Origin of the sequence: Paenibacillus dendritiformis, from assembly GCF_021654795.1 — a bacterium.
Classification (GTDB): domain Bacteria; phylum Bacillota; class Bacilli; order Paenibacillales; family Paenibacillaceae; genus Paenibacillus_B.
This window is the reverse complement of sequence record NZ_AP025344.1, coordinates 6,322,501-6,380,171: the sequence shown is the minus strand read 5'-3', so window position 1 is coordinate 6,380,171 and position 57,671 is coordinate 6,322,501. Positions and strand designations below refer to the sequence as shown.

Annotated in this window: 57 protein-coding genes, 2 rRNA genes and 2 riboswitches (1 of these 61 running past the window's edge); of the genes, 2 read left to right on the top strand and 57 right to left on the bottom strand. The window is 56.1% G+C overall.

Annotation, left to right across the window (positions count from 1 at the left end):
• Positions 1-80: 80 nt before the first annotated feature.
• The 45 genes from cysK to L6439_RS28125 all read right to left on the bottom strand — a co-directional run bounded on the left by cysK (position 81) and on the right by L6439_RS28125 (position 46,436).
• On the bottom strand, positions 81-1,019 hold the full coding sequence (gene cysK / locus L6439_RS28345; protein WP_213471561.1) for a cysteine synthase A: 939 nt from the start codon (positions 1,017-1,019) through the stop codon (positions 81-83).
• Positions 1,020-1,275: 256 nt separating this feature from the next.
• The gene (locus L6439_RS28340) at positions 1,276-2,220 is read right to left on the bottom strand and encodes a SurA N-terminal domain-containing protein (RefSeq protein WP_213471560.1); all 945 of its coding nucleotides are present in this window, start codon (positions 2,218-2,220) and stop codon (positions 1,276-1,278) included.
• 154 nt (positions 2,221-2,374) lie between these two features.
• A complete protein-coding gene (gene hslO / locus L6439_RS28335; protein ID WP_269155966.1) occupies positions 2,375-3,295 on the bottom strand; it encodes an Hsp33 family molecular chaperone HslO in 921 nt (306 codons plus the stop codon).
• Positions 3,296-3,346: 51 nt separating this feature from the next.
• Positions 3,347-4,120 (bottom strand): type III pantothenate kinase, encoded by a 774-nt coding sequence (locus L6439_RS28330; protein WP_168182805.1) that lies wholly within the window; start codon positions 4,118-4,120, stop codon positions 3,347-3,349.
• Between the two features lie 3 nt (positions 4,121-4,123).
• Positions 4,124-4,969 carry a carboxylating nicotinate-nucleotide diphosphorylase gene (nadC, locus tag L6439_RS28325; RefSeq protein ID WP_213471564.1) on the bottom strand — a complete coding sequence of 282 codons (846 nt, stop codon included), beginning with the start codon at positions 4,967-4,969 and terminating at the stop codon, positions 4,124-4,126.
• Positions 4,970-4,979: 10 nt separating this feature from the next.
• Positions 4,980-6,605 carry an L-aspartate oxidase gene (gene nadB, locus L6439_RS28320; protein ID WP_213471559.1) on the bottom strand — a complete coding sequence of 542 codons (1,626 nt, stop codon included), beginning with the start codon at positions 6,603-6,605 and terminating at the stop codon, positions 4,980-4,982.
• Positions 6,606-6,675: 70 nt separating this feature from the next.
• Positions 6,676-7,614 (bottom strand): quinolinate synthase NadA, encoded by a 939-nt coding sequence (gene nadA, locus L6439_RS28315; RefSeq protein ID WP_168182815.1) that lies wholly within the window; start codon positions 7,612-7,614, stop codon positions 6,676-6,678.
• Between the two features lie 160 nt (positions 7,615-7,774).
• Positions 7,775-9,898 carry an ATP-dependent zinc metalloprotease FtsH gene (gene ftsH, locus L6439_RS28310; RefSeq protein WP_213471558.1) on the bottom strand — a complete coding sequence of 708 codons (2,124 nt, stop codon included), beginning with the start codon at positions 9,896-9,898 and terminating at the stop codon, positions 7,775-7,777.
• Positions 9,899-9,987: 89 nt separating this feature from the next.
• A complete protein-coding gene (gene hpt, locus L6439_RS28305; protein ID WP_168182808.1) occupies positions 9,988-10,536 on the bottom strand; it encodes a hypoxanthine phosphoribosyltransferase in 549 nt (182 codons plus the stop codon).
• Positions 10,537-10,583: 47 nt separating this feature from the next.
• On the bottom strand, positions 10,584-12,200 hold the full coding sequence (gene tilS, locus L6439_RS28300) for a tRNA lysidine(34) synthetase TilS (protein ID WP_213471557.1): 1,617 nt from the start codon (positions 12,198-12,200) through the stop codon (positions 10,584-10,586).
• A 153-nt stretch (positions 12,201-12,353) separates the two neighbouring features.
• A complete protein-coding gene (locus L6439_RS28295; RefSeq protein ID WP_213471563.1) occupies positions 12,354-13,355 on the bottom strand; it encodes a protein kinase domain-containing protein in 1,002 nt (333 codons plus the stop codon).
• Position 13,356: 1 nt separating this feature from the next.
• Positions 13,357-14,121, bottom strand: a complete 765-nt coding sequence (locus L6439_RS28290; RefSeq protein ID WP_213471556.1) for a vWA domain-containing protein — start codon at positions 14,119-14,121, stop codon at positions 13,357-13,359.
• A 202-nt stretch (positions 14,122-14,323) separates the two neighbouring features.
• Positions 14,324-16,828 (bottom strand): stage II sporulation protein E, encoded by a 2,505-nt coding sequence (gene spoIIE, locus L6439_RS28285; RefSeq protein WP_213471555.1) that lies wholly within the window; start codon positions 16,826-16,828, stop codon positions 14,324-14,326.
• A gap of 38 nt (positions 16,829-16,866) precedes the next feature.
• A complete protein-coding gene (locus tag L6439_RS28280) occupies positions 16,867-17,169 on the bottom strand; it encodes a hypothetical protein (protein WP_213471554.1) in 303 nt (100 codons plus the stop codon).
• A 677-nt stretch (positions 17,170-17,846) separates the two neighbouring features.
• Positions 17,847-18,308, bottom strand: coding sequence for a S1 domain-containing RNA-binding protein (locus L6439_RS28275; protein ID WP_168182871.1), 462 nt, complete (start codon positions 18,306-18,308; stop codon positions 17,847-17,849).
• 126 nt (positions 18,309-18,434) lie between these two features.
• Positions 18,435-18,755 (bottom strand): FtsB family cell division protein, encoded by a 321-nt coding sequence (locus L6439_RS28270; protein WP_237096677.1) that lies wholly within the window; start codon positions 18,753-18,755, stop codon positions 18,435-18,437.
• A gap of 45 nt (positions 18,756-18,800) precedes the next feature.
• Entirely contained in the window at positions 18,801-19,445 is a 645-nt protein-coding gene (gene yabQ, locus L6439_RS28265; protein WP_168182870.1) for a spore cortex biosynthesis protein YabQ, read from the bottom strand.
• Entirely contained in the window at positions 19,442-19,729 is a 288-nt protein-coding gene (yabP, locus tag L6439_RS28260) for a sporulation protein YabP (RefSeq protein ID WP_006679532.1), read from the bottom strand. Before yabP ends, yabQ begins: the two co-directional genes overlap by 4 nt.
• Before the next feature lie 124 nt (positions 19,730-19,853).
• Positions 19,854-20,345 (bottom strand): preQ(1) synthase, encoded by a 492-nt coding sequence (gene queF, locus L6439_RS28255; protein WP_213471553.1) that lies wholly within the window; start codon positions 20,343-20,345, stop codon positions 19,854-19,856.
• Positions 20,346-20,457: 112 nt separating this feature from the next.
• Complete coding sequence (gene queE / locus L6439_RS28250; RefSeq protein ID WP_213471552.1) at positions 20,458-21,183, bottom strand: 7-carboxy-7-deazaguanine synthase QueE; 726 nt, start codon at positions 21,181-21,183, stop codon at positions 20,458-20,460.
• On the bottom strand, positions 21,180-21,668 hold the full coding sequence (gene queD / locus L6439_RS28245; RefSeq protein ID WP_168182867.1) for a 6-carboxytetrahydropterin synthase QueD: 489 nt from the start codon (positions 21,666-21,668) through the stop codon (positions 21,180-21,182). Before queD ends, queE begins: the two co-directional genes overlap by 4 nt.
• Positions 21,665-22,342: a 7-cyano-7-deazaguanine synthase QueC gene (gene queC, locus L6439_RS28240; protein WP_168182872.1), complete on the bottom strand. Its 678-nt coding sequence runs from the start codon at positions 22,340-22,342 to the stop codon at positions 21,665-21,667. The genes queD and queC overlap by 4 nt, the downstream gene beginning before the upstream one ends.
• Positions 22,343-22,557: 215 nt before the next feature.
• A riboswitch (PreQ1 riboswitch) is annotated at positions 22,558-22,601 on the bottom strand.
• A 244-nt stretch (positions 22,602-22,845) separates the two neighbouring features.
• Positions 22,846-23,124 carry an RNA-binding S4 domain-containing protein gene (locus L6439_RS28235; RefSeq protein ID WP_168182866.1) on the bottom strand — a complete coding sequence of 93 codons (279 nt, stop codon included), beginning with the start codon at positions 23,122-23,124 and terminating at the stop codon, positions 22,846-22,848.
• A complete protein-coding gene (locus tag L6439_RS28230) occupies positions 23,124-23,396 on the bottom strand; it encodes an HU family DNA-binding protein (RefSeq protein ID WP_006679526.1) in 273 nt (90 codons plus the stop codon). The genes L6439_RS28235 and L6439_RS28230 overlap by 1 nt, the downstream gene beginning before the upstream one ends.
• A 197-nt stretch (positions 23,397-23,593) precedes the next feature.
• Positions 23,594-25,099 (bottom strand): bifunctional methyltransferase/pyrophosphohydrolase YabN, encoded by a 1,506-nt coding sequence (gene yabN, locus L6439_RS28225; protein WP_213471551.1) that lies wholly within the window; start codon positions 25,097-25,099, stop codon positions 23,594-23,596.
• Positions 25,100-25,146: 47 nt separating this feature from the next.
• Positions 25,147-26,823 carry a polysaccharide biosynthesis protein gene (locus L6439_RS28220; protein ID WP_213471550.1) on the bottom strand — a complete coding sequence of 559 codons (1,677 nt, stop codon included), beginning with the start codon at positions 26,821-26,823 and terminating at the stop codon, positions 25,147-25,149.
• Between the two features lie 201 nt (positions 26,824-27,024).
• A complete protein-coding gene (spoVT, locus tag L6439_RS28215; protein WP_006678215.1) occupies positions 27,025-27,567 on the bottom strand; it encodes a stage V sporulation protein T in 543 nt (180 codons plus the stop codon).
• 365 nt (positions 27,568-27,932) lie between these two features.
• Positions 27,933-29,057, bottom strand: a complete 1,125-nt coding sequence (locus L6439_RS28210; RefSeq protein ID WP_213471549.1) for a peptidylprolyl isomerase — start codon at positions 29,055-29,057, stop codon at positions 27,933-27,935.
• Positions 29,044-32,574 (bottom strand): transcription-repair coupling factor, encoded by a 3,531-nt coding sequence (mfd, locus tag L6439_RS28205; protein ID WP_213471548.1) that lies wholly within the window; start codon positions 32,572-32,574, stop codon positions 29,044-29,046. The genes L6439_RS28210 and mfd overlap by 14 nt, the downstream gene beginning before the upstream one ends.
• 119 nt (positions 32,575-32,693) lie before the next feature.
• Entirely contained in the window at positions 32,694-32,924 is a 231-nt protein-coding gene (locus L6439_RS28200; RefSeq protein WP_197259768.1) for an anti-sigma-F factor Fin, read from the bottom strand.
• A gap of 74 nt (positions 32,925-32,998) precedes the next feature.
• Positions 32,999-33,559, bottom strand: a complete 561-nt coding sequence (gene pth, locus L6439_RS28195; protein ID WP_197259769.1) for an aminoacyl-tRNA hydrolase — start codon at positions 33,557-33,559, stop codon at positions 32,999-33,001.
• Between the two features lie 130 nt (positions 33,560-33,689).
• Positions 33,690-34,643: a ribose-phosphate diphosphokinase gene (locus tag L6439_RS28190; protein ID WP_213471547.1), complete on the bottom strand. Its 954-nt coding sequence runs from the start codon at positions 34,641-34,643 to the stop codon at positions 33,690-33,692.
• A 126-nt stretch (positions 34,644-34,769) separates the two neighbouring features.
• Complete coding sequence (gene glmU, locus L6439_RS28185; RefSeq protein ID WP_269155965.1) at positions 34,770-36,164, bottom strand: bifunctional UDP-N-acetylglucosamine diphosphorylase/glucosamine-1-phosphate N-acetyltransferase GlmU; 1,395 nt, start codon at positions 36,162-36,164, stop codon at positions 34,770-34,772.
• A 123-nt stretch (positions 36,165-36,287) separates the two neighbouring features.
• Entirely contained in the window at positions 36,288-36,572 is a 285-nt protein-coding gene (gene spoVG / locus L6439_RS28180; RefSeq protein WP_005545528.1) for a septation regulator SpoVG, read from the bottom strand.
• Between the two features lie 137 nt (positions 36,573-36,709).
• Complete coding sequence (locus L6439_RS28175; protein ID WP_168180921.1) at positions 36,710-37,093, bottom strand: RidA family protein; 384 nt, start codon at positions 37,091-37,093, stop codon at positions 36,710-36,712.
• A 36-nt stretch (positions 37,094-37,129) separates the two neighbouring features.
• Positions 37,130-37,963, bottom strand: coding sequence for a pur operon repressor (purR, locus tag L6439_RS28170; RefSeq protein ID WP_168180922.1), 834 nt, complete (start codon positions 37,961-37,963; stop codon positions 37,130-37,132).
• Between the two features lie 151 nt (positions 37,964-38,114).
• The gene (ispE, locus tag L6439_RS28165) at positions 38,115-38,984 is read right to left on the bottom strand and encodes a 4-(cytidine 5'-diphospho)-2-C-methyl-D-erythritol kinase (RefSeq protein WP_168180923.1); all 870 of its coding nucleotides are present in this window, start codon (positions 38,982-38,984) and stop codon (positions 38,115-38,117) included.
• Between the two features lie 148 nt (positions 38,985-39,132).
• Positions 39,133-39,315 carry an alpha/beta-type small acid-soluble spore protein gene (locus L6439_RS28160; protein ID WP_006285897.1) on the bottom strand — a complete coding sequence of 61 codons (183 nt, stop codon included), beginning with the start codon at positions 39,313-39,315 and terminating at the stop codon, positions 39,133-39,135.
• 179 nt (positions 39,316-39,494) lie between these two features.
• Positions 39,495-39,770: a biofilm formation stimulator Veg gene (veg, locus tag L6439_RS28155; protein WP_006678203.1), complete on the bottom strand. Its 276-nt coding sequence runs from the start codon at positions 39,768-39,770 to the stop codon at positions 39,495-39,497.
• A 147-nt stretch (positions 39,771-39,917) separates the two neighbouring features.
• Positions 39,918-40,811, bottom strand: a complete 894-nt coding sequence (yabG, locus tag L6439_RS28150; protein WP_168180925.1) for a sporulation peptidase YabG — start codon at positions 40,809-40,811, stop codon at positions 39,918-39,920.
• 53 nt (positions 40,812-40,864) lie between these two features.
• A complete protein-coding gene (gene rsmA, locus L6439_RS28145) occupies positions 40,865-41,779 on the bottom strand; it encodes a 16S rRNA (adenine(1518)-N(6)/adenine(1519)-N(6))-dimethyltransferase RsmA (RefSeq protein WP_168180926.1) in 915 nt (304 codons plus the stop codon).
• Complete coding sequence (gene rnmV / locus L6439_RS28140; protein WP_168180927.1) at positions 41,760-42,362, bottom strand: ribonuclease M5; 603 nt, start codon at positions 42,360-42,362, stop codon at positions 41,760-41,762. Before rnmV ends, rsmA begins: the two co-directional genes overlap by 20 nt.
• Before the next feature lie 118 nt (positions 42,363-42,480).
• Complete coding sequence (locus L6439_RS28135; protein ID WP_168180928.1) at positions 42,481-43,593, bottom strand: resuscitation-promoting factor; 1,113 nt, start codon at positions 43,591-43,593, stop codon at positions 42,481-42,483.
• A 280-nt stretch (positions 43,594-43,873) separates the two neighbouring features.
• Positions 43,874-44,078: riboswitch (cyclic di-AMP (ydaO/yuaA leader) on the bottom strand.
• 195 nt (positions 44,079-44,273) lie between these two features.
• Complete coding sequence (locus L6439_RS28130; protein WP_168180929.1) at positions 44,274-45,041, bottom strand: TatD family hydrolase; 768 nt, start codon at positions 45,039-45,041, stop codon at positions 44,274-44,276.
• A gap of 108 nt (positions 45,042-45,149) precedes the next feature.
• Positions 45,150-46,436 (bottom strand): HD domain-containing protein, encoded by a 1,287-nt coding sequence (locus tag L6439_RS28125; protein ID WP_168180930.1) that lies wholly within the window; start codon positions 46,434-46,436, stop codon positions 45,150-45,152.
• Between the two features lie 372 nt (positions 46,437-46,808).
• Here L6439_RS28125 and L6439_RS28120 point away from each other — a divergent pair, with 372 nt between their 5' ends.
• A complete protein-coding gene (locus L6439_RS28120; RefSeq protein WP_005545514.1) occupies positions 46,809-47,063 on the top strand; it encodes an AbrB/MazE/SpoVT family DNA-binding domain-containing protein in 255 nt (84 codons plus the stop codon).
• Between the two features lie 244 nt (positions 47,064-47,307).
• Here the strand turns inward: L6439_RS28120 and rsmI are convergent, their stop codons facing one another.
• From rsmI to L6439_RS28070, 10 genes are all read right to left on the bottom strand, one after another.
• Positions 47,308-48,210: a 16S rRNA (cytidine(1402)-2'-O)-methyltransferase gene (gene rsmI, locus L6439_RS28115; RefSeq protein ID WP_168180931.1), complete on the bottom strand. Its 903-nt coding sequence runs from the start codon at positions 48,208-48,210 to the stop codon at positions 47,308-47,310.
• Positions 48,197-48,988: a tRNA1(Val) (adenine(37)-N6)-methyltransferase gene (locus L6439_RS28110; RefSeq protein WP_168180932.1), complete on the bottom strand. Its 792-nt coding sequence runs from the start codon at positions 48,986-48,988 to the stop codon at positions 48,197-48,199. Before L6439_RS28110 ends, rsmI begins: the two co-directional genes overlap by 14 nt.
• 113 nt (positions 48,989-49,101) lie before the next feature.
• Complete coding sequence (gene yabA / locus L6439_RS28105; protein ID WP_168180933.1) at positions 49,102-49,491, bottom strand: DNA replication initiation control protein YabA; 390 nt, start codon at positions 49,489-49,491, stop codon at positions 49,102-49,104.
• A 33-nt stretch (positions 49,492-49,524) separates the two neighbouring features.
• The gene (locus L6439_RS28100; protein WP_168180934.1) at positions 49,525-50,325 is read right to left on the bottom strand and encodes a PSP1 domain-containing protein; all 801 of its coding nucleotides are present in this window, start codon (positions 50,323-50,325) and stop codon (positions 49,525-49,527) included.
• Positions 50,326-51,306: a DNA polymerase III subunit delta' gene (holB, locus tag L6439_RS28095; protein ID WP_213471546.1), complete on the bottom strand. Its 981-nt coding sequence runs from the start codon at positions 51,304-51,306 to the stop codon at positions 50,326-50,328. It lies immediately after the preceding gene.
• Between the two features lie 31 nt (positions 51,307-51,337).
• Positions 51,338-51,781 carry a YaaR family protein gene (locus L6439_RS28090; protein ID WP_168180936.1) on the bottom strand — a complete coding sequence of 148 codons (444 nt, stop codon included), beginning with the start codon at positions 51,779-51,781 and terminating at the stop codon, positions 51,338-51,340.
• Between the two features lie 67 nt (positions 51,782-51,848).
• A complete protein-coding gene (locus L6439_RS28085) occupies positions 51,849-52,178 on the bottom strand; it encodes a cyclic-di-AMP receptor (protein ID WP_168180937.1) in 330 nt (109 codons plus the stop codon).
• A 61-nt stretch (positions 52,179-52,239) separates the two neighbouring features.
• Positions 52,240-52,905: a dTMP kinase gene (tmk, locus tag L6439_RS28080; protein ID WP_213471562.1), complete on the bottom strand. Its 666-nt coding sequence runs from the start codon at positions 52,903-52,905 to the stop codon at positions 52,240-52,242.
• Positions 52,898-54,475, bottom strand: coding sequence for an aminotransferase class I/II-fold pyridoxal phosphate-dependent enzyme (locus L6439_RS28075; RefSeq protein ID WP_213471545.1), 1,578 nt, complete (start codon positions 54,473-54,475; stop codon positions 52,898-52,900). The genes tmk and L6439_RS28075 overlap by 8 nt, the downstream gene beginning before the upstream one ends.
• A gap of 211 nt (positions 54,476-54,686) precedes the next feature.
• The gene (locus L6439_RS28070) at positions 54,687-54,869 is read right to left on the bottom strand and encodes a sigma factor G inhibitor Gin (protein WP_168180939.1); all 183 of its coding nucleotides are present in this window, start codon (positions 54,867-54,869) and stop codon (positions 54,687-54,689) included.
• A 252-nt stretch (positions 54,870-55,121) separates the two neighbouring features.
• On the opposite strand from L6439_RS28070, the gene L6439_RS28065 reads away from it, so the two are divergent.
• On the top strand, positions 55,122-55,643 hold the full coding sequence (locus L6439_RS28065; protein WP_213471544.1) for a hypothetical protein: 522 nt from the start codon (positions 55,122-55,124) through the stop codon (positions 55,641-55,643).
• Between the two features lie 723 nt (positions 55,644-56,366).
• Here L6439_RS28065 and rrf read toward each other — a convergent pair.
• Together rrf and L6439_RS28055 are read right to left on the bottom strand one after the other, a co-directional pair.
• Positions 56,367-56,483, bottom strand: a 5S ribosomal RNA gene (gene rrf / locus L6439_RS28060).
• A gap of 59 nt (positions 56,484-56,542) precedes the next feature.
• Positions 56,543-57,671: ribosomal RNA gene (locus L6439_RS28055) — 23S ribosomal RNA — on the bottom strand; it runs 1,815 nt beyond the window's last position.

Here is a 57,671-nt window from a genome sequence, read left to right as displayed (position 1 = left end):
CCCTCGCTCCCAGAAAGCGCGCGGGGCAATGAGCAACCCGCGTTCTCCTGAGGGGAGGGGATTTGCGATAGATGGATCTATTAATTCTCGAAGTTGAACAACGGCGTGCTCAAGTAACGCTCGCCATTGCTAGGCACCACGGCGATGACGCGCTTCCCTTCGCCCAGCTCGCGGGCGACCTGAAGAGCCGCATGAATGGCCGCTCCCGATGAGATGCCGCACAGAATGCCTTCCGACTTCGCTACCTGGCGGGCCACCTCGAACGCATCTTCATTGTCCACCGCAATGATCTGATCGTAGATGTCACGGTTCAGAATCTCCGGAATGAAGTTCGCCCCGATGCCTTGGATCTTATGCGGTCCCGGCTTGCCTCCCGACAGAAGCGGAGAAGCAGACGGTTCGACCGCAACGATGCGGATGCCCGGGAAGTTCTCCTTCAGCACTTCGCCGGTTCCCGAGATTGTTCCGCCGGTGCCGATTCCGGCCACGAATGCATCCAACTTGCCGTCCAGCGAACGAATCGCTTCGACAATCTCCGGCCCTGTCGTCTCCCGGTGCACCTTGACATTAGCTTTATTTTTGAACTGCTGCGGCATGAAATAAGAAGGATTCTCTTGAACAAGCTCCTCTGCCTTCCGCACGGCCCCGTTCATTCCTTCCGCGCCCGGGGTAAGCACAAGATCCGCTCCGTATGCGCGCAGCAGGTTGCGCCGTTCGATGCTCATCGTCTCCGGCATGACAAGAATGGCCTTGTAACCTTTGGCTGCCGCTACCATCGCCAGGCCGATTCCGGTGTTGCCGCTCGTTGGCTCGACGATCGTGTCGCCGGGCTTCAGCAAGCCTTCCTGCTCCGCCACTTCAATCATGCTGATTGCGATCCGGTCTTTCACGCTGGCTCCCGGATTCTGATATTCGAGCTTGACATAAATCTCGGCACTACCTTCCGGCACGATGCGGTTCAACCGTACCAGTGGAGTATTCCCAATCAATTCGGTTACATTATTGACGATTCTTGTCATAACGATGCCCTCCTGCCATTATTCAATATCACGGTCTTGCCGCGCGTACATCCGTAATTGCTCCATCAATTTCCGACTAAAGCACTAGGTTTTATTCCATCTTACCAATCCAACGCTATGTTGTCAATAGAGCGCATGAAGGGTATGCCAAAAAATTGAATCTTGGGCCGCAGGAAAAGCACCCGCGCTTGGATGACAAAAAGGGATAATCGCAAGGGCGGACGAATCCACTCGCTCTTGCGGTTACCCCTTTTATTTACCCGTTCGCGGACGCTGCAGCGACAACGACGGCATTATATTTTTTGCGAAGCGCCTCTTCCCATTCCTTCAGCGGGGGGGATTTGGACAGCGCCACATCGCGGCGGGCCCGCTCCTTGATCGCCGCTTCGCCCTCCGACCGCGCTTCACGCTTCCCGGTTACCGTGAGAATGGCGTATCCGTCGCTCACGGCAATCGGTTCCGAGATGTCGCCTACCTCCATCTCTCGCGCCGCTTCCAGCTCGGAAGGGGAGAAGAACGGATCGTTAGCATCGATCCATCCGAGACGGCCTTCCTGATAGGAGGAGAATTCATCGACCGACAACCTTCCTGCCAGGGAGGCGAAGGTCTCTCCGTCCTTCAGCTTCGCCAGCACGTCTTCCGCTTCCTCGCGGGTCGGGACGACGATATGAGCGAGCTGATAAGCATCGACAGCCTCGTATGCATCCCGGTGCTCCTTCAAATAACGGTCAAGCTCCTCCTCCGACACGTTCACGTTATGCGTCGCGATCTTCTCCAGCAGCAGCCGTTGGTGGATATCCTGCCGAATCTGCTCCGGACTCATACCGAGCTGGTCCGTCATCGCCTGAAAATATGCATCGGCGCTTTCATATCCCCGCATTTGCCGCTCAATCTCTTGCTCCACTTCTTTCTGGCTAACTTCAATGCCTAACGCTTGCCCTTCCTTCTCTGCCGCCCTGGCTGTCAACATTTGTTCCATTACCTGCGCGCCATACTGCCGCTCCAATTCCTCATACCATTCCTTGCGCGTTATCTTCTCCCCGGCGACGGTTGCCACAACCGTTGAGGAATCAGGGGAAGCACTCGCATCCGACGCCGCCGAAGGACGATCATGCTTGAAGATGAGCATGCCGGCGAGCACCAAGATGCAGACGCAAAGAATGAGGATGCAGCCCCATAAGCTTTTGACTTCTTTCGTCATATCGCTTGCTTCCCTTATCCCGTATTTCCGTGTTAGCCGTTCCTACCTCTGGCTCGCCCTATCGACCGACTCGGATGCGGGACCTCCATCCGGGCCCCATCGATCGATGCCGGGCTCGCCTCCGGCTCGTGCTCATCCATTGCGACTTGTCCGGCTAGGCTTGCTGCGCCTGTTCACGCAGTTGTTCCAGCTCTTCTCTTCCAAATGTGTACTTCTCGTTGCAAAAATGACAGACGACCTCCGCCTGGCCATCCTCTTCAATCATCGCCGTCAACTCGCCCTTGCCTACACTAATCAATGTCCGCTCCACCCGTTCCCGGGAGCATTGGCATTGGAAGCGGATCGGCATCCGTTCCAATACGTTCGCGTCACTGATAATCCAGATCACCAGTTCATCCAGCTCCATGCCTTGATCCAGCAGGGAGGTCACGGGAGGGAGAACACTAAGCGAATGCTCGATCTGATTGATCTGTTCTTCGGTCAGCCCAGGCAGCAATTGTACAATAAAGCCTCCCGCATGCAGGACCGAATTGTCGACGTCCACCAGCACTCCGAGACCTACGGCAGACGGGGTCTGCTCGGAGGTGGCGAAGTAATACGTGAAGTCCTCGGCCAATTCCCCGGAAATGATCGGGGAGCTGCCGCGATACGGCTCTTTCAGGCCCAGATCTTTGATGACATGGATGAAGCCGCTGCGTCCGACCGCTCCCGCCACGTCCAGCTTCCCCTGGGCGTTGCTGGCCAGATGCACCTGCGGATGCGTAACATAGCCGCGCACCTCCCCATGGGCGTTCGCATCGGCGACAATCTGTCCGATAGGTCCGTCCCCCTTGACCTGAACGGTCAATTTCTCATCGCCCTTCAGCATGGCGCCCATCATGGCGGCTGCGGTAACCGTGCGGCCAAGCGCAGCCGTCGCCGTCGGGTAGGTGCCATGGCGCCGCTGCAATTCATTGACCAGCCCGGTCGTGCGCACCGCGAAGATGCGGACCTTGCCGCCCAGTCCGGTGCCGCGAATCAGCATGTCCTGCATATTCTCCCTCTCTTCGGGTTGCTGTCCTAACATATCGTTCATGGGAGCCTCCTGTACTGTTCTTATTCTACGACGGGATAGACCGTCAAAGGGTTACAATTTGTTCCGATTATAAATAAGGCGCAAGCCTTCGAGCGTCAACAACGGGTTCGTCGTATCAATCGTCCGCGATTCGCTCGCAATAAGCTCCGCCATGCCGCCGGTGGCGATAACGGTAGGTTCGGCTCCAAGCTCATTGGTTATACGGTCCACGATGCCGTCCACCTGGCCGGCGTATCCGAAAATAATGCCGGCCTGCATGGAATGAACCGTATTGCGCCCAATCACCGACTTGGGCTTCGTCAATTCAATCCGCGGCAGCTTGGCCGCCCGCTGATACAGCGCTTCGGTAGACACGCCGATGCCCGGCACGATCGCGCCGCCGATATAGTTGCCCTTGACGTCGATGACATCGAATGTCGTCGCCGTCCCGAAGTCGACGACGACAAGCGGCTTCAAGCCGCCATACAATTCGATGGCCGCCACCGCGTTCACGATCCGGTCTGCCCCGACCTCGCGCGGATTCTCGATCCGGATATTGAGTCCGGTCTTGACGCCGGGTCCGACAATGAGCGGAGCCTTGTTCAAATATTTCTTGCACAGCATCTCCATCGTATGCATAATCGGCGGAACGACCGAAGATAGAATGACGCCTTCGATATCCGTCACCGACAGCTTCGTCATCGTGAACAGATTGTATATCATAACGCCGTATTCATCTGTCGTCGACTGCCGGCTCGTCGACAAGCGCCAGTTATGAAGCAGCTTGTCTCCCTCGTATACGCCCAGGACAATGTTGGTGTTCCCTATATCGATAACGAGTATCACGGCCTAACCTTCTTTCTTCTCATTCAAGTCGAGGCTGATATCCAAGGCCTGGAAAGAATAGGTCAACGCGCCGACCGACACGACGTCGACGCCGGTCAGCGCCTTGTCCCGTATCGTCTCCAGGGTGACGCCTCCCGATGCTTCGATAAGGACATGAGGCGCCGCTTCACGGATGAGGGCGACTGCCTCGCGCATCTGTCCCAGGTCCATATTGTCCAGCATAATAATGTCCGCCCCCGCACGCAGCGCTTCCTTCACCTGCTCTATCGCTTCCGCTTCGACCTCAATCTTCATCGTATACGGAATGTTGGCGCGGGCCCGGCTTACGGCCGCCTCGATCCCGCCGGCGCCCTTGATGTGGTTGTCCTTGATCATGACGGTATCATACAAGCCGAAGCGGTGATTGCTCCCTCCGCCCACACGAACCGCATATTTTTCCAGTGAACGGTGGCCCGGTGTCGTCTTGCGCGTATCGACCAGCTTCGTCTTCAAGCCTTCAATGGCTTGAACGAACTTATTCGTCTTCGTGGCAATCCCGGACAAGCGCTGCAGCAGGTTCAAGGCGAGCCGTTCCCCGCTCAAAATGCTGTGCGTGCTGCCTTCCACTTCCGCCAGGACGGTGCCGCGTGCAACCATGTCTCCATCTTCGACCTGGGCCTTGAACCTGAGCGAAGGATCCACGACCTCGAACACGGCCTCGGCTACCGGCAGCCCCGCGATCATGCCGTCTTCCTTCGCATGAATGAGGCCGCGGGACTCGTGTCCGGCCGGAATGGTGAAGGCCGTCGTGACATCGCCCGTTCCTATATCTTCTTGCAGCCACGCTTCCAACTGTCGGCGCAGCGTCATTCGTTCCAAGCTATACAATGCTCACTCGCTCCTCCGTCATTCCATATTCACGATGCAGCAGGGTATGCTTGCACCATCTCTCGTCATCCCGCTCGGGGAAATCCTCCCGCGCATGAGCGCCGCGGCTCTCTTCCCGCCACAAGGCGGATTCGGCGACCAGCATGGCGCAGATCAGCATATTGGCGAATTCATATTCCTCCCGCTTCGTCAGCCTCATCGCAAAGACAGCCGCCTGGCGGTTTAACTCTCCCAAGCCCTTCATCAGACCTTCCGCGTGGCGGCGAAGCCCGACATGCCGGACCATCACCTTCTGCAGCTTCAGCCGGCGCTCCACCATCGGCTGGATGCAGGGCTCATGATGATCCCGCTGAGATGAGGCATGGGGACAGGCCCCTGCCCGCGGTTCAAGCGCGGCAATCCGTTCCACGATTCGCTTCCCGTACACGATCGCTTCCGATAAAGAGTTGCTGGCCAGACGATTCGCCCCATGCACGCCGGTCGAGGACACTTCGCCGCAAGCGAACAGACGGCGGATATTGGTTTCTCCCCACAAATCCGTCTTGATGCCGCCCATCATGTAGTGGGCCGCCGGCGAGACCGGAATCCAGTCGCTCGTCAGATCCAGACCGTATTGCAGACAGGTGTCGTAAATCGTCGGAAAGCGATGCTTGACCATCTCCTCAGGCTCGTGGGTTATATCCAGGTAGACAAAGGTCGACTTGGTCGCTTCCATCTCGCTGACGATCGCCCGGGCTACCACGTCGCGCGGCGCAAGCTCCAGCTGAGGATGATATTTCTCCATGAAGCGCTCTCCCCGAATATTGCGCAAATAGGCGCCTTCGCCCCGCACCGCCTCCGAGATGAGAAAACGCGGCGCCCCCGGGTAGCTGAGCACCGTGGGATGGAATTGAATGAACTCCATATCCTGAATATAAGCTCCCGCGCGGTATGCCATAGCGATCCCGTCGCCTGTGGCGACCTCCGGGTTCGTCGTATATCGGTACAACTGTCCGGTCCCCCCGGAACAAATCACCGTAGCCTGGCCGCTGACGAACACGCGCTTGCCGTCCGCCCGCTGTACAATCGCCCCGCAGCATTCGTCTTCATCCGTAACGAGATCGATAACGAAATGCTCGTCCCAGATCGTGACCTGCTCCAACTGCTGAATTCGCTCTGCCAGGGCGCGCACAATCTCGTATCCGGTGGCATCCCCGTTCGCATGCAAAATGCGGCGATGGCTGTGCGCCCCTTCCCGCGTCAAGGCAATGGCGCCGTTCTCCTCATCGAAGGAGGCCCCCATCCGCATCAGTTCCTGGACGCCGGCCGGTCCTTCATGGACCAGCACATTGACTGCCTCGGGATCGCACAGGCCCGCCCCGGCAATCAACGTATCCTGACTGTGGTAAGCCGGGGAGTCATCGTCCGCGAACACGGCTGCAATCCCGCCCTGCGCATAACGCGTATTGCTGTCGAACAGCGACTTCTTCGTTATCATGAGCACCCGGTGTTCCCGGCTTGCCTGGATAGCGGTATAGAGGCCGGCAATACCGGCGCCAATCACAATGACGTCAGTATGAACTTGCTCCATATCTTCGAGTGCAAAGTCTATCAAGTAACGGGGAATCCGATTCGCCATTGTCTTCACAACCTCATAGATGGAATCTTATGCTTTGCCCTATTTGAACAGAAGAGTAGCGCATGCTACTCTACTTGACCTGTAACATGCGCTCCAAAGATAACCGTGCTTTCTCGGCAACCTGCGGCGGCACATAAATCTGCGGCTGCATCGTTTCGAGGCATTTCACGAGTTTTTTGAGATTATTTACCTTCATATTCGGACAGACGAGATACTTCGTCGCGAAGTGGAATCGCTTCTCCGGGCTGTCCTTCCGAAGCTGGTATCCGGTCCCGTCCTCTGTCCCTACAATAATATCGGCCGCATCCGACCGTTTGCAATAATCGATGATGGCGGTCGTGCTGCCGACGAAATCGCCCATGGCCACGACTTCCGGGCGGCATTCCGGATGCACGACGAACGGCGCGCCCGGATACTTCGCCTTCATCTCCATGACATCCTTCACGGTCAGCATATCGTGCGTATTGCAATAGCCTTCCCATTTGATCAGGGATCGGCCGGTCTGCTGCTCTACATAATGGCCCAGGTTCTTGTCGGGAACCCAGATGATCTCCTCCGCATCCAGCGAAGCGATGACCTTCACCGCATTGGAGGAAGTACAGCAAATATCGGTTTCCGCCTTAATCTCCGCGGAGGAATTGATATAGGTAACGACTTTGGCATTCGGATGCTCCGCCTTCAGCTTCCGTAGCCCGTCGACATTGACCATGTCGGCCATCGGACAGCCTGCCCGCTCATCGGGGATAATGACCGTTTTGTGGGGAGCCAATATTTTGGCGCTCTCCCCCATGAAGTGGACTCCGCAGAAGACGATAACGTCTGCGTCGGTCTCTGCGGCCTTCTGCGCCAGCAGAAAGGAATCTCCCCTGAAATCGGCGACTTCCTGAATCTCATCCCGTTGATAATAATGAGCTAATATGATGGCGTTGCGCTCTTTCTTCAACTGCATCAACCGTTCACGGAGCTCCTGCTTCTGCTCTTCCTTCCGTGCCAACGCCAGTGCTTCCAATGTCACCCTCCATCCACTCCTTGGCCTTGTCGTTAACCTATAATTTACACACCCCGACCCGCCGTGTCAATTCGGAATTCAGGCCCAGTTTCCCGTAAAAAAGAGCGTACCGGAAGGTACGCTCTTGCAAACGCCCGGAGGGCGGCCCATGTAAATGTGGTTATTGTTCGTCTTTCTTGTCATGCGGCGGCTCATCCTTGTCAGCAGGAGCCTTCGGCTCCTCGGATGCCGGTTCCGCCTTCGGCAGCTCGGTGGAGTCGCCGCGATTGTCAGCAGGAGAAGATTCGTTCGGAATATCGCCTGTCGGATGACCGGACGGTGAACCATCCCATTGCGTCGGCCCAAGCTTCTCCGGCTTGCCTACCAGATTCACCTTCACATCGCCCGTCGTCTCAATAACCGGCGTGCCGGCTTCCGGCGCGTCCGTCGATGCAGGTGTTCCCTCGCTCAGCTTGCCATTCTCGATAAGCTGTTTGATCTGCTCCAGCTCCAAGGTCTCGACCTCAAGAAGCGTATTCGCGATCAAGCTCACTTCGCGAGAGCGCTCGGTCAAGAGCTTCTTCGCGCGCTCATAGCATTCATTCATGATGCGCTGCATCTCTTGGTCGATCTCATAGGCAATCGCGTCGGAATAGTTCTGCTCGTGACCGAGGTCTCGGCCCAAGAACACTTCTCCTTGACGATTGCCGAACTGCATCGGTCCAAGCTTCTCGCTCATGCCGTATTCCATAATCATGCTGCGCACGATGCGGGTCGCCTGCTGGAAGTCGCTGTATGCGCCGGTGCCAATCTCGCCGATGAACAGTTCTTCGGCGACACGGCCCCCGAGCAATCCCGTGACTTTGTCCAGCAATTCCTGCTTCGTCACCAGCATGCGGTCTTCCTTCGGCAGCATGATGACGTAACCGCCGGCACGGCCGCGCGGAATGATGGTTACCTTGTGGACCATATCCGCATGCTCCAGGAAGTAGCCGATAATCGTATGTCCGGCTTCATGGAAAGCAACAATCCGCTTCTCGCGATCGCTGATCATGCGGCTGCGCTTCTCCGTTCCGACGATGACGCGGTCGATCGCCTCGTCTACGTCCGTCATCGTAATGTCTTTATGATTTTTGCGGGCTGCCAGCAGCGCCGCCTCATTGAGCAAGTTCTCCAAGTCGGCGCCGGTGAAGCCCGTCGTCCGCTTGGCGATCGTATCGAGGTTCACGTTTTTGTTCAACGGCTTATTGCGGGCGTGCACCTTCAGCACCGCCTCGCGGCCCTTCACATCCGGGCGGTCAACCGTAATCTGGCGGTCAAAGCGTCCAGGACGGAGCAATGCCGGGTCCAGAATATCCGGACGGTTCGTCGCCGCGATAATGATGATGCCTTCGTTGGCTCCGAAGCCATCCATCTCGACCAGCAACTGGTTGAGCGTCTGCTCCCGTTCGTCATGGCCGCCACCTAGTCCGGCGCCCCGTTGACGGCCGACAGCATCGATCTCGTCAATGAAAATGATACATGGCGCATTCTTCTTCGCATTCTCGAACAGGTCGCGGACCCGGGATGCGCCGACACCGACGAACATTTCCACGAAGTCGGATCCGGAGATGCTGAAGAACGGTACGCCTGCTTCCCCTGCCACGGCACGGGCCAGCAATGTCTTACCGGTACCCGGAGGGCCGTTGAGCAGCACGCCCTTCGGAATGCGGGCGCCAAGGGCTGCGAACTTGCGCGGATCCTTGAGGAACTCGACAACCTCTACCAGCTCCTGCTTCTCTTCATCCGCACCCGCGACGTCTTCAAAGGTGACGCGTTTCTTCTCTTCATTATACAAGCGTGCGCGGCTCTTGCCGAAGTTCATTACCTTGCCGCCGCCGCCCTGCGCTTGGTTAAAGAAGAAGAAGAACAGGATGAACATAATGATAAATGGAATAATCGACGTCAGAAACGTCAGCCAGAGGCTTTGTTCCTCCATCTTTTTCCAACTAATCTTCAGTGACTGCTGATTATCCCCTGCATTCATTATCTCTTCGACGGCCGGATTGCTATCCGGAATATACGTTACGAACTGCTGGGATTTCGCCCCTTCTGGAATCTTGTTATATTTACCGATGACCAAATAAGCCCGACCTTCATACTGAACCGTCATTTCTTGTATATTGTTAGCCGAAAGCTCTTTACGGAACTGGTCATAACTCGGCGTGTCCGTGGCTTCATTGCCGTTGCCGATGAACTGGACAAATCCTACCACGACCAAAAAAAGAATCAGATAAAAACCAGAATTCTTGATGAACCGATTCATCCCCAACCTCCTCTCAAGGACACGAAATTATTGTATCATAGCACGTAATGCCATCACAACTTGACCAGCAAGCGTGTAAGGCGTGTGTCTTACTTGGCTTCATTCGAGTAGATCGTTGGCTTCAACACGCCTATATATGGAAGGTTGCGGTAACGTTCGGCATAATCCAAGCCATAGCCGACGATGAATTCGTCGGGAAGCACGAATCCTTTGTAGTCCGCTTCCAGATTAACGGTGCGGCGCGCCGGCTTATCGAACAGCGTCACGAGGCGAATCGAATTCGCCTTGCGGCCTTGAAGCACCTCAATCAGGTAGCTGAGCGTCAAGCCAGTATCTATAATGTCTTCAACAATGAGCACATCCCGGCCTTCTACGGATACATCCAAATCTTTGATAATCCGGACGACACCGGAAGACTTCGTGGAAGCTCCATAGCTGGATACCGCCATGAAATCCAATTCCAACGGTACGGTAATTCGCTTGACCAGATCCGCCATGAAGACGAATGCGCCTTTGAGGACACAGATGACCAGCGGGCATTTCCCTTCATACTCGCGGCTAATCTGAGCACCCAGCTCCTGGACCTTCGCCTGAATTTGCTCCTCGCTGATAATTACCTTTTCAATGTCGTTATACAATGATGGGCCCCTCCTAGAGTGAATACTGAAAACTTACATGAACGTGATTACATCATGCGGTCAGGTTGGGCGGAGCATGATCGCTGCTGCGCCGGAATATGCGCACCGCCTGCCAGCTCCAGCCGCAGGACACGGTCTGTAGAGGGCCCGACCAGCGCGGCATCCGATCGCCGCACGCCCGGCACCCACAGGATCTGCCCGTTGGCATCCGTCACGATGGGGACGGTGCCGCGGAGCGAGGGCGCGATTTTGGCATCGACGAACATATCTTGCACCTTTTTGCTGCCATTTAACCCTAAAATACGCATTCGATCGCCGTCGCGGCGGTGTCGGACACGCAGCGGCCAACACAATTGCTCCGCATCGAACAGCGCCTCCGTCTGTCCCGAGGGGACCTGCGTTCTTCTGAATGCGGCCTGAGGCGCCGCTTCCTGCGAAACGGAAGAGCCCGCTGCCCACTCTATCTGCCAACGCAGCCTGCTGCCATTCGACGGTATCGGAAGACTGCCCGATTCATATGTACGATCAATCGTCATGTCCAGCACATCCGGCCCGTTCTTATCTGGACCGATGGGTTGTCGCAGCCACAGCAAGCGGTCGTATTCTCTCCGGAATTCGACTCCGGGGGCCGCATCCGTCTTCCAGGTGGATGGCCGTTCCCGGATCGCCGCATTCCGCAGCGCTTCGACCGTGTCGAAATCAGCTTGTTCCGCTTCCCGCGTGAGATAGTTTAATATTAGTTTAATCAACCTGCGTTGTAAAGCGACATGTGCCTGAACAAGCGCCGTCCGATCGAGAACGACGATATCCGGCGGCGAGGATTCCAAAGGAACGTCTTCCCCATCCTTTACCGTCCTCGCCACGCGTTGAAACAACTGCCGCGCCTGTTCCTCCATCCAATCGTTCTCTTCCCGCAGCACATCGGCCGTGCGGCACAGGGAAGCGACCAGGCCGGGGTTCTCCTGCTCCAGCCGCGGCATTACCTCTATCCGGATCCGGTTGCGCAAGTAATCGGTCTTCGCATTGCTGCTGTCCGTCACGTAGGAGATGCCGCGCAGACGGCACCACTCCAGCAATTCCGCCTTGCGGACGCCCAACAGCGGCCGGACGAAGGAGAAGCCGTCCGCCTCCCGCTTCCAGGCCATCCCCGACAATCCCGTGCCGCCGGTTCCGCGCAGCAGCCGCATCAGCACCGTCTCGGCCTGATCATCGGCATGATGCGCCAATGCGATAACCGGCGCCTGTTCGCGGACGGCGACCTCCCTCAGGAAGTCATAGCGTAGCTGCCGCGCAGCCGCTTGCGGATTCATCTTCTGCGCGGCCGCCCATCCGGGGGCGTCGACTCGCTTCATCGCCAGTCTTATCCCGAGACGCTCCGCTTCCCGCTCGACGAATCGCGCTTCATCATCCGACTCCTGAGGACGGAACCCGTGGTGCACGTGAGCGATGATCAGCCGTCCGCTTCCCGGGCGATGTCCGGTCACGGCCGCGATGGCATACAGCAGCAGCATGGAGTCCGGTCCGCCCGAGACCGCGATCACGATACGGTCACCGTCGTTCCACAATCGGTGCCGCTCTACGGTGTCCCGCAGCTTCTCCGTCCATTGCCGCCACGCATATTCGCTGTCATTGCCGGTATGCCTGCCCGATGCCGTCATGTCCATCCCCGATTCCTTCCATTATGTCGTGCCGACGCCGGCTCCTCTTCCCCCGACATGCCGTGCCGAGGGGACAGAATTCGATTATGTATGAATGAGCCTGCGTAATGAACCTCATAAAGATATATGTATAAATTCAATATAACACAATATGTCCCATTAATCGAAACCCCATGCCCAAAAAGCGATGCTCGCCGCAAAAAGCAGCACAGACACGGCAAAAAACCACTTCAGCCACAACGGCGTGGGGCGGTTCAGCGGTGTGCCGGTGCGATGAAGCTTCCGTATCCGTTCATGCCACAGACGGCAGGCCTCCTCCGGAGAAGCGAATTCCCCGCGCAAGGCCGGCGCAAGCCATGACTCATACGGCTGCACTCGGGGATGGGTCCGGGCGATCTCGATCAGATCCTTGATATCGCGCGTCTGCGGGAGCGTTGTCTTGATCCGTTCCCGAAGCTCCCGCTCGGCCATCATCTGAATCGTCATGACGGCGAACGAGAACAGATCATACTGGAAATCGGCGGTGCGCGATCCGGCATGCCAATACCCTCGATCATACAATTCCGTGAATTGCTTGACGCTCTTCCCGGTGGAGGTCAGACCGCCGTAATCGATCAATTCAACCTCTCCGTTATCGTTCACCAGCACGTTCTCCGCCTTCAGATCGCCAAAGACAAGCCCCTGCCGGTGCAGTTGCCTGAGCTTTTCCAGCAAGCGTCCTCCCACCACGCCATACCATTCCGGCCCATGCTTATAAATGAACTTGCGCAGACTCACCCCGGGTACATACCGCATCACATAGAACGGGATGCGTCTGCCGTGCAGATCGCAATCATCGTTATCGACGAGAAAGGGCCGGGCATGATGGCGGCCCGTGCGCCCCCACTCCGCTTGCCGTCCCTTCTCCCATGTCCGCAGCGCATTAATCTCGGACTGAAGATCGACCGAGTTCATTCCCATCTTCAGCGCATAGGCAGCGGTCCGCCCTCCGCGCGCCTGCGCCGCAGGCGGAAGATAAGTCACCAAATACACGACTCCGTTGGCCCCGCGGCCAAGCCGTCGCTCAATTCGGTAGACGCGCCCGTTCCACACTCCCTGCAGCACGGTTCCCGCTTCAACGCGAAGCGCCGCTGCCTGCGCATGATGCTGTTCGGTCTCTATGTTATACGATGTAGTCACTCCACATCCCATCCGTTCCTGTTCCGTCTGAGGCGTGCGACGCCAGGTCGCGATCCTGATTCGCCTTGCCTCCATCATATTGATAATAGTCGATCACTTTCAAGAGGGCAGGTCCCGTCGGGGTCGTTCCCCGCATATTCAACCGCTGGAACAACCGCTTCGCGCGGCTGAGATCGTCGGTCCATTCCATATCCAGCACGGCCTCTTCTCCGCCGTAAGGTCCGGGGAAATGGAACACGCTCAACTCGCTTTTGCCCGCTCTAGCCTGAAGGCTCAGCATCAGATCCCGTATCGCCTCCTCTACTGCCGGGAGCTTCCGCTTCATGCTTGCGCTCGCATCGATGAGCAGAGCGACGCGCAGCGGCGAATTCTCGCTCAGTTCGTCCATGACGCGCACCACTTCCGATCGCTGCTCCGGCGGAAGGGCCTCGAATTCGACGTTCTGCTCGGCTCCGAATATTTGACGCAGTTCCTTGTTCACGGCCTGATGAATCGTCTGCACCACCGTCTTGCGCGTCATCATCTGGACCGTCTGCGACAGCTGGTGCGACTGGACAATACGGCTTATCCCTCCTCCGGCACGGGCAATCTCGTCGATCTCCCGCGCTCCAAGCTCGCCTATCGTTCCGTAATCCACAATGCCGACGACGTTAACCGAGATCCCCCGCTCCCGCGCTTCCGCGGCGGCAACGGCAGGCTGAATGCCCACATTGGAGCAGCCATCGGTTATCAGTAGAATTTGCTTCATTTCGATTCCGCACATCCTCTCTTCACCGAATCTAGCACGAGTACGAGTTCAAAAAGGCCGGTTTTCAGCGCCAAGAAGGTCGCCGGAGCCCGAAGCGGCACGGACCTTTTGAACTACCTCTTCTAGTATTTCCAAGGAAAAGAGAGTTTACACCCCCGCTGGCCATACGGGAGGCGGAAAGTCAGAAGCCGCGGCCGAGAGATTAGCTGACTGTCAGCGGCCGCTCGACACGGTCATGCCCATTCCAGTGCAGCGTCGCCCATTGCGGCTGATGGCGGGCAACTCGCGTCACGACGACGGTCATGTCGTCATCGATATGGCCGCTGGCATGACGGATGACGGTCTCCAGGAGAAGATCGGCAATCTCCTGCGGGTCGTCCGTCTCCATCTCGCTGATCAGCCGCTTCATCCACATCTCCTTATTAACGGCCGGCCCGGGAGCATCGAAAATACCATCCGTCATCATGATCAAGATATCTCCCGGCTGCAAGGCGGAATCAATCAGCTCGAAGTCGATATCCTGTATAATACCTATCGGCAAGTTACTGCCGGATACTAAGCGGACGTCTTTGCCGCTCTTGATGAAGCTGGGCGTGGACCCGCTCTTCATGAACGTTGTCTTGGCGGAATACAGATCGATGATCGCCATATCGACTGTCGCGTAGATCTCGTCTGGCGATCGCAGCGCCAGCACGGAATTGACGGACTGAATCGCCAGCTTCTCATCAATTCCCGATTGCAGGAATTGGGACAAAAGATTCAAGGCTGTGCTGCTCTCCATGCGGGCCCGCTCGCCGTTGCCCATCCCGTCGCTCAGCGCAACCGCATACTTCCCGCTGCCGAGCTCCAGCGCGCTGAAGCTGTCTCCTGACAGCATATCCCCTCCTTTGGCGGCCCCGGCCATGCCGGTCTCCACCTCGAATGCCTTCGCCGAGACGAAGGTGACCATGCCATGCCCGTCGGTTCCGGTTAACCTCTCCTTTCTGACTGCGATATGCTCGCCCAATATATCCGACAGTAGCGGCGCAATGAGCTTCCGGCACTCATCATAGCCGTCGGTGAAGGAATGAACCATCTCAATCTCGATCCGTCCGGGATCCAGCGATAAAATATCGACGCGGTGCACGGACAGTCCGAGCTCCTCCATCGCCTGCCGAATCTGCTCCTCCTGCATGAACAGCTCGCGTCCTTCGCGCCGGATTTCGCGGGCTAGATCATCCATTACCTGAGAGACGCCAGCCAATTGATCGGCCACGAAATGGCGGCTGTCCAAAATCTGCTTCTGCCAATGCTCGTCCAGCGCCCGCCTGATCAGATGCTCCCTCATCAGGGCAAGCACTTTCGGCGCCTTCATGCAGTGGCTCCTCCACGTCTGGGGCAGCTGCTTCTCCTTGTAGGAGACCATCTCGGTATCCTGCTCAATCTTGCTCATCATCTGGTTCATCATCGTCATCGTCTGGAGCGGCTTATGGTTCCAGCAGGCCTGCTGCCGCGGGCAGCCGAGACAGGTGGACGCCGTCACCGTCTCGATCATCCGGCTGCGCTCCTCTTCCGCTGTCGGAGGTTCGCCGGTATGGGCGGTCTGCTTGAAGCTGCTGGACAGCTGCCGGAACACCTCCGAGAACTGGGTCACCCGTTCCGCCGTCAAATCGCGCATCCGCTTCGCATATTCATGCTGCGATTTCGTATGCTCGTTCGTTCCCGGCACATATTTGGCCAGGGTCGCGCATATCGATTTAGGAGTAAGCAAAAACAGCGCCGCCGCGGCGATCGTCTCCCAGGTCGATGCCATCACCTCCATAGGAGGCCCGAGGTAGACGGACAGAATCGCCGTCCCGAGCAGCATGCCGAAGGCCACGGCCCAGCGCTTGCCGTCCTTCAGCAGTCCGGCGAGCAACCCGGCAAAGGCCAGCACGCTCATCTGCGTCAGCGAGTTCGGCTCGGCCAAGCCGAGAATCAAGCCAAGCACGACGCCGACCGAAGCGCCAAGCGGGGCTCCGCCGACCAGGGCGAACAGCAGCACGAAATAGCGGGAGATGATGTGATCGATCTGCAGCGACTGGACGGTCCACCCTACGGCGCCGGTCATAATGGAGGCGAGAAGAATCATCAGGCAGATCATTTCCTCCACCCGCAGCGTATAATTGCGTTTACTCATCGTCAGAACGGGCAATGCTTGTATAAACACGAGGGTCAGGACGAGTCCGAGCACGGCATCCGTCATATCCATCACGAGGGCGTACCAGGTCAGTGATGTCGACATAAAGGTCACGAACAGCTTGACGAGCAGCGTGGCGGCGAATACGATGATCGGCGCCATGTTCATATCGGTCCGTTCATACGCTTTCAAGCCGCGGTACATCAGTACGATCAGCAGCAGCTGCATGCCCATCATGAGCGAGATCTGCTCCGGCGCGAACAAGCTTCCGGCCAGCAGCGCCGTCCCTACCCAGGTTGCCAGCTCGCGCCGCGTAAAATAGACAACCGCGAAAAACGCAGCGGCGAACGGAAACAGCTCATTTAAGATCATGGCCCGTCCCAGCAGAAACCCGATAAGTACAAACATGAAGGTCCATTTCCGCGTGCCAAGCACCCGCTTGAATCGTTCCAGCCGCCATTTGTTATGTGGGAGGCCCCATTCGCCCTCACCTTGCCCCCCGCTCTGCCAGCCTTTCTTCGGAAATGGAATCACCTTTGTCTTACTCATGCCAAGCACCACCTATTCTCTGAAATGTGTGCCTCTCATTATAGAGAAGGAACTGGAAATAGTTTGTCAGAAAAAGGAGTCCCGTCCAAAAAAATTTCCGACATCAGTTGAGCCGGGCGCGAGAAAACGGACAAGCCTGTGCGCGCAAGGGCTCGCCCGGTGTAAGCCGGCATGGGGACGACTGAACGGTTGTCATTTTTTTGCAGTGCTGGAGTTGCCCGCCGTTCGGAAATAAGGGGAAAGGATACGGAATAGCGTAAGAACATGTCGTAACCATCCCGACGGTTGACAAAAATAGTGGCGATGGAAAAATGAATGCGATGAATCTGCCATTCCGTCACAATGTGGAGACTGCGGGCGCGAATGGCGCGCGGCGGAAGCTGTCGTGAAAGCGGGGGAGCACGATCGGGAGGCCGGGAGGCCAAAAACCATTGCGGACGCTGGCTCAGAACTCAGGCGGGTCGCCGGATCCCAGTGTGGGATCTGCGCGGGGCTCAGGCGGGTCGCCGGATCCCGCTGTGGGAGTGCACACTCCTCAGGCGGGTCGCCAGACCCCAGTGTGGGAGCCGCGCGGTACCGGTGCAGGCCCCAGGGGCAAGTCCCGGGAATCGCAGGAACCGGTGGCAGAGCCTGCCGAAGTGCCGAAGTCAGCCCGAGACGGCGTTCCGTAGGGGCCGACCCGGCCGGGGAAGAGGGCGAGTCCGGTTCATCCTATCCTGATTGCTGCAGATTTGCAGGATTTCGGTTGAAGGCCGTTGTGCAAAAATCGAATCCTGCAATAGTGCATCAATTTGTTCCATTTCAGCCCAAATCCCGGAAATTAGGAGCAAAATGATGTATTTTTGCATCAATGCTAGCCCACAGGCTATGAAATGAAGGAAAATGCTGCAGATTTGCAGGATTGCATTCGCCCGCCCGGCATTCCGCCCTGAACCAGACCGGAAGAACCGCAGCCCGACAAGCAAAAAAGCCGCACCACCGGGTTCCCGGTCTGCGGCTTCGTTAACTTGGTCATCTATTACATGCGGCGTGCGCCACGGCCTCCGCGCTTGGATTCCGTGTTCTTTTTCAAAGACGAGATGCGCTCTTCACTGTCTTTAAGGAAGCGCGACATTTTATCCTCAAAAGAAGCGAAATTAGGCTTGCGGCCACCCCGGTCGCGGTTACCAAAGCCGCCTCTTCCTCCCCCGTCTCTCGGACGGTCTTGACGAGGTCCTCTTGGCGGTCTCTGCTCCGATGCTGGCTTATCCACTGTCTGCTTGATAGACAAGCCAATCTTGCCGTCCTTGTCGACGTTAATTACTTTGACCGTGACGATATCGTCAATCTTCAAATGGTCATTCACGTCCTTGACATAGTTATCGGCAATTTCAGAGATGTGAACCAGTCCCGTGACACCTCCCGACAGATCAACGAACGCCCCAAAATGCGTAATGCCTGTCACCTTGCCTTGTAACTTGGTGCCCACTTCGATTGTCATAGAATAAAATGTTCCTCCCTTAAAATGTTAAACGGCACACCGCTTCGTTACCGAAAGCAATGCTTATGTCGTGATTATACTGTAACCGCACCAAGTGGTCAACCGACGGTTGTCCCGATATGGCGCCTATTCCTCGTGCTTGCGGATAAGGACTTCGTCCGGAAGCAGCATCCCTTGACTTCTCGCAATCTGAAGAATATATTCCGTCGTATTCAGGCGATCGACTTCCTGCTGAACCTCGTTCCGCGTCAGCTCGGCATCCTGCTTCTTCTTCTCCTGAACCTGATAATCGGCTTTGAGCCCCTCAATGGCAGCAGCCTGGTCGATGTACGTATACAGTCCCCACCCCGCAAACACCACCATAAACCCCATCCACAATCGCAATCTTCGCTTGGCTCCCGCCATTTTGTTCTCACGAGTACGGTCCGGTGTCCGGGACGCAGACATACGCACACCCCCATTTTCGATAGAGTCGGATAAACGAATTACCCGTTACTTCTTATGATGAAACAGGCGCAGCAGACGAGCCGCCTTCGCTCTTCCCGATGCCACCCATTGATTCATTCGACGCATACCAGAAAATACCTTCTCCTTGATCCGGCAAAGCCGTTCCGTCATCCCCAACCGTTCCCAGATCGGGAGGATGAGCGGCCGGAAAATCCATCGGACCAGCAACCATAGCGGCTTAACACATTGTAGCACAATTTTTCCGATGAACATAGCGGCCGACAGCAAAAACGCGCCTAGACCTTTTGTAAAGATCCATAAGCCCTTGACCGGCAGCACGAGCACAACATAGAGACACCGGCGGATGAACCGGGAGATGGCCAATATGGCCCGTACGAGCCACGTCACGATGGCGACCGTGACCTTGCTGAGAAGGATGACATACAACCACGCCCCGGCGGCCAGGCCAAGAAAGACGTAAAATCGAAGCTCTCCCTGATTGCCCTTCACGAGCATCTGAAACACGAACAGCGTCGCAGCCAGCCAATACATCAAATCCAGCAGCGGAACCGTCCACCGAGGGAAACGGAATTGTCCCGCTACGACGCGGTAGCCGTCAAATACGATGCCCAGCGCCAAGCCGCTCAGCATCATGAGCAGCATGGTCGTCCATTGTACGTATAGACTCACTTGAATAACTTCCCGAAGAAGCCTTTGGATTTATCGTGTGAGCTCGCATCCAGGTAGGTCAGGGAGTTGACCGTGCCTTCAATGGCGACTTGTCCTTGTTCAAGGCTCAAGTTTTTGATATGAAGATTGTGGCCGCGTATCGTCAGGAACCCGCACTCGGTATCAAGCAGGAACTCCTCGCTGTCGAAGCTTTCCACTTTGCTGACCCCGCTAATCTCCAGCAGCTTGCGGTTGACCATTTTAATCTCCTGGCGCTTGGCCGTTGGCTTGTTCAGTTCCATCATGGCATGTACCTCCTTCTCAACACTAGCTTATGAAGGGAATGCCGGAATAGAACTTCAACGCGGCCACTCTTCCAATAATTCTATAGCAGCGGGGGATCTAACCAGATTTATTGTTCCGCCTCTATTACCGGTTGTCGACCGTTTCCGGGTACAGATCATGATTCGTCAGGCGATAAGCCGCCATCTCTTCGTATTTCGTGCCGGGACGGCCGTAATTGCAGTACGGATCGATAGAAATGCCGCCGCGCGGCGTGAACTTGCCCCATACCTCGATATATTTCGGATCGAGCAGCTCGATCAGATCGTTCATAATGATATTGACGCAATCCTCGTGGAAGTCGCCATGATTGCGGAAGCTGAACATATACAGCTTCAGCGATTTGCTCTCGACGCACTTCCGGTCCGGAATGTAACTGATGTACATCGTCGCGAAGTCCGGCTGCCCCGTCATCGGACAAAGACTGGTGAACTCGGGACAGTTGAATTTGACGAAATAATCGCGATTCGGATGCTTATTGTCGAACGCCTCCAGCACATGCGGCGCGTAGTCGGTCGCGTATTCCGTCTTCCCTCCGAGATGCTTCAGCTGCAATTCGGCTTCGTTCCTCCCTGCCATGCGATTTGCCTCCCCTTCTTTATCGGTTCTTTCTGCTTCATGTATAACCGTTCCGGCTCCGCGCCGGGGCGAGTCCTGTCCGGTCGGCCTGACGACAGGCCGGCTGGCCGCGTCATACGCCGCGTCGGTTGCCCCATACGAGCGTGTGAAGCTGCGGCAGCACCCGCACCCGGTTCAGACGCGGATCGGCCGCGACCTGATCGATCAGCCATTCATACCGGCCGAGCAGCTTCCGGATCAGCTCGCGGTCATCCGAGCTCCGCACATCGTCATTTCCCGTCTGGAGGACGAACGGAATGTCCGGGTAACGCTCATGCATGTGAATAGCATACGCGAGATCCCGCTCGTCGAAGACGACGATCTTCAGGCACAGCCCCTTCCGGTCCGCGCGATCCCGCAGCCGGCTCACGATCTGATCGAGCCGCGCTTCATCGGTGTTCATGCCGGAGCTGGGCGGCTTCGGCGAGAGCGTGACGTCATCGATGTCCAGCAGCCAATCCTGCCACCGCGAGCCCTGCGTCTCGACCGCGGTGCGAATGCCGTGCTCTCCCAGCAGGCGAACAAGCTCGCCGATGCCGGGAATCAGGACGGGATTGCCGCCCGAGATCGTGACATGATCGAAGCGGCCGGCGGCGAGCGCGTTCAGCTCCCGCAGGATGTCTTCCGCCGTCAGGCTGCGAATCTCCTCCTTCGCCGATCCGTCCCACGTGAAGGCGGAATCGCACCAGGAGCAGCGGTAGTCACAGCCAGCCGTCCGGACGAACATCGTCTTCCGGCCGACCAGCATGCCTTCGCCCTGTACCGTCGGCCCGAACAGTTCAAGCACCGGTATCGTCATCGCTCCATCCACTCCCGTCTCGCTTCGGCATAGCTGGTCGGCGTCTCGTAGAGACGGACGAACTCGACCCGCCCGCCTTCGCATCGGGTGCGGTACGGCTCCTCGGCCAGCGCGGCGCTCATCTGTTCATATAGCCAGACGACCATATTCTCCGCGGTCGTATTCATCGGAGGCAGCGTCTCGTTCAAATAGCGGTGATCGAGATAGGGCTCCATTCGATCCTTCCAAATCTCCTTGATGTCTCCGAAATCAAGCGCGATGCCGATGTCGTCCGGATATCCGCTCAGCCCGAACACGGCTTTGTACGTATGGCCGTGGAGGTTCTTGCATTTGCCTTCGTAGGCGTGCAGATGATGCGCCGCGTCGAAGGCGAATTCTTTGCTGACGAGTACGCGGCGCTGATGGTAGCGCAGCGACTCGCGGGTTATATCGGTTCCGTATTGCTGCAGCTTCTCGACGATGCGGAACGGGCCCGGTCTGTTCATGCTCCGGCCCCCGCCTTCTGCGCTCTCTCGGCGAGATAGCTCTCCAATCCGGCCCGCCGCAGCTTGCAGGACGGGCATTCGCCGCAGCCTTCGCCCGGGAGCCCGTTATAGCAGGTCACCGTCTCCGTGCGCACGAAGTCGAACGCCCCCAGTTCGTCCGCCAGACGCCAGGTCTCGGCCTTGTTCAGCCACATGAGCGGCGTATGAAGGACGAAGCCATAGTCCATCGCCAGATTAAGCGTGACGTTCAGCGACTTCACAAAGACGTCCCGGCAATCGGGATAACCGCTGAAGTCGGTCTCGCAGACGCCCGTCACGATATGCCGCGCGCCGATCTGCTTCGCGTAGATCGCGGCGAACGAGAAGAAAAGCAGATTGCGCCCCTCGACGAACGTGTTGGGGAGCTCGCCCTCCTCCTGGGCGATGTCGATATCGGCCCGGGTAAGCGCATTCGGCGCCAGTTGATTGAGCAGCGTCATATCGAACGCGCGATTCGGCACCTGCAGCTTGGCTGCAATCCGCTTCGCATGCTCCAGCTCGCTGCGGTGGCGCTGTCCGTAGTCGAACGTCACCGTCTCGACCGCATCGAATCGCTCCAGGGCCCAGAACAGGCAAGTCGTGCTGTCCTGCCCGCCGCTGAAGACGACGACCGCCTTCTCCTGCGGCTTGCCCATGACGGCTTCGCCCGCCGCCCGCTCCGCGGCAGCTTCCTTGCGGTTCATTGCATCATTCATCCTGTGTCCATCCCTTCTTATTCCTCTACAGAACAAGACGAAGGCATGTGCATCGGTCCATTCGAAGCAGGGGCGACGGCCTGCGCCGCTTCCCCCGCCTCCATAAGCACAAAAAAAGACAACACCAAGGGAAAGCCATACCCATGCGGATGCTGTCAGCCTTAGTTTTTTATAGAGGGAGATTGCGAACCTCTCCCGCCGGGCTACCGGCGGAATGTATTTGGTTATACGTCTATTATAGGAAACGGGAGGGTGAGATTCAAAGGCTTATTTTCCCTCTTGTCCCTCCTTCGGCCGCCTGTTCCGCTTACCCGGAAGGCCTCCTCCTGGACGTCAAGGCTCAGCCATAGATACGAAGCCAGCCGAGGACCGCCTTCATGCAAGCGCAAGAACGGCCCTCCCCCGTTGTCGGGAAAGGGCCGTTCTTGATGGATTCTTGGCGATTACCATTCCAGATCCTGCGATCGCGGAATAGGCTCTTCCTTCAGCAGCGTGTACATTCCCGCCGCTTCTTCCTTCTTCGTCGTCTCCTGAAGACGCTCGATTCGGACAGTGACGAGCTTCTGCCCGAACTGAACCGTAATCTCGTCTCCCACCTTGACGGTCGCGCTCGGCTTCGCTTCGCGGCCGTTCAACATGACGCGTCCCTGTTCGGACACATCTTTGGCTACGGTGCGCCGCTTAATGAGCCGCGAAACCTTCAGGAATTTGTCGAGACGCATTATTTTACAGCTTCTTTAAGCTTGTTGCCCGCTTTGAATGCCGGAACTGTCGATTCCGGAATTTCGATGGTGTTGCCCGTTTGCGGGTTGCGGCCCGTGCGGCCAGCGCGCTTGCGAGTCTCGAATGTGCCGAATCCAATCAGTTGCACTTTGTCTCCTTTGGACAATGCGTCGGTAACTTCGCCGAAGAAGCCGTTCAATACCGCTTCTACGTCTTTTTTGGTCAATCCGCTTTTCTCCGAGATGTTGTTGATCAAATCTGTTTTGTTCATGTTTATTGGCCTCCCAATCCTATTAGTCATTCAATAGAGTGTGTTGGCTCGCGGGCTGATGCCGGAGTCGCAAAATACAATCCATGTTGTATTCTCGCATGTATGTATTCTTGCTTTGCGAGTAAAATCCTCCCCGGTTACGGCACTTTTTCATATTTTGACGAAAAATAGGGTTATTAGGCCGCCGACCGCTCCGGTCAAGGCTTCAGCAGCTTCGCTTCCTGCCACCACTTCTCCATTTCTAGTAAATCAGTCTGGTCAAAAGATTTGCCGTTTATACGAAGCTGTTCCTCAATATATTGAAAACGGCGAATAAATTTGCGGTTCGTTCCCGTCAACGCTTCTTCCGGGTCGGCTCCCAGAAATCTTGCCGCATTTACTGCCGCGAACAGCACGTCTCCCAGCTCCTCTACGGCATGCGCACGGTGCTTCTCCCCGCCCTTCGCCGTCTCTGCCATTCTGATCGCCTCTCGCAATTCTTGCAATTCTTCGGCCAGTTTGTCAAGTACATCCTCGATCCGATCCCAGTCGAAGCCGACCTTGGCCGCTTTATGCTGCAGCTCGCGGGCCTTCATCAACGCCGGCAAATCGCGCGGCACCCCGTCCAATACGGACGTGCGTTCCGCGCCGCGTCCCTTGCGCCGCTTCTCCTCGGCCTTCATCTGCTCCCAATTGCGGAGCGCCGATTCCGAATCGGCGGCCGCCTTGTCCCCGAACACGTGAGGATGGCGGAAGATGAGCTTCTCGTTCAGGCCCCGAATGACATCATATGCCGAGAAGGTCCCTGTCTCTTCCTCCATTTGGGCATGCAGCATGATCTGGAGCAGGACGTCGCCCAGTTCCTCCTCCATGCCGACGGGATCGTCATCGTCGATCGTTTCCAGCACCTCGTAGGTCTCTTCGATGAAGTTTTTGCGAATCGACTGATGCGTCTGCTCCCGATCCCACGGACAGCCTTCGGGACTGCGCAGCGTCGCCACGATCTCGTGCAGCTTGTCGAACGTGCCGTTCAGCACCTCGTCCGCCTCCGAACGCGGCACGTAGATAAGCGACAGGTTGCCATAGCCCTCCAGCCGATCCAGCTCGTACAGCGGCACGCGGCGGATCTCCTCCTGCCCCTCGACGCCGAGCGCATGGGCCGCGATGACCTCGTAATCGTCCGGATATACTTCCATCAAGCCCAGCTTCACTTCGGAAGCCGTAAACGTATCATACACTTGTCCGATAACGGTGTGCAACCGGGGATTGAGCATGTATCGCTTCAGTCCGCTCGCGTCGAGCAGCTGGAAGCCTTCGATCGGGTCGAAGCCGAGCCGGATGAAGGCTTGATCCAGGAAGCTCTCGCCGCCCCGAATCTCGAGCCGGATGCCTTCGGCCGGGCATCGTTCGGCCAGCAGCTTCACGGTGGCCTCCGCCACCATCGGATGGCCCGGCACGGCGTAGACGACCGAACCGCCATCGTGCGCCGCCCCGATTAACGTCCGGGTAATCTCCTCGTACACCGCCGGGAAATCGTCCTTCGCTTCGTATACCTCGTCGAATGAACGGTACGCCGTCCCTTCTTCCTGCAGCAGCGACATTACCGGATGGCGCTCCGTACGCACATACAGCCGCTCCGCCCGGCGGAGCCGGTTCCATGCGTCCAGCGACAGCTGTCCGGCGTCGCCGGAGCCGAGCCCGACGACCGTGATTGTTCCTGACATGGGAATGCCTCCTTCGTGTCGAGGTTCTCCCCGGGGAGAACCGTCCGTTATCTGTTCCGCGGCGCGATCTTGGCCGCGATTCGGGCCACCGCCGGGCCGATGCGCGGCAGGGCGGCCAGCTCCTGCGGCCGCACGAGGCCGAGCCCCAGTCCCAGCCCGGCGAAAATAAGCGCGCCGAGCGGTACGCCGCCGGCCACCGCGAGCAGGGCGCCTGTGCGGCCGCCCAGGCCGAGCGCCGCCGGGGCAAGCGCGGCGAGGCGCGCCGCCGCGGCCATGACGGCGAGCGCCAGCGCCAGCCGCGCGGTGCGGGCGCCCCAGGCGGCGAAGCGCAGGCCGCTGGCGCGGCTCAGCGCGGCCGCATTCAGCGCCGCGGCGAGCGCGAGCGAGGCGGACGCGCTGATGGCGGCCCCGGCGATGCCATAGACCGGGACCAGCCACAGATTGAGCGCCGCCTTCACGCCGGCGGCGAACAGCAAAATCAGGGCAGGGGCGCGCACGGCCCCCATGCCCTGCAGCAGCGCGGCGGTCACGGCCTGCAGCACGCCGCTGACCGCCGTCGACGCGATCCACACGAAAGCCGTCATCCCGGCGGCATCCGTGTAGAGCGCCACATTGATCGGCTCGGCCAAGGCGATCAGCCCCGCCGCCGCGGCCCAGCCGATCAGCCAGGTCCAGCGCAGCGCCGACGCCAGCAGCTCCCGCAGTTGGGCGGCATCGCGGCGCGCGGCGGCGGCCACGGCCGGCACGAGGCCGACCGCGAGCGAGCTGGCGACCATCGTCACGAGCTGGACCAGCGGGAAGGCGCGGCTGTAGACGCCGAACTCCGCCAGCGCGCCGGCCTCGCCGAGCCCGTGCTGGGCCAGGAGGCGCGGCACCGTGAACACATCTACGACATTCACGGCAGGCATCACGATCGCGCCGAGGCAAATCGGCAGGGCCGTCCAGGCCAGCCGCCGCATCCAGGCGCCGGTTGTCGCCGAAGCTGGCGGGGCGGACAGGTCTCCCCTCGCCGAGCCGGGCAGCTCCGCATCCTTCGGACCAGGCAGCACCGCTACGGCCCGGGCTTCCCGAGCGGCGGAACGGCGCTCCTTCCACCGGAAGCAGGCCATCGCCGCCAAGCCGCACACGCCGCCCGCGAACGAGCCGAAGGTGGCGCCGGCCGCAATCGTCTCCTCCGGCGCTTCCCGGCTCACATAGTAGAGCAGAAGCGCGATCATGACCGCTACCCGGCCGGTTTGTTCCGCCACCTGCGAGACGGCCGTCGATTCCATCCGTCCGCGCCCCTGATCATAGCCCCGCAGGGCGGCGGCCAGCGGCATCACGAGCAGCGCGAAGGCCGAGCTGCGAATCGCCGGGACGGTATGGCGGTTGCCGATCCAGGAAGCGACCGTCTCGGCTCCCCAGGTCAAGACGAGGAAGCCGAGCAGGCCGGTGAAGCTCATCAGAAGGCAGGAGGCGTACAGCACGCGGGCCGAACCCTGCTTGTCCCCCGCCGCTTCGCATTCGGCGACGAGACGGGCCACGGCGACAGGGATGCCTGCCGAGGCGATGACCATCAGCAGCACATAGAAGGGATACACGGCGTTGTAAATGCCGAAGACACCGTCGCCCCCGATGTTCTGCAGCGGAATTTTCTGCAGCGTGCCGATGATCTTCGACAGCACTGCCGCCGCGCCCAGCATCAAGGCGCCGGATACGACATGCCTTCCTGTTGTACGCTCCATGCTCGTCTCCCGCCCATCCGAATCCAAAGGTTGCCGCTGCGTCAATGATTTCTTACGCGCGTTGTAATGTACACGTATTATATCATAGACCGCATCTGCGGACAGAGCGGGGCCTTCCGGAACAAAAAACTCCCGCTTCAGAAGGGGCGCACGCCTTGGGGCGGCCCTTCACGAGCAGGAGCGATGCACCGCCGGAGCGGATTATTGTTCCATTTGTTTTCCGAGGAAGCCGGCAGCCGTTTCCGCCATTTTCACTTCCATCTGACCCATCTTGACGCTGTCATCCCGATTCAACAGCACGACCGTTCCAATCGGATCCCCGCCCGATACAATCGGCGCAGCGACAAAAGAAGACAACGTCTCCTGATGATCCTTCACGATCTCATAATTGCCGGAATTCGTCTCCAGCACCGACTTGCGGTTGTCCATGCAGTTTTCCAGCAGCATGCCGATCTGCTTGTCCAAAAATTCCTTCTTCGAGCCTCCAGCCAGCGCGATGATGGTGTCGCGGTCGGAGATCATCGTGATGTGGCCTGTGCTTTCATACAGAGACTCCGCATATTCCTTGGCGAAATCGCCCAGTTCCCCGATAGGCGAATATTTTTTGAGGATGACTTCCCCGTCGCGATCAACGAAAATTTCAAGTGGATCACCTTCGCGAATACGCAGCGTGCGACGAATTTCTTTGGGAATGACCACGCGTCCGAGATCATCAATACGACGAACAATACCAGTAGCTTTCATTAAAGGTTGCCCCGCTTTCCAAGATTAGTTTTAAAGGTCAACTGGATTATTGTTTTTAGGAGAGATGCGGTATAGTTTCAAACTCTGACCATAGTATTCATCTGCTCCCACCTTCTTATACATTTCATGATACTCCGTTCATGCCCCGTTGACTGCAAAGCACTTCACATTTTTCGACATTTAACGACATATTTTCTCCACTTTTCTCAAAATTTTCACATTTATTTGTCGTTAACACTGGATAATTTTATCCTAAAACTCTGTTTTTGTCGAATCCTCGCTTGTACTAGGACTTTCTCCCTAGAGGGCCACAAAATAAAGAGGCCGTCCCCGACACCGGGGACAGCCGCAGCTGGTGAATCACTTTATTTCGTGCCTTCCGCCTTGTCCTCTTTCTTGTCTGTTGCCGCGTTGTTGTCCTGTGGCGTCTCGGTTTTGTTGTCGTCCTGCTTCGTATCCTTCTTGTCGCCTGTCGAGTCGGCCGGCTGCTCTTCCTTGGATGCGTCCGGCTGCTCCTGAGTTTGCGGCAGATCGATTTTCTTGATGATCTTCTCCAGGTCTTTCTCCATGAAGTCGTTCATCAATTCCGATGCGGCCCGGGTGCGCAGCGACGTCTTCTCGGTGTCGGTCAGCTTGTCGAAGGTCTTCTCTGCACGGGCTTCGACCCGCATGACATGGTAGCCGTAGTCGGTCTCGACCGGCTCGCTGATCTCGTTGATCGGCAGCGTCAGAGCCGCCTCCTTGAATTGAGGTACCCAATTCCCTACCGCCACATCCTTGTACAAGCCGCCGTTGGAAGCCGATCCGGTGTCATCCGAGTTTTCCTTGGCCACCTTCGCGAAGTCCTCGCCCTTCTTCAGACGGGCTTGGATATCTTTGGCCATCTTGAGCGCATCTTCTTTTTTGCGTTCTTTGCCATCCTTATCCTTGAAGCCGATCAGCACGTGGCGAACGGTCGCCACCGTCAAGTCCTTCTTGTTCTTCTCGAACTCGGCCTTCAGTTGCTCATCGGTGACTTTATCATTGTAATCTTGAACGACCGTCAAAATCCGGGTCATATACGCCGTCACGTCGGCCTCGGTCAGCTTTTGGGCATCCAGCATTTTCTTGAACTCGTCATCGCCCGCCTGCTTCTTCATCAAGTCCAGTTGTTCCTTGGCCTTCTCTTGACCTGTTTTCTTGGCCTTGTCGGACGCTTTGCCCTCCAGATACAGGTAAGCGATCTGCTGCTTCAAGAAATATTCCTTGAACTGATCCATGCCGACGATTTGCTCATATTCCGGATAGAACACGAGCATATTGGCCATTTCCTTTTTGAATTCGCTCTCGGTCACTTCTCCGCCTTCATAGGTAGCCACCACTTTGCTTCCATCCTCCGATGCCGCCGTTGTATCTTTCTTGCCGCATCCCGCCAGGACGGACAGCGTCAACACGGCAGACAGCGCGAGCAGCAGCCATTTTTTGGAGCGTGTGTGTTTATTTTGCAACATGTTGTAATTCTCCCTTCGCTTTGATCGCGTCTGTAGCTTCAAGCATGAACTGCTCCAATTGCATCAGCAGCTGCATTGCATCCAACCCGCGCGCATTGATTTTCACCGTGCCATGCGCTTCGCGATCGACGGCGATGCGCCGATCGATGCGGGCCGCAATCGTTGCCAGCTTCTTACGGTCAAGCCATGGTTCAGCCGAAGGGTGGACCTTCATGGTGACCGTATCCCCGCGCTGCACGATGGATTCCAATCCATACTGCTTCGCATGCAGCTTCAGCCGTGCGACGGCAAGCAGTTGCAAGACGGCAAGCGGCGGTTCACCAAAGCGATCGATGAGTTCATCGCGCAATTCTTCGACTTCCTCCAATGAGGCGAGACCGGCAACCTTTTTGTAGATCTCGATCTTCTGAATACTATCATAAATATAATTCGGCGGCAAATAGGCGTCGATGTTGAGATCGATGAGCGTCGACAGCTCCTGCTGGTCGCGAATGGCGACCCCGTCCAGTTCGGCTTTGCGCTTGTTGATCTCATCGGCGAGCATCTGCGAGTACAGATCGAAGCCGACCGAAGCGATGAAGCCATGCTGCTCCGCGCCCAGCAGATTGCCCGCGCCCCGAATCGACAGGTCGCGCATCGCGATCTTGAAGCCGGAGCCGAGCTCGGTGAATTCCTTGATCGCTTGCAGGCGCTTCTCCGCGACCTCGTTCAAGACTTTGTCGCGCTGGTAGGTGAAATACGCATAGGCGATCCGGTTCGAGCGCCCGACGCGCCCGCGAAGCTGATACAACTGGGACAAGCCCATCTTGTCCGCGTCATGCACGATGAGCGTATTGACGTTCGGGATGTCCACCCCGGTCTCGATAATGCTTGTGCTGACCAGCACGTCGTACTCCCCGTCGAGGAAGTCGAGAATCGTCTTCTCCAGTTCCGTCTCCGACATCTGGCCGTGGCTTACCGCCACCTTCGCTTCCGGCACCAGCATCTTGATATGATCCGCCATCTGATGGATGCCCTGCACCCGGTTGAACAGGAAATACACTTGGCCGTCCCGCGACAGCTCGCGTTCAATCGCTTCCCTCACCAGCGAATCGCTGTATTCCAGCACATACGTCTGAACCGGGAAGCGGTTCTCCGGCGGCGTCTCGATGACAGACAAGTCCCGCACGCCGAGCATCGACATATGAAGCGTGCGCGGAATCGGCGTCGCTGTCAGCGTCAGCACGTCCACATTCGTCTTCAGCTTCTTCAGCTTCTCCTTGTGCGTGACGCCGAAGCGCTGCTCTTCATCCACGATCAGCAATCCCAGTTCCTTGAACACGACATCCTGAGAGAGCAAGCGGTGCGTCCCGATGACCACATCGACGACCCCCGTCTTCAAGCCCTTGATCGTCTCATTCTGTTCTTTGCGCGACCGGAACCGGCTCATTACCTGAATATTGAAAGGATAGTCCGCGAAGCGCTCGCGGAATGTCTCGTAATGCTGCTGGGCCAGGATCGTCGTCGGCACGAGGACCGCCACCTGCTTGCCCTCAATAGCCGCCTTGAAGGCGGCGCGCACCGCGACCTCTGTCTTGCCGTAGCCGACATCGCCGCACAACAGCCGATCCATCGGCCGCGGCAGCTCCATGTCCTTCTTGATCTCCGCGATCGCGCGCAGTTGATCCCGCGTCTCCTCATATGGGAACAGGTCCTCGAATTCCTGCTGCTCCGGGGTATCTTTGTCGAAGGCATAGCCGGATGAGGCTTGTCTAGCTGCATACAGCTTAATCAGATCGTCGGCAATGTCCTTGACCGATGATCGGACTTTATTTTTGACCTTGGTCCATTCCGTTCCGCCCAGCTTGTATATTTTCGGCTCCTTCTCCTCCGAGCTGACATAGCGCTGAATGAGATGGAGCTGATCGACCGGCACGGACAGCTTGTCGCCGCCGGCATACATAATATGCAGATAGTCTTTATGGATGCCGTTGATCTCCAGGGTGCCGATGCCGATATATTTGCCGATGCCATGATTCTGATGGACGACGTAATCCCCGATTTTCAGCTCGGTGTAATTGCGGATGCGCTCCGCATTGTCCATCTTCATGCTTGCGTCGGCGCGCCGCGTCTTGCGCTGCTTCTGGGAGAACATCTCGCCCTCGGTGATCACGACGAGATGGATCGAAGGCAGCTCGAAGCCCGACTGCAGATTCCCGGTCATAATCGTCGGCTCCGGAATCTGGTAGTCCTGCAGCACCCGGCGCACCCGATCTACCCGCTCCGGTCCGTTGGCCAGAATGACGACATTCGCCCCGGCTTTTTTCCACCGTTCCATCTCGGCCTTGAGCACATTCATCTGCCCATGGAAGTTCTGCATCGTCCGGCACATGACATTGACGATGTTCTGAGGCTGGGTGTGCGGCACCTGGCGCAGGAACAGCGCCATGAACAGCGTCTGGAACGGACGCTTGCCCATAGCTGCGTCAGCGGATAGGCCCAGCTCCAGCGACGGCAGCGATTTGCCGTTCTGCAGCAGATGCGTGCTCCACTCCGCTTCATCGCGTTCCAACTGCTTGGCCGTCTCCATGACCCGGGCCGGCTCGTCTATCAGAAGCAGCGTATCCTGCGGCATGTAGTCATAGAGCGTATGCCGCTCCGGATAGAGCAGCGACACGTATTTATACATTTCACTAAAATAGGAAGCGCCCCGGAGCCGTTCGATATCGTGACCAATCTCCTGTTGGAGCTTCTCCTTCACCTGGCGATCGGTCATTCGGGCCAATTGCTCCTCCAGACGTGCGGAAGCCGCTTCGGCCGCCTGGGCGAAGCGTGTCTTGTCGGCAATCCATTCCTTTGCCGGCGGGATAGTCAACTGCTTCAGCTTCTCCACCGAACGTTGATCGGCCGCGTCGAAGGAACGGATCGAATCGATCTCGTCGTCGAACCACTCGATCCGGTACGGATAAGGCGATGTCAGCGGGTAAAGGTCGACGATGCCGCCCCGGACACTGAATTCTCCGGCGGCTTCCACCCGTTCGGTCCGCTCATAGCCGAGGAAGACCAGGGATTCCAGGAACGAATCTAGCTTCACCTCGTCGCCAACGGCGATCGTGAATTGAGAGGATGCCATCGTCTCCCGGGCAGGCAAAAACCGCCGCAGCCCCGCATACGGAGTTACGACGATCCCGCGGAATCCGCGGGCGATGCCGGTCAGTGCCTCAATCCGCTGTGCAATCACTTCCGGACTGGAGATGGCCGCTTCCGCAGCGACCAGCTCATTCGCCGGGTACAACAATATTTGGTCCGGAGACAAGCATTCTTGCAGATCCTCCGCCACCTTCTGCGCAGAGAACATATTGTGCGTCACGACCAGCAGGGGCCGCTCCAACTGATGATGCAGAGCAGCCATCATGACCTGCCGCGTCGAGCCGGCCAGGCCGGATACCAGTTGCTCCTTCATCCCGCTGCGAATGCCTTCGACGATGGAGTCGATATCCCGCTCTCCAGATAATGCTTTCATGAGTGCGTTTAACAAAGGACAGGCCTCTCTTTCTTACCCGCGTAATCATATTTTCAGGGTTATAGTATTCGGTCCATCCAAAATAAGCCTCGGCGGCAAGCCAAGGCTGACGTATCTCCGCATGCAACAAGCTGTCATTGCAAAGGCGATGACAGCAAGGACAATTCGGGGTGCATCTGGATCGCTTCTGTACAAAAATCGCAAGTCATTCGCACCGTTACGTCTCCATTGGTATGAACCTTAATATATTCATGGCGCTCCGCCTCAGTCAGAGTATGAAAGCCGAGTCTCGTCTCGTCGATCTCGCTCCCTTCGACGCGCCCGATTAACGTATGACAATGTTTGCAGACATAATTCACAGACATGTATATGCCTCCTATCGCGAGATTATACCGATTCAGTTACTCAGTATGTCCCGGATAGGGCCGGTTTAGCCGGGTTACCCGTTAAATTTGGCCATCGTCTGATCAAAAGAATGCGTCAGCGCAAATTCGACCGCATCGCAGGTTTTGTCAATGGCCTCCTCCAGCTTGTCGCGCTCGGCCTTGGCGAAGGGCGACAGGACGTAATCCACGATCTCGCGCCCTGGCTGCGGACGGGAGATGCCCATACGCACCCGGTTGAACGACTGGGTGCCCAAGTGCTGGATGAGCGACTTGATGCCGTTGTGGCCGCCGGAGCTTCCTTGATACCGCAGACGGACCTTGCCCAGCTCGGTATCCATATCATCGTACAATACGATCAGGTCTGCCGGATCGGCCTTGTAATAATCCATATAGGCTCGTACCGCTTCGCCCGATAGATTCATATAGGTCATCGGCTTCATCAGCACGATTTTCTCCGTGCCGACGCGCCCTTCGCCAATCAGGGCTTTGCATTTGCTGTCGCGCACCTGAATCTGATGGCGCTCCGCCAGCCTGTCAATCGCCATGAAGCCGATATTATGGCGCGTGGACGCGTACTGCGTGCCCGGGTTCCCGAGCCCTACAATCCATTTCAAGACGGCTCCTCCTTTATCAATGCCGATAAGGGTTACTTCTCTGACCAGCGGTCAAAGACGTAACCCTTACTATTCAGACTACTTGTGATTATTTCCCCAAGTAACGTTGCGACATACGCGAACGCTGTTCTTATTCAATCTCGAACAGCTTGCTGATGGACAATTCTTCATGAACGCGAATAATGGCTTCACCCATTAACGGAGCAACCGACAGCACTTGCAATTTGCTGGAAGGATTCTCATGCTTGATTGGAATCGTATCCGTTACAATCACTTCTTTGAACGGTGAATTCTCCAATCGTTCCATCGCTGGGCCGGACAGGACCGGGTGCGTGCAGCAAGCATACACTTCCTTGACGCCCGCCTTCACCAACGCGTTGGCTCCGAGCACGATCGTGCCCGCCGTATCGATGATGTCATCGATAATAATCGCGGTTTTGCCTTTGATATCGCCGATAATGTTCATGACTTCGCTCACGTTCGGCTCCGGACGGCGCTTATCGATAATCGCCAGCGGCGCATTCAAGAAGTCAGCCAGCTTGCGGGCGCGTACGACGCCGCCATGATCCGGCGATACGACCACAACATTTTCCAATTGCTTGGAGCGGAAGTATTGGGCCAGGATCGGGACTCCCAGCAAATGGTCCACCGGGATATCGAAAAATCCTTGAATCTGTGTTGCGTGCAAATCCATGGTAATGACGCGATGTGCGCCTGCCGTCTCAATCAGATTGGCTACCAGCTTCGCTGTGATCGGATCGCGGGAACGGGCCTTGCGATCTTGTCTCGCGTAGCCGTAGTAAGGAATGACGACGTTAATGCTCTTGGCGGACGCGCGCTTGAGTGCGTCGACCATGACAAGCAGCTCCATCAGACTGTCGTTCACCGGATCGCATGTCGACTGGACGACATAGACGTCGCAGCCGCGAACGCTCTCGGAGAGCTTGATCTGAATCTCGCCGTCGCTGAAGCTCGTCGTCACGGCATCTCCCATAGGAATGCCGATGTACTCGGCGATTTGATGCGCCAATTTTGGATTGGAGTTGCAAGTGAATATTTTCAACTTGGAATCACAATACGTCATGATTTTGAATAACCCTCCGTGCCGGTTCTTGTTCATTGAAGTTCTACATTTCCGTTAATGGCAATGCGCGTTCAAGTCTATCAACTTAATGCTACCCTTTACGGGAGCTTAATGCAACTGTTATCATTAGGAGTTCCGCTCTTTTTTTGCCTTCGCGCGGGCGCGGATCTTGTCCGCGTACCCCGGCTTATTCGTCTGCCGCTCACGGGCAATGGCGAGATCGCCGGCAGGGATATCATGCGTAATGGTTGATCCGGCGACGACATACGCTCCATCGCCGACCTTGACCGGAGCGATCAGGTTGACGTTGCTGCCAATGAACGCGTCGTCTCCGATCTCGGTAACGGACTTATTATGTCCGTCATAGTTGACGGTAATCGCGCCGCAGCCAATATTGACATTCTTCCCTACCTTCGCATCCCCTATATAGCTTAAATGCGATACTTTGGCATGATCGTCCAGAGATGCATTCTTAATCTCTACGAAATCGCCGACCTTCACCTGCTCTCCCAGCTTGGCGCCGGGACGCAAGTACGCAAATGGACCGATGCTGCTGCCGCTGCCGACGGCCGCCTCCTGCAGGACCGATTGCTTGACGTGCACGCGATCGCCGATGACCGAATCGGCCACATCGCTGTTCGGGCCGATCACGCAATCTTCCCCGATGACCGTGCTGCCGCGCAGCACCGTGCCGGGCTCAATGACGGTATCCGCCCCAATCCGGACGCCCGCTTCGATATACGTATGCGCCGGATCGATAATCGTTACGCCATTCACCATATGGCGCTTGTTGATCCGTTCCCGCATCAGCCGCTCGGCCTCGGCGAGAGCGCAGCGATCATTGACGCCAATGGACTCGGCTTCGTCCGCCGTACAATACGCTTGCACGATTTCCCCTTGCGATTTCAAAATACCGATAACGTCGGTCAAATAATATTCCTGCTGAGCATTATGGTTCGTAATTTGCTCCAATGCGGCGAACAGCTTCTTATTGTCGAAGCAATACGTTCCCGTATTAATTTCCCGGATGCGCTGTTCTTCCGGCGTGCAGTCCTTCTGCTCAACAATTTTCATGACCGAACCGTCTGTTCCGCGGACCACGCGGCCGTATCCGGCCGGCTGATCCAGTTCAGCCGTCAAAATCGTTGCCGACGCTTGTGCGCCTTCATGAAGCTCCATGAGCTGCGCCAGCGTCTCGGAAGTGACTAGCGGAGTGTCGCCGCAAATGACGAGCGTCGTTCCCTTCTCCCCGTCCAGAAGCGCCTTGGCTTGCTTCACGGCATGTCCTGTCCCAAGCTGCTCGGCTTGGAGCGCGAACTCTGCCCGTTCGCCCAGATAGCTTTGAACCGCTTCGGCGCCATGCCCCACAATGACAACGGTGCGTTCGCAGCGCACCTGCTCCACCGCATCGAGTACATGGCCCACCATCGGTTTGCCGCACACCGGATGAAGCACTTTATAGAGCTTAGACTTCATGCGTTTGCCTTGTCCGGCGGCAAGCACAATGGCTATTCTTTTCAAAGTGTCCAACCTCCTGCTCTCCCTTTGATTCCATAGAAGAATATATCTCATTATGAACAAAAAGAAAAGAGAGCCCCCTATGATTGGCTCTCTTTCTTTGCAACCCCATAATTACCCAGACGCTTACGCGCCTTCTTCAATAACTTCCTCTTCCGTTGCCGCACGCTCGTATTCAGCCAGTACCGCAGCTTGAATTTTCTCGCGTGTTGCAGATGAAATCGGATGCGCAATATCGCGGAATTCGCCGTCCGGCGTCCGTTTGCTTGGCATGGCAACGAACATGCCGTTGTTACCATCGATAACGCGAATGTCGTGAACGACAAACTCATTGTCGATCGTAATGGAAGCGATTGCTTTCATTCTCCCCTCTGTGTTGACGCGGCGGAGTCTTACATCAGTAATTTGCACGTGTGTTCACCACCTTTTTCCATCAAGACTTGGTGTATAATTCCACACGCGCAACAAAAATCCTTCTTATTTTTGCCACAAAAAGCGCTTTTTTTTGAAATTTTTAACGCTCTTTAACGGTTTCGACATGCTTCGATCTATATCGTAGCGATCAGTTCGATTTCGACAAGCACATCTTTGGGAAGCCGCGCCACTTCTACGGTGGAGCGAGCCGGCTTATGGGATCCGAAATAAGCTTCGTAAATCCCGTTGATTTGAGCGAATTGATTCATATCCTTGAGGAACACGGTCGCCTTGAGCACCTTGTCCAAAGAAGTTCCTGCCTCCTCCAGCACGGCCTTCAGATTGCGGAATACTTGATGGGTCTGCTCCTCAATACCGCCCTCGACGAGCTGGCCCTCCGCAGTCAACGGTATTTGACCGGAGGTAAATACAAGCTCGCCCCATCGCACCGCTTGGGAATAGGGACCGATCGCCGCAGGAGCCTCATTCGTCGCTACAGGAACTATTTTTTCAGACATGGCGTTTCCTCCTTTTCATCCTGAACCTCTGATGCCTTATTTCATTCCATCGAAATAATTGCCTGGCTGAACAACAAGCTGGCGGCCGCCTGGGTCCTTCGTTCCAACCCGGACCAAGGACACATAATCATGCAGCAGCCGTTCTTCCTTCGGCACGTCTTCGGATTCGACCAGGACCCCGACTCCGGCCACCATCGCATTGAACTCATGCAGCAGCTCGATCATGCCGTGAACCGTTCCGCCCGCGCGCATGAAATCATCCACGATCAAAACGCGCGATCGCTCCTTCAGCGCCCGCCGGGCCAGGGTCATGGTATGAATGCTCTTATGCGAACCGGATACGTAATTGATGCTGACAGCCGATCCTTCCGTGACGACATGGTCCCGGCGCACCAGCACCACCGGCAGATTGAGATGCGCCGCCGTTGCGTAGGCGATAGGAATCCCCTTCGTCTCTACCGTCATGACGACGTCGATCTCCCGCCCTGCGAATGCGGAAGCGAACATGCGTCCGATATCATTCATGAGCGCCGGTTGGCCGAGTATATCGGTGATGTAGAAATAACCGCCGGGCAGTACGCGATCAGGCTGCTCCATGACGGTGCATAATTCCTCGATGACCGGAAGAGCCTTGTCTGGACCGCACTTCGGCATGAACTTCACGCCTCCGGCCGCTCCGGCAAGGGTTAGCAGTTCCCCCGTCCCTTCCTCTTCGAGCACTTCCTTGATAATCGCGAGATCTTCGCTGATGGACGACTTGGCCGCACCATAGCGTTCAGCGAAGGTCGTGAGTGGAATGAGCGTATGAGGCTTCGTCATCAAGTATTGCGTCATTTCAACCAAGCGGGCGCTGCGCTTCATTTTTTTCATCGTGACTCCTCACTCACAAAAACCGAATATTATAATGTAAATATTACATGAATGTACGTCCATTATCAACAATTTCTCAATATGTCAAGGCGCTGGGCCGCATGGCGTGAAGCGGGCACCCGCTCATGCACTCGCAGGCCGCCCCTAAGCGTCAGCTCCCCTGTCGCGAACCGAGCAGGCGGACCGCATAGACTTCCTTGCAGAAGCCTCTCAATCCGTTATAAATTCTCGCTATCTTCGACTCTCTCGAGACAAGGCCGAATACGGTTGGCCCGCTGCCGGACATCAGGACGCCGTCGGCGCCAAGCTTCACCATCGCGTCCTTCAGCTGCTGCACCTCCGGATACAGAGGCAGGGTCACGTCCTCCAGCACATTCCCGAGCGAGCGGCATACCCCATAGAAGTCATGCCCGTCGATGGCCTGTACCATAGCGGCCAATGAGGGATGTTCCTTAATTCTATCGGCGCGCAAGCGGCCGTAAATATCCGCGGTGGACACATTGATCGGCGGCTTGGCCAGAATAACCCAACACTGCGGCGGATTGGCTATCGGCTGCAGCCGCTCTCCTCTCCCGCTCGCAATGGCCGTACCTCCGGTGACGCAGAAGGGAACGTCCGAGCCGAGCTCCGCCCCGAGCGCTTGCAGTTCCTCATCCGGGATGCCGAGGCGCCACAGCCGGTTCAGACCCCGCAAGGCCGCCGCCGCGTCGCTGCTGCCCCCCGCCAATCCGGCGGCGACGGGGATTTTTTTATCCAGGTGAATATATACGCCCTGCTTCACTTCATACCGTTCCTTAATCAGCTTCGCCGCCTGGAACGCCAGGTTCTTCTCATCCAGCGGAATGAAGCCGGCCTGGCTGGAAATGATAATGGTGTCGCGCGGCAGTTCCTCCATCTCGAGACGATCCGCCAAATCGACCATCGTCATGACCATCTCTACTTCGTGGTAACCGTCGCTGCGTTTTCTCAGCACATCCAGCAGCAAATTGATTTTGGCCGGCGCTTTCTCGTATACCTTCACTCACGTTCACCCTTCTTTATCCTACGGATCGCTTAGGTTATTATAACAGACTCTAATGGCCAAGTCATTCACGACAGCCGGAGCCTGCGCCCCAACAAAAAAACGAGCAGGTGAAGTGCGCCTGCTCGCTAGGAATGAAGAGGAAGGATCATGATTTCTTGGCTGCCGCTTGCTCGGCAAGTTGAATGGCACGCTTGACCATATCCCCGGCGTCCTTGGCACGAATGGCACCCCACCCGTACTCCTGAACGGTGTCATAGAAGCCCAGGTCTTTGGCCAGCTCCGTCTTCAACTCCTCGGACATGAAGCCGCTGCGTCTTCTCCGGCCCATCGCCATACCTCCTCGCAAGAACCCTTCCGGATTCATGGGTATTGTGCAATTCGCCGCATGCTCCCGCGCACGCGGTATGTCTATAATGTGGGTCGTTCTCCGCACCGTTATTCGTTCCGCGGCGATCCGAAATATGGAATAACAAAAAGGCAGCCCCGAAGGACTGCCATCCAGTTCGCTTAGCCGCGAACATATTCAATCTTCATCTCGCCGTTCTCGGCGCATACGGTTACTTCGACCGTATCGGTTAATATATCTGCATAGCTGTAGGATACACGCTTGAACGCGTTCTGATCCTGGTCCAACTTGACAATAAATACAGAAGGGTAGGTCTCTTCTAACACGCCCGTGCGTTCGATTGTCTTACGACGGCCTCCATTCGCACGAAGCATAATCTTCTGCCCTACATGAGCTTCAAGACAGCGTCGAATTTCAAACAGCGCGTTTCTCGCCATTTCAGCCACCACCTCTTTCCTTGTCCATTATAAACAATTCCAGAGGTTTTGTCAAATTAACAAATAATTATAACAACAAGTTTAAATTAATGTCAATGTGTTTTTTTGCCCAAATGGTATAACATATGATGAAAATTCGTTTTTTATTCAAATAACGGACGGTGTAACCTTCAAAGTCGATAAATCCTTCCATTTCGGCATGCCGATCCGGTAGCTTCCTCTCGTCTCAATCCCGCCGACCCCATCGATTCCCGACATCGTATGAGGCGAAATCTCCGCGATCTTCACCGTGTCTTTGACCGGGGTGTAGGAGGCCCTGACCGCTACATAGACCGGATCAAGCGCGTGAATCATAATCCGCCCGGGTGAGCTGGCGAAGTTGGCCCCCGCCTGAAGCAGCGCTTCAAAATGGGATTGGCATGCACCCGCCACAATCGTCATCAGATCGAGATGGCGTTCGAACTGCCTGGCAATGTGAACGGCATTGACGAAGTTCTGGGAGTTTTTGTAGCTTTGCAGATTGTAGAGATCGCGCTGCTTCAGCTGCTTGAGAACGCCGTCATGGCCTGTCAGCACGACGATGTCGGGCTGGACCACCGGCAGCAGCCGGTACAACGCGTCTGCCATATTCGCTTCGGTCACGTAATGACCCTCCGCAGGCACCCGCAGCTGACGATAGATCGCCATGCTTTTCTGCAAATAATTCGGATCTCCGTCCAAGTGTAACACCTTGCCGGGCATTTCGAAATAAGCCGATGAATGGACCGGGTCAGCCATTGAGATTTCGGCCTGCTGCCGTTCCGTCTGTCTCCTGTTCTTCTCCTCGAGCGCTTCCACCGACTGCAGCATCTTGATATGAGCTTGGCGTGTCCGCCGCTTCACGGTCGACTCAGGCACTCTCACCAGATCATGAACCGGCGAGTCGGCGATGAGGCGGTAATCCGTGCCCTTGATGATTGCCTCGTCTCGATGGACCGTCTCCACACGGAACGTAATATCGCCGCCATAGGACTTGCGTACAACCAAATCTCCTTGCTTCATAGGATCGATCACCTCTCTTCGACCATCCTATGGGCAGATGCATCATTTGGTGATCATTGTTTTGGCGATGCGGCATCCTTCCCGTCCTTGAACCGCTCATGAAGCACATTGCTGAACCGGGCAAATTCTTGCAGCGACAGTGTCTCTCCACGGCGGTTCGGATCGATATCGGCATCCGCGAACGCCTGGCTCAGCAGATCCGTTCCCAATGCCGTGGCGTATTTGGCCTTCATATTGTTCCACAGGGTCTTTCTCCGCTGAGCGAAGGCCCCCTGGATGACCTCGAACAGGAGCGCTTCGTCCCTCGCCTCTACCGGCGGCTGCTCGCGGATGCGCAGCTTGATGACGGCCGACTCCACATTCGGCTGCGGAATAAATACGGAGGGAGGCACGGTGCATACCAGCTGCGGCTCGCTGAAGTATTGGACCGCCGCGCTCAAGCTCCCGTAATCCTTCGTTCCGGGTTGGGCCGCCATCCGTTCGGCCACCTCCTTCTGAATCATGACGACGATATTTTTGAGCGGGAGCCGTTCCTCCAGCAGCTTCATCAAAATCGGGGTCGTCACGTAGTAAGGCAGATTCGCTACGACGCTGACCTTGTCCATGGCGTGGAACTGTTCCCGGAATAACTCGCCCAGATCGACCTTAAGCACGTCTCCGTGAACCACCCGCACATTCGGATAGGGCTCCAGCACTTCGCCCAGAATCGGAATCAGGCGCTGATCGATCTCCACTGCCGCCACTTGACCCGCCTGCTGAGCCAGCTGCTCCGTCAAGGCTCCAATTCCCGGCCCGATTTCCAACGCGCCTGTCCTGCTGTCGAGTTCGGCTGCGTCGACGATACGCCGCATAATATTCATATCGACCAAAAAATTTTGGCCTAGGCTCTTCTTAAATGCAAATCCGTGCTTGCGCACAATCTCCTTCGTCCTCGATGGCGTTGCGATATCAATCGAAGGCTTGTTCATTCTGTCGTTCTCCTTCCGTACCCGTTACGATATGTGCAGAAGCCTCCTGCTCGTCCAGTCTGGCCAGCGCCGTCTCGAATTCCGCCCGGCCGATCTGGAACATGCGGCATCGCTTCAGCAGCTGCTTCGCATTGCAATATCCGATGCCGAGAATCTCCCCCAGCCGGTTCCGGCGTTCCGCCGCTCCCGTCTGGATGGTGAGGCCCGCTTCCACCAAATCGGCCCACTCAAGCTCTGCATCGGCCTGCGGCATCTCGGTCCTGACTTGGGCCAGCGCCGCCCGAATCGCCTCCGGGGAGGCGTTCTCCACGCCAAGATCCCCCTTGGCTATCGCTTCATGCCGCGGCAAGAAGGCGTGCTTGCAGCCAGGGATCCGCTCCGTGATCTTCTTCCGAATCCGTTCCCCGGCATGATCCGGATCGGTAAATATGATGACTCCCCGCCGTTCCTGCGCCAGGGCGATGCGCCGTATCGTCATCTCGCTGACGGCCGAGCCTCCCGTCTCGATCGTATCGGCTTCCACGGCCCGCTGGATGGCTACGGTATCATCTTTCCCTTCCACTACAATCACTTCTCGAATCACAACTGCTGCTCCTCTCCGTTCCCGCTGCGCCTCTATGTAAAAACACAAAAGAAGAGGGAATTCCCTCTTCTTAGAATGACATAAAACGTTGTATCTTACTATATGTTATAACGCCGCCCTAATTCAATTCCGGCTTCACCGGACCGATAACGTACACCGTGTATCCGTGCTTGCGGCCGAATTTGCGGACGGTGCTGCTGCTGTCGAAGTAGACATCAATGATGTTCCCCTTGACTGCGCCGCCGGTATCTTCGGCGCGGCGGAATCCGATGCCTTCAATGTACACCCACCAGCCGAGCGGTATGACATCCGGATCGACGGCGATGGTGCGGCCTTCGGAGACGATGGCCCCGGATGCCGTCTTCGAGCCTGCAGAGCCCTCCTGTTCGGTATAGGCGGTCAGCTCTACGTTTTTGAGCACTTTTTTATAGTTGAAATCAAGGCTTCCGTTCGACAGGTTCCCCCCGCTGGCGGACAGTACGGCGACTTCCGGCTCTTTTTTGGTGCCGTAAGCAACGATTTGGTTCACTTGTTTCGTCTTTACCTTTTTGTCCACCATTTTGGAATACACGAGCTTGCCGTCCTCGTATACCTTCTCGATCTTCTGGATCACCAGGCCTTCCTGGCCTTTTTGCACCGTCTTCGTCTTGCCCTTCGCCAAGCTCGGATCGGCTTTCTTTACTGTCCGGAACGGAACCTTTACTTTTCGCTCCTCGACATTTTTGCGGACATCGATAATCCGGATGTCCATATTTTCCGATACGGCGGTCTCTTTCTTAGGGATGACCTTATCCTCCGCTTTGACGGGTATATTCAATGCGATCAATGCTTCATTCACTGATTTCTTTGTGGTGTAGTGCGTCGCTTTCTTGCCGGCCATCACGATATTGACCGGCTTGGCGCGCTCGATGATGACCCGATCACCATCGGCGATTTCCGAATCCAACGGCTTCGATACCACATCATGGGCCCCAACGGCTATCGCGTGCTCATCCAAAACATCGCGCAGCATCGATTCCCGGGTTACCAAAGCTTCTTCCCGTCCATCCACATAGACGGACAGGGTCTTCTTGGACGCGCTGTACTGAAATAATACGGCTATCAAGGTAATTACAACCGCCATAACGATGATGACAGAGACGATACGAACATTTTCATGCTTCCATCGCATTGCGAGCGACATGCTGGATGATCGGGGTTCATGGGTTTCGTCTTGAACGAGCTGTCCCACTTCTCGGTCCTCCTTACATAGTCCCGCCGTCGAGTGTTACGCATGATTTCTGGCTGACGCGACTATTTGAAGAATGTTTACGAAGCAACCTTGCGGTTCCTCCGCACCAACACCAGTAACGGTTGTTCCTCACCTCCTGTTTCTTACACCTATGACGTCTTTCTTTTCTTTATTCAAAAAAAGAAGATTTCAAGAAAAAACAAAAGAAGCCTAGTGCAAGAGGCGACTCTTTCATGGCTTCTCATTGAAACCCAAACGTCATCAGTCAAGGACGCACGAGGACCCCTCTCTCCGTACGCTGACGAGGTTAGCTGTCGGGTTCGGGCTGCGAGAGTCGCCCTGTCGCTGCGAACCGGCTCATGGCTCGGCTGCACCGAATTCACCCCAAGGAATCAATCCACGCGTTCAGCCAGGCTATAGATGCCGGCCAACACGCCATTTGGTTCCCCCGCTCTCCACTCAAGGAGATTAAGCGATACTGGTTGGTTGGAACAATATTCAAGTTTTCGTTTCGAACATCTGTGAGAAATCATATCGTGTTTGTAATCACCTTGTAAAGACAGTATCAATTCCGTTTTAAGCGAAAAAGGGTTAAAAAAAAGTAACAATTTCGCATTTTCATAATGGAATCCACTTATTTGGTGGCCTACATCTTTATTTCATCGGTTTTTCATCGCTTTTCATTGTATGTCAAAACATGTCAAAGCATTTTCAGTCGTCATTCTGCAAATTTCTTCAAATTCCATTCCTTTCAATTCAGCCGCCGCTTCAGCAACGAGACGAACATATGCGGACTCATTCCGCTTTCCTCGAAATGGATGCGGCGTTAAATATGGGGAGTCCGTCTCGACCAGCAGGCGGTCATTCGGGATACGGACAAGCACTTCCTTCGGCTGCTTGGCATTCTTGAACGTAATCGGCCCTCCAAATGAGATATAAAACCCCATGTCAAGGCACATTTTAGCCGTCTCCCAGCTTCCGGAGAACGAGTGCATGATGCCGCCGACCTCGCTGGCCTTCTCCTCGCGCAAAATCCGGACGACATCCTCATGTGCCTCGCGGTTATGAATTATAATCGGCAGCTTCAACTCGCGGGCAAGCCCGATTTGTTCCCGGAACACGCGCTGCTGCACATCCTTGGGGGAAGTGTCCCAATGGTAGTCAAGCCCGATCTCCCCGATGGCAACTACCTTCTCATGCTGTGTCAGATCGGCAATCCACTGCATGTCCTCGGGCTTCATCGTGATGGCATCGGTGGGATGCCAGCCCACAGCCGCGTATATAAACTCGTATTTCTCCGCCAAGGCCATCGTCGTCGGAATCGTCTCCCGGTTGAACCCGACGTTTACCATTTTCGTGACTCCCTGCTCATAGGCTCGGGCGATGATCTCCTCCCGGTCGGCGTCAAAGGCTTCATTATCTAAATGGGTGTGCGTATCAAATAGCATTGAAGTCACTCCTTCATAATGATGTATGCTTGTCTTCCCGAATGAATATCCGGCTTGCTGCCGTTCGGGTTCGCTCCCCGCCCTCTTAGATGAAGGGAAAAGCGGTTGTTATCCGGTCTCCCCCGACAGGAACAGCTGCCTCACATCGGCCGGCAGCGCATGCTGAACGGCTTCCAGCTTGTCCTTCGGAAAGTAAATATAATGCTTCCCTCTCCGGATGCCGCTAATCGAGCGGACGATATCCGATTTCTTCGACAGCTCCATGACGCGGCCATACGGATCGAGCAGCAAAATATGCTGCTGCGTCGGTTCATCCCCTACCCGGTACACATCGTACGGATTGTCCGATGGGGAGTCGAACATCAAGTCATACTCCGGATCGAGTCCCGCTTCCGCCCAGACTTGGGACAGGCGGCGCTCCGTCGCTTTATCCAATTGGTCCGTTTCAATATATTTGTATAGTTTACGCTCCATGAACCGCTCGCACAAGTCGGCCAACCGCTCGTCCTTCTCCAGGCGCCATTGCATGAACGTCGTCTGCACCAGAGCTTCATCCAGCTGCAAATAATCCGCGGTTCCGATCGTTCCCTCGAACAGCGAAGTAAGCGGCGGCAAAAAGAACTGAAACGCAAAGCCTTCCCGGTACAGCTCCGCCGCGCGCTTGAAAATATGACGCAGCAGCATCTCGGAGCTGCGGGTCACCGGATGGAAATAGACCTGCCAATACATCTCATACCGGGAGAGCAAGTAATGCTCCACCGCATGCATGCCGCTCTCCTTCACGACGATCCGATCCTTATGCGGGCGGAGAAGCCTTAATATGCGATCGAGATCGAAGGTGCCGTAATTGACGCCGGTGAAATAGGCATCCCGCAGCAAATAATCCATCCGATCGGCATCGAGCGGTCCGGATACAAGATTGACGACAATGGGAGAGACGTATGATTTGCGAATGACGGATGCGACCTTCTCCGGAAATCCGGTATCGATCCTGGCCAATACGCGGTGGATCTCGGTATCTTCCAATATAATACGGCAAGTCCAGTCCTCGTGGAACATGCCGAACGCCTCTTCTATCGAGTGGGAGAACGGCCCGTGCCCCACATCATGCAGGAGGGCGGCGCACAGAGCGAGCAGCCCTTCTTCTTCGGGCCAGTCCGCATAACGGTTCCGTTCGAATTGAGAAATGATTCGGCGGGTAATCTCATAGACGCCGAGCGAATGGGAGAAGCGGCTGTGCTCCGCCCCATGGAACGTAAAATAGGAAGTCCCCAACTGGCGGATACGACGCAGCCGTTGAAATTCGCTCGTATTGATCAGATCCCAGATTGTCCGATCTTGGACATGCACATAATTATGAACCGGATCCTTGAACACTTTTTCTTCTTGCAGCATCATCATTCCCTCCTTGGTCTCCTGTGACGGGTTCAGCGCTGATAAGGCTTCGGCATAACAATCCACTATAAAATGACATCCGTTCCATTTCGACATCGTTTTCACATTTGGCCAAGTTGTCGAAATTGGGCGGATGCGTCGTACCCGATTGCCATCAGGTAACATATAATACCACTAAAGCGTAAAAACGGGAATAGATACGTTAAAATCAGTTAAAAATCAGATAAAAAATTAATAAAAACCATAAATTAGCATAAAAATTATCCATTTTATAGGTTGACTAATATGGGAATGGTTGGTACGATAATAAACAGTCAATCAGAAAATTGTCGAATCATGACACATTATGTAATTAAGAGGAGAGCGTTGAATATGATGAAGTCCACTGGTATCGTTCGCAAAGTTGATGAACTGGGTCGTGTCGTTATTCCAATCGAGCTTCGCCGCACCTTGGGCATTGGTGAAAAAGATGCGCTGGAGATTTACGTGGATGGAGAGCGCATCATGCTCAAAAAATATGAGCCTGCCTGCATCTTCTGCGGCAATGCAGAGAACGTTACATACTTCAAAGGAAAAATTGTTTGCCACGAATGTATATCTGAAATCCCTCAACCTGTGACAAAATAAAAAAAATAGGTTATAATAGCACTAATCAACTTGTTAATTCTAACCTTTTTCATATCTTCCTTGGTGCCTTCATGGTTTAGAACCCGACCATGAAGGTCTTTTTTTTGCCTTGGAGAGGATGTTCCGAAGGCCTACAGACCCGGTTGCCGGCTTGCGCCGACGTGCAGCCGCAGGTAACCATGCCTTAAGGCCCCGGCTTCGGGACCCTCCTGCCCGGCTCATGCGGATGAGCCGGAATCACCAATTAGTCTTCTTCCCGTTTATCCTGCAGCAGCGCTTCATAGATATCCCGCTTCGAGATGCCTCTGTCTTTGGCTGCCTGCTTCATGGCCTCTTTTCGGGCGCTCCCCTGATCCTCATAATGCGCCACATGCTCCTGCTCGCTCAGCCCGCTCCACCAGACGGCGTCCGCCCCTGCTCCCGGCGCGCTGGCGCCGCCTTCCACGACGATGCAATACTCTCCGATCGGAGGCTTCTCCTTAAGAAAGGCCAGACAATCCACAATCGTCCCGCGTACGAAATGTTCGTACCGCTTCGTCAGCTCGCGCGCCAACGCGGCGCGACGTCCGGAACCGAATGCTTCGGCCATCCGTTCCAGCGTCTTCTCTACCCGATGCGGCGATTCATAGAACAGCATGGTGCCTGCCTCACCCGCCAAGGAGGCCAGGATGTCGGCGGCCCGCTTTTTCTCCCGAGGCAGGAACCCGACGAAGGTGAACCGGTCCGTCGGCAGCCCGGAAGCGATTAGCGCGGACAGCGCCGCATTCGGACCGGGGATCGGGATAACCGGCAGCCCCGCTTCGATCGCCATCGCGGCCAGATCGGCGCCCGGGTCGGATATAGCCGGAAGCCCGGCGTCGCTCACAAGGGCGATACGCTTTCCTTCCTGCATCAAGCGGGTCAGTTCCGGTCCGCTGGCCTGCTTATTATGCTCATGATAGCTGTATAACGTCTTACCCTGAATCTCGAAGTGGCTGAGCAGCTTTCGCGTCTCGCGCGTATCCTCTGCCGCGATGATATCCGCTTCCCGGAGCATTCTCACGGCCCGATACGTTATATCCTCCAGATTGCCAATCGGAGTGCCCACGAGATACAGGCATCCCCCTTCATCTTTCCCCTCATAGCTGAATTGCTCATTGATCTCCATATGACCCATCCTTCAACTGCGGCGACTTGCCGTAATAGATATCCATCAGTTCCTGGCAATACGTATTTCCTTCATTATAAACGATTAACGGCGGGAGAATACGCACGTCCGGCTTGCCGTCGCGCACGGCTTCAATGAGCGCCATATTCGCTTCCGTTCCGATGCGCGGATGGACAAGGCGAATGCGCTTCGGCTCGACCCGGTAAGCCCGCATCAAGGCGATGATATCGCCCAGCCGGGAGGCGCGGTGCACCATCGCCAGCTTGCCGCCCGTTCGCAGCCAGCGGGCCGACCGGGCGATTACGTCCTCCAGCGTGCATGCCAGCTCATGGCGGGCCAGGGCCTGATGCTCGCTCAGCTTCGGTTCTCCGGCCTGCAGCGGCATATAGGGAGGATTCACGGTAATCAGCTCATAGAACGGACGGTCCGGATCCGGTTCGAACTCCTTCAGATCCCCCTCGTGAATTCGGATGCGCTCCTCGAGGCCGTTCAGGGCGACGCTCCGCCGGGCCATGTCCGCCAAGCGGGGCTGAATCTCCAGCCCTTCGATCGCGGCTCTGGTGCGTGTCGACAGAAGCAGCGGAATGACCCCGTTGCCGGTGCATAGATCCATAATCCGGCCCTTGGCTGGCACGGTGGCGAAGCGTGCCAACAGAACGGCATCCATCGAAAAGCTGAATACCTCCGGGCTCTGAATGATGCGAAGCTCATGAGTCAACAGATCATCAAGCCGTTCCGAAGGCTGCAGGATGACGCTTTCCTTACCGTGTGTCTTCATTCTATATCGGTAACTCCTTCCTGTTTCTTGTGCTTAGGGGCTTATCGATGCAGCCTGGAGTATGAAGAAAAGCCGTAGGCAGGAATTCGATTCCCCATTACCTACGGCTCTCGTTATTTATTTAGGAAGGAGAGACAGAACAAGCAGTCGCCTTCCGTTCGTAAATGCCCATAATAGACGTTGCAAATATGAAAGCCTTCATGATACAGCCGCGCTAAGTTGTCGTATCCTTCGCCCACCACATTTTCCTGCTCTTCCCCTTCGGCGTTCCGGGCATCCGCTGCGGGCGCCGATGCTCCTTCCGCTTCGACGAGGGATTCCGGCTGCTGATCCTGATGCTCCTGATGGAGCAATTGGCGCAGCCGCTGGTTCTCCATACGAAGGCGTTGATTCTCTTCGAGCAGCTCCTTGACGACGTATTTCAGCGCACCCAGCTCTTGATGAAGGTCTCCCATATGCGTTTCCATATCATGAATTTGCGCAAAAATGTCTTTCTTCTCCAAGTTCCCACCCCAGAGCGTGAAAAGTACGCTTCATTATTTCACTACGACGTCGTCAAAAGGAAACTCCTTCACTTTGTTGATATCCGCCAATTGAACGTGAACCTTGCGTTCACCGGCATTCAGGCCGACGACCTTGCCTTCGCCGATCGACGTGACTACCCATTTCCCTACCGCCGGAAGTTCTTCCTTGACGCTCTCATAATTATCATGTTCGTATTTCAAGCAGCACATGAGCCGGCCGCACAGACCGGAAATTTTGGTAGGATTCAACGATAAATTCTGATCTTTGGCCATCTTGATCGAGACCGGCTCGAAGTCGCCGAGCCAGGATGAACAGCACAGGACGCGGCCGCATGGGCCGATGCCGCCGAGCATCTTCGCCTCATCCCGTACCCCAATCTGCCGCAGCTCAATCCGGGTCCGGAAGACGCTCGCCAGGTCTTTGACCAGTTCACGGAAATCGACGCGTCCTTCGGCCGTAAAATAGAAAATAATTTTGTTCCGATCAAATGTATATTCGACATCAACCAGCTTCATCTTCAACTGATGAGCCCGTATCTTGTCCATGCAAGTCGTAAAGGCATCCTTCGCCGCCTGCCGGTTCGAATCCACCAGCGTAGCGTCAGCCTCGTTGGCAATGCGGATGACCTTCTTCAAGGGAAGTACGACATCATTCTCGCCGACCATCTTCGGGCCGATGACGACTTTGCCGTATTCGATTCCCCGCGCCGTCTCGACGATAACGTGCTCATCCCGCTGAACCGGCCATTCCACCGGATCGAAGTAATATATTTTGCCCGCTCGCTTGAAGCGGACGCCGACCACGTTATACAATCATGTACCTCCTTGCACTCCAACCAGAAACTGTTCAAATGCAAGCTGCGGACTGACATTGGCGCGTACCCGCTTCTGCGCTTCTGCTGCCGCGGCCATGCATCGGATCCATCCCTGCGCCGATTTCGACCAGGCTATTCTGCCTATTGCATCCAGCTGATCGCAAAAGACGAGGTTCTCCTGTCGGTTGAATTGATAATTCAGCATATCACGAAACCAGAGGTGGAACAGACGGAACAACATGTCCGTATGTTCTCCAAGCTCGGTCTTGAACACCTTCTGTTGTGCCATAAGAAGTGCGGATGACAACCGTGTCCCACACTCCTTTCCTAATTGTAACATTACGTTTCTCAGTTCTGCAAACCAATTCTGCTGGCACAGTTCCCTGCCTTCCCCTATTCCGTTGACGAGATGAACGGCCGCCCGGGCGAGCAAGGCAGAGCAGCCCTCCTCGACCAATGCATTATAGATGATTTGGGGATCCGGCGGGGTAAAAGGCACCCATTGCGAGCGCGATTGAATCGTGGGCAGCATGGCTTGTCCATTGTCCGTGATCAGGATCGCGACGATCGGGCTCATCGGTTCTTCCAAAAATTTGAGCAGGCTGTTGGCCGCCTGCACGGTCATCGTCTCCGCCTGCTCCATAATATACACTTTCCGGCCTTCCGCCTGTGTGCGGTAGGCGAACTCCCGTTGGAGCTCCCGCACCTGATCGATTTTGATGCTCTGGCCTTCGGGTGAAATCACATGCACATCCGGGTGGTTGCCATGCTCGATCTTGCGGCATGACAAGCATTCGCCGCAGGCGTCATCCGTTGCGTTCTCGCAGAAAAGCGCCTTCGTGAAGGTGAGCGCCGTCTGCAGCCGCCCCGTTCCCTTCGGCCCGCTGAACAAATAGGCATGCGAGACTTTACCCGAACGCAGACCGTTCTGCAGTAGGGTCTTTGCCCTTTCCTGTCCGATTATTTGTTGAAACGACATCGCTTGTAAGTCCTTCCATTCCTGAACGCTGTCAAAAGCTCAAATTGATCAGCATACCGCGGATCTCTCCAACCTTTTGCAGCAATTCGATTTTGCCTTGTTCCGTCTCCAGCAGCTCCTCCGCCAGAGCAATCAACGCGGCATCAATCTCCTCGACCAGCTTGTAACGCTTATTGCGGCCTCGGCGATCCCATCCGCGCGAGTCGCGCAGCGTGATGCCCCGGCGGACCGTATCTTCCAGGAACCGCTTCACCATATTCCGGTATTGCCGGAGTTCTCTGACGGTCATCGACTTCGCCAGCCGTTCTCCTTGACGATAAATATCCTGCAGGCGCTGCTGCAACTCATCCCTGCTCGCTTGGCCATCCTGCTGCTGCATTATATCCGCAAATGATTTCTGCTGAACGGGCTTCGCCACCGTATCCCCTATGCGCATATCTTGGCCGAGGGGCCGGAACCCTGGATTTATCTTCACTTGTTATCCACCTGCATTCTATCATGCTCTAAATTGAGTGTTCAAAGCGGACTTTTCTATACGATTATTAAAATTGTTCGAACCGATCAACAGGCATTACAAAGACAGTCGCACCGCCAACCTGCACTTCCACCGGAAGCGGCATATAGGAATCCGTCGTTCCGCTAAGCGGGGTAACCGGCGTCACCAATTGGTCGCGCACCTTGCAATTGTTACGGATGACGTTCAGAACCGTGCTGACTTGATCATCGCTGACACCGATCATGAAGGTCGTATTGCCTGCCCGCAGAAATCCTCCCGTACTGGCCAGCTTGGTGGCCCGGAAATTCGCTTTCACTAACGCGCTGGACAACCGGTTGCTGTCTTTGTCCTGAACAATGGCCACAATCATCTTCATGCCTATCATCCTCCTTTGATTGGTTGAACTCATTTTACCCTAGAATTAAGAATATGGTTATTTATTTACACATGCGGGGCCCGAAATCCTGCGTTCTTCCGGATAAAATGTCGATTATTTGCTCCTGAAGCGCCTCTTCCGTCTGCGAGGCATCGACGCGCACGATTCGCTCGGGGTATTGGCGGGCAAGCCGTTCATAGCCTTCCCGGACCGCCTGGTGGAATGCCAGCTGCTCCGTATCCAGCCGGTTCACTTCGCGGGAGCGGTTCGCTCGGATGCGCTCCAGCCCCGCCTCCGGGTCAATGTCGAACCAGATCGTAATATCCGGCATTGTATGATGCACGGCGAACCGGTTAATATCCCATACCTCTTCCATACCTATACCCCGTGCATAGCCCTGGTAAGCAAGACTGCTGTCGACGAACCGGTCGCACAGCACGATCGCTCCCCGCCGGAGCGCGGGCTCCACGCGCTCCACCAGATGCTGACGGCGGGCCGCCGCATAGAGCAGCGCCTCCGTTCGCGGATCCATGCCGACATGCGCCGGATCGAGAATGACGCTGCGAATCTGCTCGGAGATCGCGATGCCGCCCGGCTCACGCGTGACGACAACGTCAAGCCCGCGGTTCTCCAGATGGAGCGCCAGCTTGCGCATCGCCGTCGTCTTCCCGGCTCCTTCCCCTCCTTCCATCGTAATGAACCAGCCTGGCCACTCGCTTCTATTCATACTGCTCATCCTGCGTCTCCTCTTCCGTGCCGTTAATCTCGTTCGCCATAATTTGTATCGTCCGGAGCGTCGGATCTCCGGCTCCGTGGCATTTCGCCCCGGCTTCCGCCAGACGCTCAAGCTGCCGGACCACCGCCTCCGTCACGCGCTCGCCGCGGTAGAGCAGCGGTATGCCTGGCGGATAGGGAGTTACCGTCTCGGCCGTAATCGCGCCGACCGCTTCGCTAACCGGTATCCGCACCGTCTTCGCCCGTGTCGCTTCATACAGCGAGAACGGCACGGGCTCCGATACGGCGGCCTCGGCGGCATCCTCGACCATGTCATTCGCCCGCATCGTAGTATATGTCGGCGCATCGCCAATGGTCACCGCCACCGCTTCCAGAGCCTCAGCCAGCCTTTCCGCATCGGCCATCGACGTGCTCAGGCTGAGCGCGGCCACCACGTACCGCGGGTCGGCCATCTCGGCCACGCAGCCATGGGCGGACAGCTTGTCCAGCAGCTCGTAGCCGCTGAGGCGGTCATTCCGATCCCGGAGGACGATTTTAAAGGGATCTTGATAATGATGGGCAGCCGAGCTGTCCGGTAACGGCACCAGCTCGAACGCCGGCATCGCCCCGATTCGTTCTCTCAGCCAACGTGCCGCCTCCAGCCCAGGCTCCAAGGCGCCTGCCCCATGCTGCTCCAGCCAGTAGCGGCTCAAATCGAGCGAAGCCATCAATGGATACGAAGGGCTGGAGCTCTGCAGCATCGTTAACACCTGCTTCAGCCTGTCCCGGTCGAGGAGGGGCCCCTGCACATGCAGCATGGCGCTCATCGTCATCCCGCCCAGCATCTTATGCGTCGACTGGACGACCCCGTCCGCTCCCATCGACAGGGAAGAAGGGGGGACGGCCGGGTGAAATCCGAAATGCGCCCCATGCGCCTCGTCCACCAGCAAAGGAATGCCGTGATCATGGGCAAGGCGGGCCATCTCCCTTATATCGGCACCCATCCCATAATAATTAGGGTTCGTGATCATGACCGCCTTGGCCTGCGGATAGCGGCTCAACGCCTCGCGTACCGTCTCCGCTTCCGGGACGGCCGCCAATCCGGTCGCCGGATCAGTCCGCGGCGTCAGGAACACCGCCGTCGCCCCCGCCAGCATCAGTCCATGCAAAATGGATTTATGGACATTGCGCTGCACAATGATAAGATCGCCCGGCCGGGTACAGCTGCTCAGGAGAAGCGCCATATTGCCCGCCGTGCTTCCGCCTATCAGAAAATGCGTCTCCTCTGCCCCGAAGCAGCGCGCCGCCAGACGCTGGGCTTCCGCGATCGGGCCGGTCGGGTGGTGCAGATCGTCCGTCCCCTCGACCTCGGTCGTATCCATGGCGAGCAGAGAGGCCATGCTGCACAGCAGTTCCTTGCCCGGGTGCGGCCATTCGTTCGCCATCCGGCGGTACAGGGCGCCATCCTTATGACCCGGAACATGGAAGGAGGCCGAACGCCGTTCCATATAGTCAAGCATCGCGCCAACCAATGGCGCCTGCTGATGAATGTGACGTGAAAAGGATTCTTCTCCGTTATACACTCTGAAGTCTGCCCCTTCTAAAAAGTTGTTCAAAAAGGTCCGCTTATAATCGCTTCGGGTTCCTAGAACCTTCGATTGCCAATAGCCCGCCTTTTTCGAACACTTATTTCTTGTTCCTTCATTGTATCGCAAATCGGGCAGAGCTTCATCATTCCTCTGGGGAAACGGCAAAAAAGAGCCCAAAAAGGTCCAGGCTCTTTTGTTTGCTGCCTTATACATTCATGTGCACCCACAATTGTTTTAACCGATGAATAAAAAAAGGATATTTTCGGTCCTGAACGTCGGTCCTTACCATTTCTTGTTCGCAGGAAGTGCAAATGAATTGATTGACAACCACGATGCCGTCTTCCGTTGCTTCACCGCAAATGATGCAGTGGGGCTCCTGATGTTCCATGGCCATCCCACCTTCTATAATTTTATGGTTAGTATGCCCCGAATTCTATAAAGCTATACCAGTTTCATAGTTCATTTCACATATTTATATATACGTATGAGGAAGGGCCGCATTTGGTGTATGTACGGTCTGTACCTCTTTTTCGGCTTCCTTTCTGCAGCAGATCTGAACTCCCTTCTACATTTTCATAGATCAAATTCCGATATATATCATATTCCTCAATTCGTGACGCAACCAAAAGGAGGAGCTTTCTTGAGCCGTAGTGAGCGCACCTTTTACAATTACCAGCTCCTAAAGCGGATTCGGTTCCATCGGGTATTTATGTACATGTATCTGCTGTTCGGCGCGGCCGCGCTGGCGGCCTCGATAGGAATGAGCGGTCTATGGGGAGTCGCCTACATCGGGACTTCGTGGATCGTTATCGTCTGGATTCATTATGTAATCGCGCGTTCTATCTTCGTGATGGATCGGTATACATTCAAAAAGCGATGGATATGGAGGTTCCATCTTCCCTGGATCGGCTTCCTGCCGCAGGATCAACAATTCATCAGTCTCCGGTACTGGAGAAAAATACTATGGCATACGACGCTCATTTCTTTTCTTGTCCTGCTGGTGCTTATGCCCTGGCTTCCTCTCGGCCTGACCCTGCAGCTGCTGTTCTGGCATCTGTGGGCGATCGCGCCGCGCCTGTACGCCACTATCGCTGCCCAATCGGCTAGCAAGGATGGACTTATCAAGCTGCCGTCCGGAGAGATGACCGTCTATAAAGCATAATATATGAAAAACACCCGCTGTGGGTGTTTTTTTGTTTGGGTAAGATGCTGATACCTCGCCGAACTGCCTGATTTCTTGGACACGATTTTTTCGAAAACGAAATCCTCAGAAATGGCCAGAATTCGATTTCACGATTTCATCAAAAATTCGATTTCACGACTTCATCAAATTGAAATCCTGCAAAAGTGCAGCAATTCGGAATGCACGACTTCACCAAAAAGGGAATCCTGCAAAAGTGCAGGATTTTTTTCCTTTTTGCTTCAATCGGGTGCAATTGCGAGCAAAATGATGTAGATTTGCAGGATCTCCACTGCATATGGGCTCATTGTGCCAAAATTCCTGTAAAATTGCAGCAATTCCCTCTACACGCTCCGTCCCCACGCTCAGCCCCAGAGAGCAACGCAAACTCCTCGATGCGATAGTCCCTCTGGATGCGATCCTGTCTGAGGATGGGCTTATGCCTCACGGTACAATGACGCTTCTGGATGGGGTACGTCTCCAAGGTGCGATGATGTCCCCGGATGGGGTACGTTCAAAGATGCGATGACGCCTCTGGATGGGGGATGGGATACGCCTCCAAGATGCAATCACGCCTCTGGACGGGATACGTCTCCAAGATGCGCTTCCCCCTCCAAGGATGCCATGCCCTGTCCGTTCCCCGCGTTCCCTGACTTCCTCCGAATATAGAAAAAAACCACCGACAGAAGTCAGTGGTCTTTGTCTGCTTGGCAGCGTCCTACTCTCCCAGGACCCTGCGGTCCAAGTACCATCGGCGCTGGAGGGCTTAACGGTCGTGTTCGGGATGGGTACGCGTGGAACCCCTCCGCTATCGCCACCAAACAGATAAGGTTTGTACCTTAAAAACTGAATGCGAAAGCAAATCATCAAATCATCTTCGTTAGGATAAGCCCTCGACCGATTAGTATTGGTCAGCTCCATGCATTGCTGCACTTCCACCTCCAACCTATCTACCTCGTCGTCTTCAAGGGGTCTTACCAATGTGGGAAATCTCATCTTGAGGGGGGCTTCACGCTTAGATGCTTTCAGCGCTTATCCCTTCCGTACTTGGCTACCCAGCTATGCCTCTGGCGAGACAACTGGTACACCAGCGGTACGTCCATCCCGGTCCTCTCGTACTAAGGACAGCTCCTCTCAAATTTCCTGCGCCCGCGACAGATAGGGACCGAACTGTCTCACGACGTTCTGAACCCAGCTCGCGTACCGCTTTAATGGGCGAACAGCCCAACCCTTGGGACCTACTTCAGCCCCAGGATGCGATGAGCCGACATCGAGGTGCCAAACCTCCCCGTCGATGTGGACTCTTGGGGGAGATAAGCCTGTTATCCCCAGGGTAGCTTTTATCCGTTGAGCGATGGCCCTTCCATGCGGTACCACCGGATCACTAAGCCCGACTTTCGTCCCTGCTCGACTTGTAGGTCTCGCAGTCAAGCTCCCTTCTGCCTTTGCACTCTTCGAATGATTTCCAACCATTCTGAGGGAACCTTGGGGCGCCTCCGTTACTCTTTAGGAGGCGACCGCCCCAGTCAAACTGCCCGCCTGACACTGTCCCCGAACCGGCTTCACGGTCCCAGGTTAGAACTCCGATACGATCAGGGTGGTATCCCAACGGCGCCTCCACCGAAGCTGGCGCTCCGGCTTCTAAGGCTCCCACCTATCCTGTACAGACCGTACCAAAGTCCAATATCAAGCTGCAGTAAAGCTCCATGGGGTCTTTCCGTCTTGTCGCGGGTAACCTGCATCTTCACAGGTATTAAAATTTCACCGGATCTCTCGTTGAGACAGCGCCCAAGTCGTTACGCCATTCGTGCGGGTCAGAATTTACCTGACAAGGAATTTCGCTACCTTAGGACCGTTATAGTTACGGCCGCCGTTTACTGGGGCTTCGGTTCATAGCTTCGCCTTGCGGCTAACCACTCCCCTTAACCTTCCAGCACCGGGCAGGCGTCAGCCCGTATACTTCGCCTTACGGCTTCGCACAGACCTGTGTTTTTGCTAAACAGTCGCTCG

Excerpts from the sequence above, each read along its gene's own strand:
- spoVT (WP_006678215.1), bottom strand. The coding sequence starts at position 27,567 with ATGAAAGCTACTGGTATTGTTCGTCGTATTGATGATCTCGGACGCGTG.
- L6439_RS28130 (WP_168180929.1), bottom strand. The coding sequence starts at position 45,041 with ATGCTATTTGATACGCACACCCATTTAGATAATGAAGCCTTTGACGCC.
- tilS (WP_213471557.1), bottom strand. The coding sequence starts at position 12,200 with ATGGACATGACGGCATCGGGCAGGCATACCGGCAATGACAGCGAATAT.
- rsmI (WP_168180931.1), bottom strand. The coding sequence starts at position 48,210 with ATGGAGATCAATGAGCAATTCAGCTATGAGGGGAAAGATGAAGGGGGA.
- veg (WP_006678203.1), bottom strand. The coding sequence starts at position 39,770 with ATGGCGAGAAACGCGCTGTTTGAAATTCGACGCTGTCTTGAAGCTCAT.
- L6439_RS28210 (WP_213471549.1), bottom strand. The coding sequence starts at position 29,057 with ATGTTGCAAAATAAACACACACGCTCCAAAAAATGGCTGCTGCTCGCG.
- purR (WP_168180922.1), bottom strand. The coding sequence starts at position 37,963 with ATGAAAAAAATGAAGCGCAGCGCCCGCTTGGTTGAAATGACGCAATAC.
- queD (WP_168182867.1), bottom strand. The coding sequence starts at position 21,668 with ATGAACAGACCGGGCCCGTTCCGCATCGTCGAGAAGCTGCAGCAATAC.
- cysK (WP_213471561.1), bottom strand. The coding sequence starts at position 1,019 with ATGACAAGAATCGTCAATAATGTAACCGAATTGATTGGGAATACTCCA.
- L6439_RS28175 (WP_168180921.1), bottom strand. The coding sequence starts at position 37,093 with ATGTCTGAAAAAATAGTTCCTGTAGCGACGAATGAGGCTCCTGCGGCG.
- yabG (WP_168180925.1), bottom strand. The coding sequence starts at position 40,811 with ATGAAGCAAGGAGATTTGGTTGTACGCAAGTCCTATGGCGGCGATATT.
- L6439_RS28200 (WP_197259768.1), bottom strand. The coding sequence starts at position 32,924 with ATGTCTGTGAATTATGTCTGCAAACATTGTCATACGTTAATCGGGCGC.
- ftsH (WP_213471558.1), bottom strand. The coding sequence starts at position 9,898 with ATGAATCGGTTCATCAAGAATTCTGGTTTTTATCTGATTCTTTTTTTG.
- L6439_RS28275 (WP_168182871.1), bottom strand. The coding sequence starts at position 18,308 with ATGACAATCGAAGTGGGCACCAAGTTACAAGGCAAGGTGACAGGCATT.
- L6439_RS28230 (WP_006679526.1), bottom strand. The coding sequence starts at position 23,396 with ATGAACAAAACAGATTTGATCAACAACATCTCGGAGAAAAGCGGATTG.
- L6439_RS28085 (WP_168180937.1), bottom strand. The coding sequence starts at position 52,178 with ATGAAGATGATTGTGGCCATTGTTCAGGACAAAGACAGCAACCGGTTG.
- L6439_RS28190 (WP_213471547.1), bottom strand. The coding sequence starts at position 34,643 with ATGACGTATTGTGATTCCAAGTTGAAAATATTCACTTGCAACTCCAAT.
- spoIIE (WP_213471555.1), bottom strand. The coding sequence starts at position 16,828 with ATGAGTAAGACAAAGGTGATTCCATTTCCGAAGAAAGGCTGGCAGAGC.
- L6439_RS28220 (WP_213471550.1), bottom strand. The coding sequence starts at position 26,823 with ATGGAGCGTACAACAGGAAGGCATGTCGTATCCGGCGCCTTGATGCTG.
- queE (WP_213471552.1), bottom strand. The coding sequence starts at position 21,183 with ATGACGATACCGGTGCTTGAACTGTTCGGGCCGACGGTACAGGGCGAA.
- hslO (WP_269155966.1), bottom strand. The coding sequence starts at position 3,295 with ATGAACGATATGTTAGGACAGCAACCCGAAGAGAGGGAGAATATGCAG.
- holB (WP_213471546.1), bottom strand. The coding sequence starts at position 51,306 with ATGTCGTTTCAACAAATAATCGGACAGGAAAGGGCAAAGACCCTACTG.
- nadB (WP_213471559.1), bottom strand. The coding sequence starts at position 6,605 with ATGGCGAATCGGATTCCCCGTTACTTGATAGACTTTGCACTCGAAGAT.
- L6439_RS28125 (WP_168180930.1), bottom strand. The coding sequence starts at position 46,436 with ATGCTGCAAGAAGAAAAAGTGTTCAAGGATCCGGTTCATAATTATGTG.
- nadC (WP_213471564.1), bottom strand. The coding sequence starts at position 4,969 with ATGACGCTGCGCCGACAGTTGGAAGCGTGGCTGCAAGAAGATATAGGA.
- L6439_RS28290 (WP_213471556.1), bottom strand. The coding sequence starts at position 14,121 with ATGAAGCAAATTCTACTGATAACCGATGGCTGCTCCAATGTGGGCATT.
- L6439_RS28235 (WP_168182866.1), bottom strand. The coding sequence starts at position 23,124 with ATGCGTCTCGACAAATTCCTGAAGGTTTCGCGGCTCATTAAGCGGCGC.
- tmk (WP_213471562.1), bottom strand. The coding sequence starts at position 52,905 with ATGAATAGAAGCGAGTGGCCAGGCTGGTTCATTACGATGGAAGGAGGG.
- rsmA (WP_168180926.1), bottom strand. The coding sequence starts at position 41,779 with ATGAACAAGCCTTCGATTGATATCGCAACGCCATCGAGGACGAAGGAG.
- yabP (WP_006679532.1), bottom strand. The coding sequence starts at position 19,729 with ATGATGGAACTGAACAAGCCAACGGCCAAGCGCCAGGAGATTAAAATG.
- L6439_RS28120 (WP_005545514.1), top strand. The coding sequence starts at position 46,809 with ATGATGAAGTCCACTGGTATCGTTCGCAAAGTTGATGAACTGGGTCGT.
- L6439_RS28270 (WP_237096677.1), bottom strand. The coding sequence starts at position 18,755 with ATGTCTGCGTCCCGGACACCGGACCGTACTCGTGAGAACAAAATGGCG.
- queF (WP_213471553.1), bottom strand. The coding sequence starts at position 20,345 with ATGGCAGGGAGGAACGAAGCCGAATTGCAGCTGAAGCATCTCGGAGGG.
- queC (WP_168182872.1), bottom strand. The coding sequence starts at position 22,342 with ATGGGCAAGCCGCAGGAGAAGGCGGTCGTCGTCTTCAGCGGCGGGCAG.
- L6439_RS28340 (WP_213471560.1), bottom strand. The coding sequence starts at position 2,220 with ATGACGAAAGAAGTCAAAAGCTTATGGGGCTGCATCCTCATTCTTTGC.
- L6439_RS28110 (WP_168180932.1), bottom strand. The coding sequence starts at position 48,988 with ATGAAGACACACGGTAAGGAAAGCGTCATCCTGCAGCCTTCGGAACGG.
- yabN (WP_213471551.1), bottom strand. The coding sequence starts at position 25,099 with ATGTCAGGAACAATCACGGTCGTCGGGCTCGGCTCCGGCGACGCCGGA.
- L6439_RS28160 (WP_006285897.1), bottom strand. The coding sequence starts at position 39,315 with ATGGGCCGGAGAAGACGCAGCGGCTTCATGTCCGAGGAGTTGAAGACG.
- L6439_RS28070 (WP_168180939.1), bottom strand. The coding sequence starts at position 54,869 with ATGGAACATCAGGAGCCCCACTGCATCATTTGCGGTGAAGCAACGGAA.